Origin of the sequence: Paenibacillus sp. Marseille-P2973 (genome assembly GCF_018101095.1) — a bacterium.
Taxonomy (GTDB): domain Bacteria; phylum Bacillota; class Bacilli; order Paenibacillales; family Paenibacillaceae; genus Fontibacillus; species Fontibacillus vini.
Map to the genome: position 1 here is coordinate 114735 of NZ_JAGQEH010000010.1, position 57671 is coordinate 172405.

A 57671-nucleotide genomic window follows, 5' to 3' on the forward strand; every position below is an offset into this window, starting at 1 on the left:
CAGGCTCAAATTCACCCCAAAGGTACCACCGGCTTTGCCAACAAAAAGACCCACCCCGAATTCTACCGTTCGGAATGGGTCTCGCTTCGATATTCAATTTCAACTTACAGGACAGCAGACTCTCGCCGGATCCGTTCCAGCAGGGCCTTGCACCCCTTGCCGACCAGATCGTAAGTTTCTTCAAAATTGCCGGTGTAATAAGGATCGGGAACCTCCTTAAGGACGGAATCCGGAACCAGGTCCAGCAGCTTGATAATCTTCGCATCCGCTTGGCGCGCCAGCGTCTTCAAATCGCTCTCATTCTGATTATCCATCGCTATGATATAGTCGAACTGCGTAAAGTCCTCTACTGCCACCTGGCGCGCTTGCAGTCCTTCATAAGATATGCCGTATTGATCCAGAATCGTTCTTGTTCCGTGATGGGGCGGCTTACCAACATGCCAGTCTCCGGTCCCTGCGGAATCGATCAGAAAATGCTGCTCCAATCCCTCTTCGACCACCAAATGCCGAAACATCGCCTCCGCCATAGGGGAGCGGCAAATATTCCCCAGACAGACGAATAAAACGCCGACTTTGTTGTTATCGTTCATTTATTTTCACCTCGTGTTAGATACTACTAACAGATACTACTATAGGCCGCCGTTTTCAACAAGCACAAGCAACTGCCTTCCATGTATAACGTACCCACTCCCTTACTTCTTGTTCAAGTTTGATGTCTTCCGCTTAATCTATAACACAAAGGAACCGACCATCAGGCCGGTTCCTTTTATGTTTCTAAGTAACTATTCACCCTGTTATTGCTACACCGACGATTACTGAGCTTTCGACCGCTTGCGGCCGTACTGGAATAACCCAAGGAGGATTAACCCGATCCCCGCTCCATTCATTAAACCCATGAGGAAGTCGCTCACATGGACATCGCTGCGGCGCAGAAGAATTGTTGCCACAATTAGTATCATACCGGCCAGATTGATGAGATAACTTGAATTTTTGTACTTTGTCATTGAATATTCCTCCTTAAATTTTATAAGCACGCATTGCTTTGCGAAGCTCTTTAAGCGTTGGACGCTTCCCGTACAACAGGACTCCCGTGCGGTAAATTTTAGCGGACAGCCAGCCGAAGAGAAAAATGGCTACGATCAGGATCGCCATCGAAATCAAAATTTCCCAAACCGGAGTATCGCCCACACCGATCCGTACAATCATGGACACCGGTGAGAAGAACGGGATATAACTGCTTACCTTCAGCAGCGTGGAATTCGGTGCTGCCAGACTGAAAATACCGATATAAAAGGCAGCCAGCGACAGCATCGTGATCGGCATGATCGCCTGACCCAGCTCTTCAGTCCGGCTAACGAGCGAGCCGATAGCGGCAAACAGCGTCGCGTACAGGAAGTAACCGAGGATGTAGAAGATAAGACCAAACACCAGCACTTCAACATTGATTTGCGATAAATCCATATTAAAATCAGCAAGGACGGAACTATTATGAGGCAGCGAGACGTTAATCGCGATCACCACCGCAAAGATAGCGATTTGGAGCAATCCTATAAAGAACATGCCGATAATTTTGCCGAACATTTGAGCCAGCGGCGATACGCTCGTAATGAGGATTTCCATAATGCGCGAGCTCTTCTCCGCCGTTACTTCCGCAGCAATCATGTTCCCCGTCATCATAATAGTCATGAAGAACAGGATGACCAGCACGTAGACGATCACAAAGTTAATCGTTGCCGCTTTTTCATGCTTGGCTTCCCCGCTCGCAGCAGCACCTTCTCCTCCTGCCACCGCCTGCTTCATCGCCTCGATTTGAACGGGAGATGTCAGCGCGGCAATCTGTTCGTCATTGAGCGTTCCTTTGGTGATATACTCGGCCTTCACGCTTTGCAGGGCGGCTTGCAGCGAGGTTTGCAGTCCCTGCGGTATGCTGTCCTTCTTGGAAATATACGTGACGGTTGGGAACGCGCCTTCCGTGCCTTCGCCAAACTGCAGGTACCCGTCTATTTTTCCACTTTCAATATCTTTCTGAAGGACCTGTTCATCTGCCTGGTCGTATTCCACCAGTGTGAACCCGGTAGTCCCTTCCCCTTGTTTGTCTTGGTAAGCTTTCAGTGAACCGGCCAGTTCGGGTTGGTTGCTGTGAATGAGCCCGATGGCTGCCGGGCCGTCATCCCCGGTAAATTTATCGATGAAATACGGTACGTTCAGGCCGATCGTGACCAGCAACGCCAATATCAGGGTAGTAATTGTAAATGATTTCGCTTTGACTTTGTTTAAAAAGGTAAATCCGATCACTGTGCTCATTTTATTCATTCGATTCACCCACTTCTTTAATGAATATTTGATTCAAGGTCGGTTCTTTGATTTCGAAGTGTTCCACTTCGCTTTGTTCCATCGCCGTTCGTAAAATAGCCTTCGCCGCCGCCACATCGGAAATCTTGATCAGATATCCCCGTTCCTTGCGTTCTACGCCGCTGACTCCTGCAATTTGTTCCAATCCAACGACTTGCGTAGAGGTATTTAAGATGATTTCCTCCCGCGGGTACCGTTTCTTGATCTCCGTCAGATTGCCCTGGAGCACGGTCTTGGAACGGTCGAGGATAGTGATGTTACGGCACAGCTCCTCCACATGCTCCATGCGGTGAGTGGAGAATAAAATGCTCGTGCCCTCGTCGCGCAATTCCTTTACCGTCGCCTTCAACAGCTCTACGTTGACCGGATCGAGCCCGCTGAACGCTTCGTCCATGATAACGAGCTTCGGCTTATGGACAACGGCGGCGATAAAGCCCATCTTTTGCTGATTCCCTTTAGACAATTCTTCGATCTTCTTGTCGTAATACTCAGGCACTTCAAAACGATCAAGCCAATATTTCAGGTTCTTGTCGGCCTCGGACGCTGACATGCCGCGCAGCCGGGCTAAATAAATAATTTGGTCACTCACTTTTACCTTCGGATAAAGCCCGCGTTCCTCGGGTAAGTATCCCATTTGATGCTGAAGCTCGTTTCCATATGGCTTTCCGTTATATAGAATCCGGCCGCTGTCGGGATAAATCAGGCCGAGCACCATACGCATCGTCGTCGTTTTGCCTGCACCGTTGGCTCCGAGCAGCCCGTAAATTTCTCCCTGTTCCACCTGAAGCGAAATTTCGCTGACCGCGGTCTTTTCTCCGAATTGCTTAACTACCTGTTCCAAAACTAAAGGCTTTGTCATCGCTTACCCCTCATTTCTAATTTGATTGTCCAGGTTGATGTCCTTGAATCCAAAGCTGCAATATTTCCTCCAGCTCCAGGCTGCGGCTTTTAATGATATGGACGTTCGCCCGTTCGCGCTCGCACCATTCTTCAAACTCCAAGCTATCGCTTACTACAAGCTTCGTAATGGAAGGACCGTCCTCCCTGCAGGTCAAAACGCCGGGAATGCTCTTCAGTTCATCTGATTGCGCTCCGCGAATCCAGACCTCTTTCCAACTGCCAAAAAGAGCGTCCTTCTCAGCCATGCCTACAATCTGTCCGTGATGGACCAGTACGATATAATCGGCGAGTCGTTTGACTTCCTCCACGATATGGGTTGACAGAACGATCGTCACATCCTCCCCGTCCAAGCACGCCCGAAGCTCATCGATCATATCCTTCCAGGCGAACGGATCGAGTCCGGACGATGGTTCATCCAGCAGCAGCAGCTTCGGCTTGGCCGCGAGTACGGCAGCGATTTCGAACTTGCGCCGCTCCCCCTTCGACATCCGGTTCAGCCGTTCACCGCGCGGTACTTCAAACCGGGTCATCAGTGCTTCAAACCGCTCCCAATCCCAGGTCGGATACCAGTGGGCTCTGAATTTAGCCGCACTTTCAGCGGTCATAAAGTGCTCTTCCCGCGTCGGATTCTCGGGAACGTACCCGATTTGCTGTCTTATCGACAGGGACAGGGCTTCTTTAGCCTTTTCCCCAAACCAGGAAATCTCACCGGCATCCGGATGAATGGTTTGCAGCATTAGGTTCAGCATAGTGCTCTTGCCGGAACCGTTGGGGCCGACTAGAGCAACTACATAACCTTGTGGAATCTGCAGGTTAATCGGCCCGATCGGCTTTCTCTTTCCTTTTTTTAAGGCGCCGTTAAACTCGATGGCCATCTTCTGTTCCATTATTCCATTCATTGGGATGCCCCCTTTCCGTCAGTGCCCTTGTACTTTTTATTTAAAATTTGTAAAAACAACTGCTTCAGTTCTTCCTCTCCATACTGGACCGAAATCCCCGTATCCACGGCCACTTCCACCGCCTCTTGAACGACTGTCCGGCGATATTCATCGCGCTCCCCCGCTCCGACGCTCGCCACAAACGTCCCGGTCCCCTGCCGCGTCCGCAGCAATCCTTCATTCTCCAGATCTTGATACACCCTTCGGACCGTAATGACGCTGCAATTCAAGCTGCCGGCAAATTCACGAATGGAGGGAAGCAGGGTTCCTTCTTCGATCTGTCCGCTTACTATTAATGACCTGAGCTGTGTTTCGATTTGATGATACAATGGCTCAGCGCTGTTTTCATTGATTTGAATGGGAATCCACACCTTCCTAACTCACCTCCGCTTTTGGCGACACACCCACATTCTTCATCGTGCCAAATCCCGCTTATTCAGCGACCTCCGCGTTATCGAACAGAATATGCTCAAAATCACGGCTCCTACTACTAGAGTTCCCCACATGACCGGGGACAAAAGCGCATGCCGCTCGGAATAATCCAGCGTCCATTGCAGCAAATTGCCGTCAAACCAGCTGACCGCGAAGGCGCCTACAGCGATAACAACCAATTGGAGCACCATCATCCACAAGTATGTTCTGCCTTTTTTCATAAATTCAAAATAGATATAAAGACCGTTCATTGCCAGCACATAACCGATCCAAGTTAATACAAAGGCGAGGTACTGGGCCAAGCCCATCTTGATGCCCATCGCAACGAACATGAAGTAGACCGTCGTGAACAAGATCAGGCTGTTTAACGGAATTGCCGTGGCGAACTGGATCAAACGGCTCTTCATAATCGTTGTGTCCGGAATCGGCAGTGTTCTGTAATGGAGGAGCATTTTGGTGTACGAATCCTCTTTAATGTAGTTGAATGATCTTCTGGAAAAATAAAATCCGACCATCGGCACCAGTATCAGCAAGAGGAAATCCGCCATCGGATTCATCACCGCCCGGGCCTCTTCCCGGGAGTGGAACAGAGTGCTCATCATCACTCCCGTGTAAATCATAAAGACTAAGTTCCATACTAGATACATTCGATCTAGCCGCAAATCCTTTGCAAAAATTATCCAGGCGTCTTTCCATTCCTTCAAGTTCAATCACCCTTCTTCAGCTAAAAATGTAATCCGGCGACACTATGAATCGCGCCCGGCTTATAAGTGTTCCTTTAGTGTTCACTAGGTGTGCTTACTGTTTATATCTTTATACACAGTATATACTGTGCTTATTCCTCCGTCAACCCTATTTTTTCCACAAAATAAAATGGCAACTTCCACCCCACACGTCCTCTACCTACCTGCGGTTTGTTCTGGCCTCACGCATTTAACGAACTCAGCAAACCTTATTTGGTCATAATTCCGCTAATTGTGATTCTAAGGAACTCCAGTTACCTTATTCCGAGCAAAGGGCCACTTTTCACGCCTAAACCTGCTCAATAACGCCGCTTAAGTTCGTTAGATATGGTAATGGGCCATTTTTCTGCTAATAAGCTCACTACGGTTCGTTAGAGTGAGAGGCCGGTATAGGAGAGACAGTGCATGAAAGACGGTACATGAGCGACAGTGCATGAAAGACGCTACACAATAAAAGCAGCACAAAAAAACCGCCGGAGCAAAATCGCTCCAGCGGCTTCTTGGCTAAGTCCAGCTCTATAATCCAAAAATAACTTCCCATACCGGCTTCGTATGTCCGCCGGGATACAGCATGTACAGCAGCACGTATACCATCACACCGGTAATTGCGGTGAAAAACCAAATTACCGAAGTGGTTCTGCCCCATTTGCGGTGTTTCGCATACTTTGCCTTGAATCCGAGAACGAGGGTCGTAATCCCGAATACCGCAGCCACCGTGGCCAATATGATATGAAAAACGAGGAACACTTGATAATAGACCTTCAAATGTTCAGGTCCGCCCCAGGACGTATTGCCGATAAACACGGTCCGCGACATGTAGATGATAAAAAAGAGCAGCGCCGCAACGGCCGCGGCGATCATCGTTTTCTTGTGCGCCTCCCGTTTCCCCTTGATAATCAAGCCCCAACCAATCGCAACAAGCACGGCGCTGATTACGATAAACGAGGTGCTGATCGTCGGGAATAAGGTAAACAAATCCATTTGAATCCTCCTGTCCACAATGCTTCCATCAATATCAAATTTGATTCAGTTTTAAATCGTCGGGCAGCTGTTCGTCCTCTTCCTCCCGGTTCTCCTGCCTGTACCATTGGAAGAATACATAAGCCAGCATCGATGCAAAGATGATCTCCTGAATGAATTTCATCAGAATGCCCCCGACCTGCTGGTCGATCCGCGGCTCCAGATAGCCGAAGAACTCAGGTCCTCCAAAACGGTCAAGCAACATCGACGTATCTCCGGGAATGCAGTATCCCATAGCCTTGGACCAAATGACAGGGTCGCTGTAGGTAGCATACAAGGTTTCCGGCGCAAAAATAATCAGTCCGCACGCAGGCGTCAGCAAGACCATATTGAGGAAGATGAAGCCCATCTTCTTCAAACCCTGCGCATCACCGTGAGCCGGCAACGGTTTGACGAGCGTCCACCACATGAGCACCGCGGCTATGAACAGTACGATGTAATACAGGCGGTGAATCCCAAAATGAAGCATCACATAATCATGTACAACAGGCAGGTGATAAAAGGAAAACAGCCCGTTAAACACGACGGCGGCAACGACCGGGTGAGTCAAAAACTTCAAGCGGCGCAGCGGGCCCTTGCCAAGAAAGGACGAAACCCCGCGCCAGATCCACTCGGGAAGACCGAGCATCAGGAGCGGCGGGGCGACCAGATAAGACAGCGCCATGCTGATCATGTGGAAGCTGAACATCATATGCCCCAATAGTTCCACAGGCCCGCCCTGAGCCATATACAGCACGCCCATTCCCAGCACGAATAAAACCTTTTTACCGGCGGATACAGGCTTTCCTTGTCCGAATTTCTCGTTAAGCGGTCCCGTCAGCACCAAATAACCCGCCGTGATGAGCAGCATGACCGCCAGAAATACAGGGCTCCAAACATCCGCAAATTTAAAGTATTCTAACCCCAGCACACTTAACCCTCCCTCCGTCGCTTAGTTTTTCTGTCCAATTTGTGAACTGGCCCATAATAGGAAGAAAGAGGCGGCTTGATATCAAGCCCACCTCTTTGTATTTTACCACCACATCCAATATAGCGCGGCAATAATCGCAAGTCCTGCGACAAAAAATCCTCCGGCCATGAAGACGATTGGCATCATATGGCCTTTATCTTTCAAATGCATCCAGTACCCGAGCTGGACAAGTACCTGAAGTACTGCCATCACCAGCAGGAGCAGCACCGTAAACGCGATGTTGACGCCGCCGGCGGCCACTGTAGCGAAGGCGATCAAGGTCAGGATGATAGAGAAGACGAAAGCAATGATATGCTTTTGCGGTCCCTCATGACGATGGCGGTGCTTAACCGCGCTTCCGTCGTTCAAATCGTGGTTTGTCATCTTTTACCCTACCACCTTTCCGAGCAGGTAAACCACCGTGAAGATGAATACCCACACGACGTCGATAAAGTGCCAGTACATAGCGGATACGTATACTTTCGGTGCCGTAACCACGGTCAATCCTTTCTTGAACAACTGTCCGATCAAAATCGAAATCCAGAGAATCCCGAACAATACGTGCGCCCCGTGAAACCCGACGAGTGTATAGAACGCCGAGCTGAACGCACTCGTGGTCATTCCATAATCATCGTGAATTATATACTCCGCGAACTCGTATATTTCCAGAGCCAGGAACGCAAGACCTAGCAATACGGTAAGTCCGAGCCAACGAACCAACGATGTCCGGTTGCCCCGATGCATCGCCTGAATTGCAAAGACGCTCGTCAAGCTGCTGACTAGCAGGATGAACGTAGCGGCCGCGGTAATCGGCAGACTGAACAATTCGCTTGCGGAAGGCCCATCGGCCACTTGATTCCGAAGCGTCAGGAAGGTAGCGAACAGGGTTCCGAACAATACCGCCTCGCCCCCAAGAAAGAGCCAGAAGCCAAGCACTTTGTTGCGTCCTTCCAGCGTCGCTTTCTCCGGTTCATGGGGAAGCGCGCTGGAAGCCTGTTGTGCACGAGGTGTCGTCATGCTTTTACCCCCTTGTCGTTCAATTCTTCGGGTTCAACATGCCAGCCGTGATCGTCGAAGAGCGAGCGAAGCAGCATGGAACCGAAAGTAATTGCCAGGCCGATGCCTGTAATAATGTAGTTGCCGAACAGGAAGTTCAGCAAGCTGTTGCCAAAGTCGTCATTCGTGAACATGAAGCCGAGGCCGGCGATGAACAATCCAACCGACATGACGAACGGTAAAATCGTCGGGGACGGCATATGAATCGGACCGACCGGTTCAGCAGGCGTCATTTCTTTATTGCCGGCCATCTTTTCTTTCCAGAAAGCATCGATTCCGCGAACAAGCGGAGTCTGCTTGAAGTTATATTCAGGCGGAGGCGAAGGAATCGCCCACTCCAGCGTACGTCCGTCTTTCCACACGTCGCCGTCCACGCCTTTCGGTTGCTTGAACGAAATTGCAATATTGATCAGGAAGACAATAACGCCAACGCCCATCAGGAACGCCCCGATTGTACTGATCAAGTTCATCAGGTCAAAGCCCTGATTCGGCAAATACGTAAATACGCGGCGTTGCATCCCGATAAGACCAAGGAAATGCTGTATGAAGAACGTCAAATGGAAACCGATGATGAACGTCCAGAATTCCAATTTGCCGAGTCCTTCATTCAATACGCGCCCGAACATTTTCGGCCACCAATAATGCAACCCGGCGAACAAGCCGAGTACCAGACCACCAACGATAACATAGTGGAAATGCGCTACTACGAAATACGTATCATGGTATTGATAATCCGCCGGCGCCGAAGCGAGCATCACCCCGGTTACCCCGCCCATTACGAAAGTCGGGATAAATCCGGCAGCAAACAGATTAGCCGTATTGAAAGTAATTTGTCCGCCCCACATTGTAAACAGCCAGTTGAAGATCTTGATCCCTGTCGGAACCGCGATCAGCATCGTCGCGATGGAGAACAGGGCGTTCGCCACCGGTCCCATACCTGTCGTGAACATGTGATGCGCCCAAACCATGAAGCCCAGGAAAGCGATCAGGATCGTAGCGAATACCATCGAGCTGTATCCGAACAGGCGCTTGCGCGAGAAGGTACTGACTACCTCGGAGATAATCCCGAACGCTGGCAGAATCAGTATGTAAACCTCAGGGTGACCGAAAATCCAGAAAATATGCTGCCACAATACCGGGTTCCCGCCCTGGGCAACATCGAAGAAGTTTGCACCAAGGATCCGGTCGAAGGTCAGCAAGACGAGACCAACTGTGACTGCCGGGAATGCGAACAAAATCATGGCCGAAGTGACAAAAGCGGTCCATGTGAACATCGGCATACGCATAAAGGACATACCCGGTGCACGCATCGTAATAATCGTCGCCAGGAAGTTAATCCCCCCGATCAGCGTACCGAGACCGGCGATTTGCAGACCGATCGTGTAGAAGTCCACCCCGTGAGTCGTACTATACGTCGAGGATGACAGCGGCGTATAAGAAGTCCATCCGGCATCCGGAGCACCGCCCATAACCCAGCTAAGGTTAAGCAGCAGTCCGCCGAACAGAAATGTCCAGAACCCGAGAGAGTTCAAGAAAGGGAACGCTACGTCCCGCGCCCCGATTTGAAGCGGTACTACCGCGTTCATGAGGGCGAAGATAATAGGCATAACCCCTAGGAAAATCATGGTCGTTCCGTGCATCGTAATCAATTCGTTAAATTGCTGGGCTGTTACGAAATCATTCATAGGTTTGGCAAGCTGTACCCGGATCATCAGCGCCTCAATCCCGCCGATGCCGAAGAACAATCCGCCCGCTACCAAATACAGGATAGCGATTTTCTTGTGATCGACCGTTGTAAGCCAATCCATCAAACCCTTGTGCCGCTTGACACTGTGAGCGTGAGCCAAGGTTTGTACCCCCTTTAAGTTCCTATACCATCAATGCCGCCAGAGGCACCAAAGATTAATATGATAATTTGTAATCGGCCAGATATTGGGCAATGGCGTCGATTTCCTCATCCGTAAGACCAAGATCCTCTTTCGGCTGAGGCATTTTGTTGCCTGGCTTCACCTTTTGTGGATCGGTCAGCCATTCAACCATATTATCCTTCACCGGCTTGCCTCCGACCGGTTTCCCGGAACCTTCCTCGTTGAGCAAAATGCTGGCTACGGATTCCCTGCCGCCTATACCCGTAAGGTTTGGTCCGACAGGACCGCCTTGGTCACCTACAGCGTGGCAAGTCAAACATTGATTCTTGAACACTTCGGCAACGGCCGGATCTTCCGGCAGCACCGCAGGCGCCTTCATGGATTCCACCCAAGCTTTAAAGGAATCCTCACTGACCGCCTTCACTTTAAATTCCATGAATGCGTGCGAAGGGCCGCAAAGCTCCGCGCACTTCCCGAGATAGACGCCTTCATTTTTAGCTTCAAGCCAGGCGTTATTGATGGTTCCGTCCGTATTGGTATCGGTTTTACCCGCCAGAGACGGCACCCAGAACGAATGCAGCACGTCGGCTGTTTTCAGTTCAAGCGCGATTTTCTTACCAGTCGGAATAATCAAGTCCTGAGCGGTGGTCACGCCATATTCCGGATAGGAAAATTCCCACCAGAACAAATGGGAAGTAACCTTCACCTTGACCGCATTCTTGTCGTTAGAATAATTTTCTCCATACGCAAACACTTTTTGAACGGTTGCAACGGCCAAAATCAGTACCAGTACGAGCGGAATAGCCGTCCAGATGATTTCCAGCTTAAAATTGCCCTCCACTTGCTTTGGAACATCGGTTTGTCCCGGTTTCCGGCGGAATTTAATCCAAACATAAGCTGCAATCCCGAACACAATGATCATGACCGCCACCATGATCGTGATCGAAAGTTTAATCAAACCCAATTGTCCCTCAGCTACCGTACCCTGTGGTCTGAGCACCGACAAGTCCTCACGGCCGCATGCGGACAACAATAGCGCTAGCCCGACAAACAGAGGTACGAGCCGCTTTACAGCCTTCCACGGTTTCATCATTGATCTACCCCACTTTTCCGTTTTCTTCCGGTTATGTACAGGCATTTGGCATATCCAGTTAAATACTACCTGCCCTATCACGGAAACTGTATTCCTGTCAATTAAAACAATCACCTATTAAATATATGATTGAACCCCTCCTTTGTCAATGATTCAAGGGGAATTCACAAATTGTTCAAAAAGCCGGAGAGGCGCATCACAAAAGGGTTTGCGAACGTTTTCACCTATGGATTACCCGCCCGCTTGACTCCTGAACCGAATCTGCTCCTGCAGGATTTCAGCGAGATGTACTCTTCATTCATTTTTGACATTTCCTCAAACTTTATTAACAAATTCAAAAAAAAAGAGAGCATCGCTCTCTTTTCAGGACGTAAGGATCACTGGACCGTCTTCCAGAATTGCCAAAGTATGTTCATAATGCGCTCCCAAACTGCCGTCTGCCGAACGAATCGTCCAGCCGTCATTGTCCCAAAACACCGCTCCTGTTTCGCCAAGCGTAAAAATCGGCTCTATGGTAATGACCATCCCCGGCTGAAGCTTCGCTCCGGTATGCGGCCGCCCGAAGTTGGGCACATCCGGCGGCTCGTGCATCCGCTGACCGATTCCGTGTCCGATGAGCGGTTTAACAATGCCGATGCCCGCTTCCTGCGCAACTCGCTGGACCGCATATCCGATATCGCCGACGCGATTACCCGGCAGCGCCTGCCCGATTCCGGCAAAGAGCGCCTTCTCGGTCGTCTTTAGAAGGCGCTCTGCCTCGGGGCTAACCTCCCCAACCCGGTAAGACCATGCCGAATCGGCGAGCCATCCCTTCTTGTTGACGACCATATCGATCGTAACGATATCTCCCTTTTGCAACTTCTGGTCTCCGGGAAAACCATGACAAACGACTTCGTTAATTGAAGCGCAGGTGGCGTAAGGAAATCCCCGATATCCTTTCTGTTCGGGAGTCGCTCCTTTTCCGGCAAGAAAGGACTCGACAAAGGAATCGATTTCCGCCGTCGTGATGCCCGGAGCGATCAGCTTGGCAATCTCTCTGTGGCATTCGGCCAATATCGATCCCGCTTCGCGAATGCGCGCAATTTCTTCTTTGGACTTTAAATTGATTTTCAAATGCATAAACTCCCTTCGCGGCACTTAGCTGCAGACCTAGAAAAATAAATTCATAATACTCTAATATATGTAGAATTCGGAATCCAATGAAAAAACGCCCCGGCTTCAGCCGGGACGGTAGCTACCCCATTTGATTTCAATGTTTTCCACAATGTATCAAGAGACGGATGAGTCCAGCTTGCCCATCTCCATTTCCACCAGATGAGTCAATTCTTCCTCATAACCTCCGGTAATCCGGTATTTACGGACGTATTCCTTCACGAACTTTTTCGGGTCTTTCGGTTTGAATATCCGGGTCATCTCCCGCAAACTTTCCTTCACCTCATTGTGACCTTTCGTTGCCATACCAAATTCCCTCCCAGAACGATTCTAGTTCAATGCTCCGATCTCGAGAATGCGTAACAAGCAGTAATTCATGAAGTAGCTCGCGGTCGAACCTGTTTAGCTGGCGCATGACACTATACATACCCGAACGAATTGCCGATGAATCATGCACGTTAAGGACAGCGTCTTGCAAATTGTATTCCGGTCTTAACGAATACCATTTGTGGAAAAGACCTCTACCTCCCATATTGTAACATATTCAGCTTGTTGTTACAGCTTTCTTCCAAATACCTATTTCTTTAACGCTTAAAATTTTTGTTATTTGGATTTGTCCGGGCTGGTTAAGATAAGGTTAGATCGAAATAATTTTGCGCCCCCGTCCCACTTAATCCGGGGTTAATCTAACTGCTGTACACTCGATTGGAGGGCATGTGCCAATGAACTCCGCAATCGCAGATAACGCATTTTTGCCTGCCGATAAAGCCATTTGTAAAAGCTATCCCGGTATACGCAGCTTTCTCGTCGCGCAAGAAGGAACCTTAAGATTTGAAAACTACTACAATGGATATCATTCCTTGACGCTGCATGACCTCAGGTCCGCGACCAAGAGCGTGATATCCTTACTGCTCGGAATCGCCGAAGCGCAGGGTCGTTTGCCCGGTCTCGACCGTCCGGTCTGGGACAGTGTCAAGGAGCATGCGCCGCAGCGTCCAGATCCCAAATGGGCGGAACTGACGCTGCGGGAACTGCTGACGATGACAACGGGTCTATACTGGCAAACCGGCCCCCGGCTGGGAGAACGGTTTATCCGGCGCTTCCATCAGAGCCGCAGATGGGCCGACTTTATTTTGCGGCTTCCGGTAGTACCGGAGCAGCGCGGAACCTTTCAGTACTGCAGCGCCGGCTCCCATTTACTCTCGATACTGCTTACGAAATGGACAGGGTTTAGCGCGCTTGAATATGCGAGCCGGTACTTATTCCGCCCCCTGGAAATATCCCGTGTTGCCTGGGGCAGCAGTCCGGAGGGACATTCCAGCGGACACATCGGGCTTCACATGACGGCGCGCGATATGCTGAAAATCGGCCTTCTCTGCCTGGGAAAAGGAACATGGGAAGGCCGGAGCTTGCTGTCCGCTCATTGGCTGGATGAATCCATGGCACCCCACTGTACCCCATTTAACAATTATGGGCGATACGGGTTTCATTGGTGGAGCGCAGAAAGCGGCGGAACGCACTACAGTTACGCCCATGGTCATGGAGGTCAGCAAATTTATGTAATTCCCGAACTGGAAGCCGTCGTCGTGTTCACCTCGGAGAGCCGGGTCAACCGGTTTAAAAACCCGAAGGGCTTGCTGGAAAAATTCATTTTACCCGCGCTCCAAAAAACGTGAACAGGAGGAATCTCCATTGATCGATAAACCTCCCAAAATCATGATCCTGTACGCAAGCTACGGAGACGGGCATCTGCGCGCCTCCAAAGCGGTAGAGACATGCTTTCACAGCAAAGGGATCAAGGATGTCGTGCTGCTCGATTTGTTGGCAGAAGCGCATCCGATGCTGAACGAGCTGACGAAGTTCATCTATTTAAGCAGCTTCAAGGTACTACCGGCCGTCTACGGAGCCGCTTATGAAATAACGAAGGATCTGCCGCCCAGAGCTTCCTTTCTGCGGGCGCTGAACTTCTTTGGAACAGGAAAGTTGAAAGAGGCTCTGCATCTGCACGAACCGGACCTTGTTATCCATACCTTTCCTCAAATGACCTTGCCGGGCATGATCAAGAAAACGGGCAGGAGCCTGCCGCTCGTCAATATTATCACTGATTTCGATGTTCATGCCAGATGGCTTCATCCGGAGATAGACCGGTATTATGTAGCAACCGAGGATATGAAAAGAGAAATGATAAACCGCGGAATAACCGGGGATCGCGTCCTTGCCAGCGGCATCCCCCTGCGGCCCGATTTTTGCCATCTTCCCGAGGAGACGGCCGAATTCCGTACAAAGCTGAATCCAGACAAGAAAACTGTGCTGCTCATGGCCGGAGCCTACGGTGTCATGCAAGGAAACCGGGATATCTGCAGGACGCTTTTGGAAAAAGGCGATTATCAAATCTTGGCGGTCTGTGGACGAAACAGGGAATTGTACAAGGATCTGGAATCCCGGTTCGGCGAACATCCGGACTTTCACTTATTCGGATTTGTGCAAGAAGTTTCTCTCTTGATGCAGGCCAGCGACTGCATTATTACGAAGCCCGGGGGAATCACGCTGTCGGAAGCGCTGGCCTGCCGGCTGCCGATTTTCCTCTATCGGCCCGTTCCCGGCCAGGAGCTTAACAATGCCCGCTATCTGCACAATAAGGGCATCGCCTTCATTGCGGAGGACGCTCCGTCGCTTTGCCAGGGGATCGATGCTCTGCTCCTTGACGAAGACCGTCTATCCCTCGTCCGGGCAGAAATGGAAAACCTCCGCAGGCCGGAAGCCGCGGAGGTCATTGTAAACGATATTCTGGATAAATGGTTCAGGTCAGAGACCCGTAATGCGCCTGTCGAAATCGGTTCTGCCCGCCCTAGGCTCGTCATACATTGAGACTATGGAAGGTTATCCGTTATTGGAAAGCAGGTGTTTACCGTGTCCCATTTCAAGTCTTCGACAGGCCTGTCCGAGAATTTCGCCGGATTTCTATGTTATTTGTTTGCCTTCGTGGGCGGCATCGCCTTTCTGGCCATAGAACGCAGAAGCCGCTTCGTGCTCTTCCATGCCTTGCAGTCCGTCATTCTGTTTGCCGGATTGATGGTCTTCCATGCCTTGGCCGGCTTTTTGCCGATCATCGGCATCGTGGTAGGCCTGCTCCTTTCCCTGCTGGGTCTGGTGCTCTGGCTTATTCTTATGCTGGCTGCGCTGCAAGGAAAATGGTTGAAGCTCCCCTGGATCGGAGAATTGGCAGAAAAACAGTTAAACCGCATGTAATTCAGGCTTACCGCACGGCCTATCGATGTTAAGGGCGGCTATTCCTCCGTCACGGGAGCCGGTTTCCGTTGGCCGCCCTTCAATCCGTTAAACAGCAGGTTCATTACAATCGCGGTAAAGCTTCCCGCCACGATGCCGTTATCGACCAAAATGCGAAGCCAGGCCGGCAAAGCATCAAAAATTTGCGGCACGACCGTAACGCCGAGACCCATACCTACCGAGCAAGCAATGATAAGCAGATTCTCATGCCGGTTGAGATCCACTTGATCGCCAAGCATCCGGATTCCTGAGGACAGCACCAGACCGAACAACGCGATCATCGCTCCGCCAAGCACGGAAGTAGGGACGAGTTGGGTCAGGGCCGCAATTTTCGGGACAAAGCCGATCAGAACCAGCAAGCTGCCGGCAACGACGATAACATCCCGGGTTTTGACCTTGCTCATTTGGATGAGCCCAACATTTTGCGAATAAGTCGTATATGGAAATGAATTAAAAAGACCGCCGAGCATGATGGCAAGGCCTTCGGCGCGGTAACCGCGCGAAAGGTCTTTCGAGGTGATATCCTTATCCACGATTTTGCCAAGCGCCATAAATACCCCGGTGGACTCCGCCACGCTGACGATGGCGACAAGGATCATCGTTAAGATGGCAGAGGCGTGAAACGTCGGAACTCCAAAATAAAACGGCTGGACCATATGGAACCAACTCGCTTCCTTCAGTGGCGTCAGATTGACTTCGCCCATCAGAGCCGCTACCAGCGTCCCCGCTATCAATCCGATTAGAACTGAAATGGATTGCAGGAATCCCTTGGCGAACCGGTTCATCAATATAACGAAGATAAGTACCCCAAAGCCGAGCGCCAAATTGGTCGGACTGCCGAAATCCTTCTGGGTAACGTCGCCGCCGCCAAGGTCAGTCAGCGCCACAGGAATCAAGGTGACCCCGATAATCGTAACAACCGAACCGGTAACGACCGGCGGGAAGAAAGCAATCAGCTTGCCGAACAATCCGGAGAACAGGAAGACGAACAACCCGGAGGCGATGATCGCCCCGTAGATTGCCGTAACGCCCATCCCCTCTGCTCCTCCGATAGCAATCATCGGTGAGACGGCCTGGAACGCGCAGCCTAGCATAACCGGCAGCCCGATGCCGAAGAAACGGTTACCCCAAACCTGCAATAAGGTCGCTACCCCGCAGGCAAGCAGGTCAATCGAAATCAGGTAAGTCAGTTGCTGATGTGAAAATTCGAGTGCCCCGCCGACAATCAGCGGTACGATGACTGCTCCCGCATACATAGCCAATACATGCTGGATTCCCAGCGAAAACGTTTTGAACGGGTGCCGGTTTCTTTGAAAAATACGCTCGCGTTCCATCTGAATATGGCTCCTCCCCATGGTGACTCATGATATCTGTCTGTTTTTAGACTCCTATGTTATATAGCCTTGTTATCGTTATAAGCTTTCATGCACTTCGTCAACAAAAGTAATCGTTCCGTTCTCCAGGGAAGCGATACGAACCAGCGAATCGACGCGGTAGCCCGCTTCTCCCAACAATCGGGCGCCCGGCTGGAACGATTTTTCGATCACAATGCCGATGCCTGCCACGCTCGCCCCTACCTGCTCCGCGATCCGGGCCAAACCGAACGCCGCTTCCCCGTTAGCCAGGAAATCGTCGATGATCAGCACCCGGTCCCCAGGAAGCAAAAACTTCTTCGACACCGTAATTTCATTGGTCTCCCGTTTGGTAAACGAGTACACCTTTTCGACCAGAATATCGTCTTTCAAAGTAAGTGATTTATGCTTTCGGGCGAAGATCATCGGTACCCCAAGCTCCAAAGACGTCATGATTGCCGGGGCAATCCCCGACGATTCAATCGTCAACACTTTAGTTATGCCTTCTCCGGCAAATCTCCGGGCGAACTCACTCCCTACTTCCCTCATCAGTACCGGATCCATTTGATGATTCAGAAAAGAATCCACTTTGAGCACCTGATTCCCGAGCACGATGCCCTCCGTCATCACTTTGTCTCTCAACAATTTCATTTGGCGTTTCCTCCTCGTGTTATTGCTTGATGCTATTAAAAATAATTGGGTTTACAGCATGAAAAGCCCATTTCCCATACCGGAAAATGGACTGACAAAAGGCAAAAAACAGGCTGCGCCACGCTGTTCAACCCGAGCCGCCGAGACAAGCCCGTCGACCGGCAACCGCCACAACCATGAATTTTGCCCGTAGTCCGATCATTCCGGTGATCGGGTAGAGACATGCAGGCCTATTCCTGCACATATACGAGAAAATATATGAAAACAAATGTCGATTTTCATGCAATGTTAGAAGTATAACGCAAACCGGGCCGGGAAATAAAGAGGAAATTTTTTATTCCCGGACTCTTATAGTGCGAGTTCAAAAAGTAATTCAAGATTCGAACCTCTTATATCGGTCTGGACTCTCCTTGGAGGAAATTGCCTAGCAAAGAACGCAGTTCCGTATCCTCCTTGTAGCTCTTCACTCCCGTATCAAGACGCCGAATCCGTATTTTACTGTAATTCGCCCCGGCCTCTACCGGTTTGAACACCAGATTATCCCTGTCTTCCAGACGGAGCTTATAACCCATTTCCTCGAACATCGTCAGAAAGTCCCTTTCGGACGGCACCTGGCCTTCCTTTAAAAAGATCAAACCTCGCAATTCTTTGATTTCATTCGGATGATGTACCTCAAAGTGAACAATGCATTCCATGGTTCAAGCTCTCCCTTCATTCTGATTCTAAACTTAAGCGTTCCCCCGCCAGCGTTGCCTCATCCCGAAGACTGCGCAATAGAAGTTCGTGTTCAAAAAGTAATTCAAGACTCGACGTCGAGTCCGCATCCTGATCTACTTCGTCGTGGAAAGATGACCTTTTGAACAACCTCTAAACGGGTAAAACGCAAGCGGCACGGTGCAAGAGAATAATCTCTGCTCCCCGTGCCGGCAGAAAAACTGCGCCTAACTCCTACTACGGATCATACCGCAGATTGCATGGCGCCACTTATTACAACTTGGTGAATCTTTTGAATACGAAGCTTTAGATTTGCTCAGCGCCGCAATGCGGGCACCATTTCGTCCCCTTGACCAGGGCGGCGGAGCAGATTTGGCAATCTGCCGTCGGGATCCCGGTTTCCATCGAGGATGAAACTTGCTCACGCGGCTTTTCTACGTCCTCTTTCCAGGTACGGATACGACGGTCCAGTTCCTCCTGGCGCTCCCGTTCCCGTTCCAGTTCACGCAAACGCCGCTCTTCATGCTCCCGGTCCACAGGAGGCTGCTGCTCCTTAGGTTCTTTATAAATGAGGGTCTCATCCGTCACAGGCCCCTCGTACAAAGAAAGCGGATTGATAGGCGTCTTGGCTTCCTTGACCGGTTCCGGCTCTCTTGGATACTCCCTTGAATACTCTTCTGAAGGCTCTTTCGAAGGCTCACGTTCAGGCTCATTCACCCGACTCGCCGGCGCGGGCTTCGGTTTCTCCAGCTTATGGCCGCAGTATTGGCAGAACAGCGCATCCTCTGTAATCGCTTTGCCGCAAGCCCCGCACAAACGTTCATTTTTCAGTTCGGCGATTTTGGCCCGGATTTCATCCCGCTCCTCCGACAGCAGATCGCAGGTTTTGGCGAGCTCTACCATTTCCTTTTCCGCGTTGGACATATCCTTACGGGTATACCCTTCATAGAAAGCCTCGCCCATCCTTTGAAAATAAAGCCCCATCTCTCGTTCGATATTCGAAATTTGTGTGTTCAGACGCCCGATTTCCACGGCATTTTGCGCGCGGTCGGTCACTTTCCCAGCACCGTCTCTAATTCGCTGTAAAAAATTCATGACTGAAGTCCTCCCATTCATCTGCTTCCTCCTAAGTCATCCGCAAGGAAGCTATTTACCCTTTTCAATAGTTTAAACAGTTAGTATAAATATGAATTCTAGAAGTTATCATACCAGATTTACAGCTTCTGTGAAAATCAGTCCTTTGATTCACAAGAATAGGCTCCGTGTAAAAAAGAGTAGAATCGCATCCCATCCAAGAGAGGAGGAATCGGCAAGTGACCATCCCAAGAACCCCATACTATGTATCCGTTACGCACCGGCTCATTCAGGAAGTGCCGAACGATTCTACCGAGTTCGAAGTGCTTCTTGACGAAGAAGAGCTGACCTTGCTCCGGGATAAAATCGCCGGGCTGCATGACGAAGACGAATACACCTTAAAACGCGCACCAGTGCCGTTCAAATCCGCGGACCATGACGAGGCTCCGGAACAGTTCAACCGACAGCTGACCGAACTTTACGTACTCCTTTACCGGACCGGAAGCGAGCGGACCCGCAAGGCCATCATGGACATGGGCGTACTGAACAACCTGTCAAATACGGACTACAATCATCCCGGATACGGCGACGGCTCGCCCTTGAACAAATAACGTGCATTGCGGTTGGAGCGGTATCAAATCGGGAAAGCTGTCTTGGGGAGTTGGATAACTACCCCTAGGCGGCTTTTTTGCTGTGTTATGGTGCCGTTGCCGGAGGTTTCCCCTCTATTTCTCATCATAGATGAGATGGCGTTAAATTAGACCCAAAAAATCCCCCTAATTATATACACCCCCATTAAAGATTGAATCTTATTTTGAAATCTACAAGCCGATCACGTTACAATAAGAAATAGGTACGACAAAAGAAATGGGAGTAGATCAGACGAGTATGTCAAACGAAGATAACAAGGATGGCCTGCTGAACAAGTTGGATTTACGGGAACTGTACCGGTGGGAGATCGGCGATGACGAGCTGCGCAAGCTGGAAGAATGGAAGAAGCTTCCGATCCTGTATCAGCTTGCACTGGATGAATTAAAGAACAAAATCAAGCTGATTCAGAGCGAGTGGAAAATCCATAACGGGTACAGCCCGATAGAGCACATCAAAACCCGAATCAAGGAGCCAAGAAGCATCCTGGAGAAGTTGGAGCGCAAAGGCTTCGAGTTGAATGTCGACAGTATGGTGAATAAAATCCATGATATCGCGGGTATGCGGATCGTGTTCTCTTTTGCCCAGGATATTTACAGTTTACTGGAGCATCTCCGCCAGCGTGAAGATATCCGGATTCTTGAGATTAAAGATTACATCATGAATCCAAAACCTAACGGTTACCAAAGCCTGCATGTGATCGTCGCTGTTCCGCTTACATTATTCGAAGGGCAGCGCTGGATGAAGGTGGAGATCCAGATGCGTACGCTAGCTATGGATTTTTGGGCCAGCATGGAGCATATCTTATTTTATAAATATGAAAAGCAAGTGCCGCCCCATGTCATCCGGGAGCTCACTGAAGCCGCCAAAGCGGCGGACGCCCTGGACAAAAAAATGCACGGGCTCCGCAAGGAGATTATGGGAGCCGCCGGAGCGCCGCTCCCTCAATAGCAAGAGCCTGCGGCACGATTCTCCGCAGGCACAAGAAAGCCGCGCCATTTCAGCGCGGCTTGTTTTGCTGCGCAGCGGCGAGTTCCGCCGCGCGCTCCATGACCCGGCCGGCGACCAGGGGCAAACCCCTGGCCGCTCCGGAAACGCCGGGCAGCAGCGCTGCCCACGGGGCCGAATCGGGCCCCGGCTCGCGGCTGGCGCTGGCGGGTTCCACGGCGCGTGGGCGGCCAGCCTGCGGGACAGCCGGTTCCCCTGCCGCCGCAGGGGAACCAAGCTCCCGCAGGGCCGCCTTCACATCGTGGAACTGCGGCCCGGGCTGGTGCAACCGCCCCTGCCCCGCCATCTCCGCGAGCCATTCCGCGATGTTCGGCCCATCGCCCGCGCCCCCGCGCGATGCTGCCTCCGGCCCTCCCGCCGCCTGGCGGAGGGCCTCATCGGGATCGGGCAGCGGCTGAAGCGCTGCCCACCGGTCCAGGACGGCCGCCGCCAGCGTCTCCGGCGTCCAGCCGAGCAGCGCCAGCCGCAGGCCGGCGTCGGCCGCCCAGGCGGCGTCGCCATAGGTCATGGCGCGCTCGGCATGGCCGCAGCCGGGGGCGCCGCAGGTGCACGCCGCCGGGCCGGCAACAGCCGCCGCTTCCGAGCCGGGTCTCGCTTCTGGCGACCCGGCCTTGCCAACGCCAGGCTGCCGCCAAGGCGGCTGCACGGGCAGCAGGGCGTCCAGCACCCCCGCCCCTTCCTCGAGAAGCCCGGCCAGAACAAGCGGGCTGCTCTCCAACTGCCGCAGCAGCTCCCGGCTCTCCAAGCCGCCGGGCGAATATGCCGGAAGTACGACCGTGCAGACCGGCACCTCATCATTCCCTTGAGTAGCAGCGCCGCGCGCTCGTCGCGGACGCTTTCTGTCTTCCGTCATCTCAAGGGGAAGTACGATCTGCAATCCTCCCGGCACGGGCTCCATATGAACGTTCTTTGGAACAGCAAGTGTCCGGCTCATCTCACTTCCTCCTCAATGATGCTCCCCGATTGAAGCGCGATCAGATTACGGAGCTCGTCGTCGGACATTTCCGTCAGCCATTGTTCGCCTGAACCGACGACCTGTTCCGAAAGCGATCTTTTGCGCTCGATCAGCTCATCAATCCGCTCTTCTAACGTTCCCTGGCAGATAAGCTTGTGGACCTCCACATTTTTCTGCTGTCCGATCCGGAACACCCGATCCGTCGCCTGATTCTCGACCGCCGGATTCCACCACCGGTCATAGTGGATCACATGATTCGCGCGCGTCAGATTCAGCCCGACTCCGCCAGCCTTAAGCGAAAGCACGAAGATCGGGACTCCCGAGCCTTCCTGAAAAGATCTGACCATTTCGTCGCGCTCCTGCTTTACGACCCCGCCGTGCAGAAAAAACGGAGTTGTACCGTAACGCCGGGCCAACTCTTCCCGAAGCAGCTCGCCCATCTGCACATACTGCGTAAATATGAGCGCCGCTTCGCCATTATCCATAATGATATCCAGCAGCTCCGTCAACCGCTCCATTTTGCCCGACCGTTCCATCCCCGCGGCAGCACCCGATAAAGGTCTTCCGGCTGCCAACCGCGGGTGATTACAAATCTGCTTAAGCCGGGTCAGCGAGGACAATACAAGTCCCTTGCGGGCGATTCCCCCGCTTTCTCCGATTTTGGACATCAGCTCCGCCGTTACCGCCTCGTACATTCCGGCCTGCTGCGCAGTCAGGGAACAGTATGACTTAAGCTCGATTTTCTCCGGCAAATCCTTGCGGATATCCGGATCGCTCTTTAACCGCCGAAGCAGAAACGGAGCTACCAGCCTTCGTAGCCGGCCCAGCTCGGCTGGCTGTCCTTCTCCGGAGGATGTGTATTTGGCACGGAACGAGGCGCTCGTTCCCAGATAGCCGGGGTTCAAAAACTGAAAGATCGACCACAGCTCGCTCAAGCGGTTCTCTACCGGCGTACCCGTCATGGCGATCCGCTGCGGCGCGCTCAGCTTCATCACGCTCTGAGCCTGCTTCGTGCCATAATTTTTAATATACTGCGCCTCATCGAGGACGATGGTTTTCCATTCCAAATTGCGGAGCTCCATACCGTCCCGTCCGGCCAATTGGTAGGTTGTCAGAACCACATCGCTCTCATGGCATTCTCTCATTAGGGGTTCTCCATGCAGCCGATCGCTCCCGTGATGAACATACACCTTCATTTCCGGGGCAAATCGCTCCAGCTCCCGCTGCCAATTCCCAAGGAGCGAGGTGGGGCAAACAATCAAGCAGGTACCCGGTGAGGTTTCCATTCCGTCGAGCAGCTCCGTGATGACCTGGACCGTTTTACCGAGCCCCATATCATCCGCAAGCAGCGCACCAAAACCAAGCTGACGCATCGACGAGAGCCATTGGAAGCCTCTCTCCTGATAAGGGCGGAGCGTTCCGTTCAGCGCTTCGGGCACCTGGCGTGACGAAAATGACCGTACCGTTTCTCCGGACATCAAAACGGCCATCAGTCCTTCCGCTTCCACCGTCTCCACCTGCAAACCATCGAACCGGTTATCCTGATCGGCTCCGGAAGCCAGATACATTAACTCCCGAAACGTCATGGTCCCGCTCTCTTGACGTTTCATGAATTTCAGCACCTGGCGAATTTCCTTAACGTCAATCTCGATCCACTCTCCGCGGAAAAAGACGAGCGGGGATTTGGAGGCGGCCAGCTCCGCCAGTTCCTCCCGGCTCAGCTCCTCCCCATTCAGCACCGCTCCAGCTTCAAAAGCAACCAACTGTCCGATTCCAAGCCCCGTTGCCGGCTCTTTATCCCCCCGCTCCTTCTCCCAGCCTGACGCCTTGATTTTCACGCCGGCGCTGCGTCTGCCTTCCCGGGTCCACCGGGAAGGCATTTGCACGTTCACGCCATGCTTGCGAAGCAGGGCAACGGAGCGGCTCAGGAAGGAATACATCTCCTCGGGATACAGCTCCAACACTTCGGGCCGGGCCGTTTCCATCGCAGCGGCCAGCTCGTTTGACAAATCCGCCGCCTTTTTCAAACGAAGAAGAAAATTCTGGTGCACATTCCGATACTTCCGTCCGCGGATGTTCATATCCGGAGCCGGATAACTCCAGATTAAACCCGCAGGAAGCAGCACTGAGGGATCCTCTGTTCCTTCTCCCCATAACGACAGCTTCCAACGGAAATCCTGCTCCCGTTCAAATCCGCCGTTATCCAGAATCGGTTCGACTCTCAAGCATAATCTCAGCGAGCCGGCGTCTCCATCTTCCCCATCTTCATCTGCCGCGCTCGGCCGCGCTCCCCCGGCTTCCGCAATCTCCTCTGTCAGATGCTCAATTTCAGCCGTGTTTCCTTGAATATCCGGCTGAATTGCAGCACTGAGCAGTCCGTTCCACCACAGCTCGGTAAGCGGAGAATATCCCCTGCGATAATCGGCCCGCGCCGGATTCAGCTTCCGTCCCAGGTCCAAGACCGCTTTCCGGACCTCATAATCTATCATCGCTGTCAAAAAAGAATGCAGCAGCGCTAGCTGCCGATCACCGAGTAAGCCGTTTTCCAATAACGCAAGCGGCTGTACTGCGGCCAAAGCCACGGGGGGCATGGATGCCGCCAGCTGACGAAAAGTCACCTCGTCATCATCTATCAGGTACGGTCCCCAAACCGCGCTTATGGCGGCCTGCGTTCCCCGTCTGCGCCCCAGCACACCCGCTCCCGGCTTCGCCCCCGGAACGATTTTGCCCCGCAGCAGTAAATCCAGCGCAAACCGGGCCGCCACACTCCAGTACTCCAGTTCTGGACCCGGCTCTATTCCGTTAGCTGCAAAATAGCTCTCATCCCAGTTCAACAACAACTGCCAAGTTTCCTGAACCGGCAAAGCCAGCCCTTCCAGCGTTCTGCCAATCAACCCTTTGCGGTCGCCGGTTGCCGTCATTCTGCGCCCCGAGGAGACCGGGTACCGAATTTCCGCAAGTCTTAGCGCGGCATGCTGAAACGGGCGTACTCCGGTTGTCGGCTCCAGCGGTCTGACCGCCGCCGTCCACGCATCGACTTTGGTTTCTGATATTTCACCGGAGAAACAAAACAATACATCTCCGAGCCAAATTCCATAAAGGCGTTGATTCATGATGATCTCCCGTCATTTCCTGATTCGTGTCCAATGGACTAAAAAACGCACTAGTTCTATCTTATACGAAACCGTGTCTATATAAAACCGCAGCCGAATCCCTGTTTTCTTTTTCAGCGATCCGGAAATCATTTCCTGCGTTTTGGGTATATTCATATAGTAAACGGGAACAACCCTCTTATAACTGCCCGAAGGAGGTTTCTATAATATGTTCAAAACAAAGACCCTTCTGTGGTGGAACTGCCTGTTCTTTCTGGCCGTCATCGCCATGAATATTCTCGCGGAAGCCATCCCGCTGGGCGGGGCTGGTACCGGTGAGCTGTCAAAACGTTATTTCACCCTGCTGACACCTGCCGGTTATGCCTTTATGATCTGGAGCCTCATCTATGTGCTGGTCGGCTGCTCCCTAGTGTATCTCTTTCGCCGTAAAGGCTCCCGGGATCCCTGGATTACTTCCTACTCGTTATGGTTTATTCCGTCCTGTCTGTTAAATATGGGATGGCTTCTGCTCTGGCATTATGAATACCTTGTTCTTTCCTTTATCGCCATGGTGCTGCTGCTCATTTCGCTTGCGGGGTTATACCGGCTCACGCGGACAATCGAACGCCCTACCTTAGGGGAAACCTGGTTCCTAAGGCTCCCGTTCAGCCTATATACGGGCTGGATCGTAACAGCCACTTTGGTCAACCTGCAGGTCATCATTCAACACGCCGGGCTGTTTCCCGGTCTTGCTCCTTCCACATCAGCGATCGCCTTGCTTATCATCGGGGCCATCGCCATTATTCTCATCGGCAGCATGACAAGGGACGGTGTTCTCCCTCTTCCCGTCGCCTGGGGATTTGCGGCTATAGCCGCTAAACACTATGAAGAACGCATCCTATTTTTCACCGCCGGCTTGGCGGCCGCCATCCTCTTGGCGTTTGCCATAGGCCTGCTTTTCATCCGGGCCAGGGATCGTGACTGAAGCTTCTTTGGTTTCATCAGATCAAACAGAGGATCTGATTTACAATTCTACGAAGATAAAGGGGTACAAACCATTACAGGTCTGTACCCCTCTTGTTATTGGGGCTATAGCCCCAGTCTATCTTATTTAGAAGCGATCACTTCGATCTCCACCAACCCGTCTTTAGGCAAGCGTGCTACTTGGATCGCACTGCGGGCAGGGAAGGGCTCGGAAAAAAAGCTTCCGTAAATTTCATTCACTTTGGCAAAGTCATTCATATCTTGCAAGAATACCGTGGTTTTAACGACCTTATCCAATCCGGATCCCGCCGCTTCCAATATAGCACCTACATTGCGCAGCGCCTGAAGCGTCTGTCCTTCAATGCCTTCGGCAAGTTCGCCGGTCTCGGGAATCAAGCCCAGTTGCCCCGATGTAAACACAAAATCGCCGATTTGAACAGCCTGTGAATAGGGTCCGATCGCTCCTGGTGCTGATGTTGTTGAAATGACTTGCTTATTCATTTGCTATCCCTCTTTTGCTAGAATTTCTTATTATTGTAGCTAGGAATGGCTGCCTAAAGCAACCGTATCCGTTTTTATCGGATCGATCTCCCTTGTTCCTTGCTCCTTCATTTCCGAAGTCAGAGGTAAATAAAGGGAAAACGTACTACCTAAGCCAACCTTGCTCTGCAAACGGATGAACCCTCCGAGCAATCGGGCCAAGTCTCTGCTGATCGGCAATCCGAGACCCGTTCCCCCGTATTTGCGGCTGATGGAACCATCCGCTTGACGGAAAGCTTCAAAAATGGTCGTATGCTTATCTTCGGGTATCCCGATCCCGGTGTCGGTTACGGCAAAGACAATCCACTCTCCCTGCATCATGTCGCTTGCACCCGTCTTGCGGATTTCCAGTTTGACTTGTCCCTTCTCGGTGAATTTAAAAGCATTGGACAGCAAATTACGCAAAATTTGCCCGATCCGCTGAGCATCCGAAAGAATGGTGCAGGGGAGGCCTTCCTCAATGCGGATTTCAAACGCCACGTTCTTCCGATCCGCCGCATGTTCGAAGTGCATGTCCAGCATCTGCGCCATCTCAGCGATGACGACATCCTCCTGCACAACCTCCAGCCGGCCCGCTTCTACCTTGGACAGATCCAAAATATCATTGATCAGCTTAAGCAGATCTTGTCCCGACTTATAAATGATCGTCCCGTAATTAGGCGTGTCATCTCCATTCGCAGCCTCGTCCCCGCCTTCGCTTTCGGAGATAATCTGGGCCAGATTGATGATTCCATTCAATGGCGTTCTCAGTTCGTGGGACATGTTGGCCAAAAACTCCGACTTATACTGCGAAGCCAGCGCAAGCTGATTCGCCCGTTCTTCCAGTACGATTTTCGCCGTGCGTAGTTCTTCCGTCTGCTTACGCAGTAATTCATTGGCGTACTTGAGTTCCAGCGTTTGCCTCCGTTCAATCTGGAAGTCCCAGAGAATCAGCGCAAATACCACGCTAAGCACCAACGTCAACGGAAAGGTAACCGGCACGATCTCCAGCATGTACTTTTTCATCGGTAGAACGCCGAATACGGCTATGTTAATCGTGTTAAGAATATTAACGATCCCTATCGTAATAGCTCCCTTTACTATAAGCCGATAGTTGCTTCGTCTAATCCAAATACTTAGACCGGCACAAACAACCCCTAGTATCGAAAGGTTGATAAGGCCCGCAATAGCGGCATCATTCACGCCGAAGGTCAATCTTGCCAGCCCGATCCCTACACCGATAACCATAAGCGCCAGCGGTTGCATATAGACGCCAGATGCAATAATCAAAGGTACGACGCGTAGGTCAAAAATTACATCTTTGTTTAATTGAAAACCGAATTTCATGCAAACCCAGCCTGCGAAAATGAATAAAGCCAACGATAAAAAATAATTGATTTTAAAAGAAATTTTGGTGAAAGCATATTTGTATATTACATTTACCAGATAAGCAACCGTGATCAGCAGCCCCAAATTAAGCAGAAACATCTTGCCAAAGCCCATATGCTCACTCCCGTAGGTCATGTAGTTCTTCGCAGCCTATTTCCATATTAACACATGCAGAAAAAAGCAAAATGAGTCAATTGGCATTTTTTCGGAAAATAGTTGATTTTTGCACAAAAAAAACGCAAATCAGATGCGATTCGCGTCTTTTTTCCAAAATAACGGCCAGGGAAGAAATGCGGTCCCTGCGCCCTCTCGTGCCCAGCGTCGAAATCGGCTTCGGAGTCCGCCGGGTTCGGGACAGAGCTCGGGACTTGCCTCGAACTCAGGCTCAACTTCGACATCCCTGAGCGTATAATAGCGGAGATTGTAGGTGTTGACCGTGTCTCCCTGAACCGTCACCACACTGTCTCCCCGCATCTCGATAATTCTTCCGGTAACTACGCGGGAAATATACATCCGTTTTCGCCTCCATTATAGAGGTAATTCAAGAAGTCGTCTTTTGATAGCCGACTTCTTGAACCTGTACTTTATAGGCCAGACAAGATGCGAAGGCTACTCGCGGTTGCGGGCCCAGTCATTGTATTCACGCTCAGCGGCATCCTTCGTGTGCCCGTAACGTTCCTGGAGCTTACCCACCAATTTATCCTTTTCACCGTCAATGACATCCAGATCGTCATCCGTCAACTTGCCCCACTGCTGCTTTGCTTCCCCTTTTATCTGATTCCATTTACCTTTAAATACGTTGTGATCCATCTCGCATCAACTCCTAATCCGTTATAGTCAAGGCTGATTGAGTATCGGAAACATTCCCGTTTCCGTGTATTTGTAAATACCCTTCCCCGCTTCATTTGAACCGGAGACGGGCTTTCTACACTATTCCAAAATTATCCTCATTACGTAAAAAGACCCCGCGGGCATCACGGGGCCTTTTTTGATTCTTTATTTTTCCGGTAGGCTTCCACAAACAGCTTTGCAAAATGCGGATCCCATTGAGTTCCGCCGCCTTTCTCCAAAATCGCAATCGCCTGCTGCTCATCCAGCCCTTTCCGGTAAGGCCGGTTGGAAGTCATGGCGTCAAAAGCGTCAGCCACCGCAATGATCCGGCCAAACAAAGGGATGTCCTCTCCCTTTAATCCGTCCGGGTATCCGCCTCCGTCATAACGTTCATGGTGCGATCTTACACCAGGCAAGAACGGAGCCATGGCATCCGCCGGCTCGATCTGCTTCAAAATGGCCTCTCCAAGCGCGGGGTGCTGTTTGATCTGCTCCCACTCCTCGTCGGTCAAGCGGCCCTCTTTTAACAGAACCGCATCACGCATTCCAATTTTGCCGATATCGTGCAGCAGCGCTGATTTCCTCAAGTCATGAATTTCCTCTTCCGGAAGCTTGGCAAGCAGGCCAATGCCGACCGCATATTCCGCAACCCTCAACGAATGTCCCGCCGTATAAGGGTCGCGAGCGTCAAGGGCTGCCGCCAAGGTTGCGAAGTAGCTCTCCAGCAGCTGATTGTTGCGCTCGGCCTGTATTTTTATGCCGCGCAGCATATGGTTAAACCCGGAAATGAGCCGTGAGAATTCATCCGAGAATAAATCGTTGGCCCCGCTCCGCAAATGACCGATCTTCACTTCGGCCATCTTTTCGTACAGATGCTGGATCGGCAGCACGATCTCCCGGGTGAGCAGCCTCGAGCCGACAAAGGCAAAACCGAGACCGACAAACAGGATATAAACGGCCCACTGCCAATACGAAGTGTCGCCTAGATTCCAGGCTCCTATCCGGAACTGAACCGCCAGGCTGTAAAGCAAGAGCGGAAAGGCTCCGATGAGAAAAAAGCTCCATCTCAGCTTGCGCTTAATCGAGATCAGCACTCTTCCTCCAAGCGTTAATTCTTTGCCAAACAGCCGCAGCGACCATGCTCCCAGTTCGAGAAGAACAGGTCGTATGACATACGAAGTTAAATAAAACTCGATCAATGCATGCATTCCGGCGATAAGCACCACACTCATTGAGGCAAGCAGGACATAAAAATACGGAATGGCTAATTTTCCGGTATAGATGAGCCATGTCGTCATAACCGCCGCCGGCAGCATCAATCCAAATAAATGCGGGCCTAGGATCCGCTTAACGGCCAAGGCGGGTAATCTATGCGTTCTTATGTATACGTTTTGCAGGGTGGAAAAACTGTCGACCTCAGCTGTAAAGCAATTCCGGATCGGACGGACCTGCAAAGAAAAAACAACCCACTCCAGCATAATCATGATAGAGAGCGATATGACGAGCACGCCGGCCAACAAAAAATATTGTTCCCTGGGTATATTCAGCGGAGTGAAGAGCATCAGGCTTCCGACCGCGATCAACGCTAGCAGCGTGCCCGCTGCATAATTCAGCTTCAAGCGTGAAATAAATGTCTTGTACACCGTCAAGGGAATAGTCCTTCCTTCCGTTAAACCGCTTCTTACATCATTATCGGCAGGATAGGTGAAAGTTTACAGTGATCAATTTGTAGGCAAACCGTATAAATTTGTCTAAATATTTAATAAAAACACAATTTTGTGATGACCCTAAATTTAAAAGGAGGAAGCTATGGACTTAACCGATTATACCGACTCCATCGTCATTCTGCTGGCCGGCTTACTCCTGATCGGCGTATTCGCCACCAAATTTTCCAGCCGCTTTGGTCTGCCCTCCCTTGTATTTTTTATAGCGGCAGGAATGGTTCTGAGCCGATTCATATACTTTGACAATGCCTTTATCGCCCAATTGGTCGGTACTTTCGCCCTGATCGTCATTCTCTTTGAGGGCGGCATGCAGACCAAATACATCACAATCAAGCCGATTATCCCGAGCGCCTTGTCACTGTCAACCATCGGGGTCATTCTTACGACCTTGATCATCGGTATAAGCGCCTACTATATATTGAACGTTCCGTTCGAGGAAGGCCTGCTGTTCGGCGCCATTGTCGGCTCTACCGACGCCGCGGCTGTTTTCTCCGTCCTCGGCGGAAAAAATATCAAAGAGCGGCTTACATCCACGCTGGAAGCCGAGTCGGGCAGCAATGACCCGATGGCGGTGTTTCTGACTGTATCCTTGATCGAATGGATTCAGCATCCCAATCATGATCTGCTACCGCTGATTTTTTCCTTTTTCATGGAAATGGGTCTCGGGCTGCTGCTCGGGCTTGGCTTCGGATGGGTCGCCGTCAAAGTCATCAACAGCATCGATTTCGATTCCTCCGGACTTTATCCGGTCATAGCCGTCGGTTTTGCCATTCTGACATACGGCATTACGGCAGTCGTTCACGGCAGCGGGCTGTTGGCGGTTTATGTCATGGCTCTGGTTCTCGGCAATTCCGACCTGACTTACAAGCAGTCGATTCTTCAATTTAATAAAGGGTTTGGCTGGATCATGCAGATCACCATGTTTACGCTGCTCGGACTGCTGGTGTTCCCTGCCGAATTGCCGGGAATCATGCTCCCCGGTCTCGCCTTATCCATGGTCTTGATGCTCGTGGCCCGCCCAATCGGCGTCTACGTAAGTTTGTTATTCGCTAAATATTCATTAAAAGAGAAAGCTTTGATTTCCTGGGCGGGGCTTCGCGGCGCCGTGCCGATCGTGCTGGCGACCTATCCCTTGATGAGCGGGCTTCCTAACGGGCCCTTGTTCTTTAACGTCGTTTTCTTCGTCATTTTAACTTCGGCTATCATTCAGGGAAGCACCATCTCCCCTTTTGCCGGCAAGCTGGGATTGGCCGGAGAGAGCGATTCACAGCCCCATTCACTTCTTGAACTGGTAGCGCTCGGCAAGACCAAATCGGAAATCAATCATCTTCATATCCATGCCGGAATGAAGATTATAGGTAAGGAATTGCAGGAGCTGGACCTTCCTGAAGAGGTTCTGGTCACCGCGGTCATCCGGGGCGAACAAATCGTCACGCCTCGCGGCAACACGATTATTGAAGAGGGAGATACGTTATACATCCTCGGGCCTAAAACGCAACGGGACAAGATCAAAAAAATATTCAGTTATCGCGGCTCCCCTTATGCTCCGGTAGTGCCCGAAGTCGAATTAATTCCGGGGCCGGAAGACCCGGAAAAGCGTCTTTGAAAAAAAATTAAAATTTTTAAAAATTTAATTTAGAGTTAAGCAACCGCTTACAACCCTGAAAGCTCATGCAGTGCCTTGCCTGCCGGGTTTTTCAGGGTTATTTTATATCACATACCACGTGATATTTTTCACATTAACCCATATGTATATATGCTAAAATTCCATCGAGCAAAGGTTTTCGGACTCCTTTCAGGCCTTGAAAATCCTGTAACGGCGCCGTCTCCCCCGCTTCGCAAGTTATTAAAATGTCTTCACATTTTAATATATATATTTTATAACTGGAGGTCATTTATTATGAAAAAAGCATCCATTCTACTGTGCAGTGCCTTACTGCTTGGTCTGCTTGCAGGCTGCGGTTCCGACAAAGACGGAAATAATGCAGCACCTGCCAACAACACCCCTGTTGAGAACAGCGCCGCAGGCAACGCAAACAGCACGGATACAACGGCAGAACAAGGCAAGTATCAAGACGGCGTTTATTTTGCACAAGGCGAAGCTGACGCAAAAACCGGCTGGCAATATTACGTTACCCTGACAGTATCCGGAGGCAAAATCACGGAAGCTAAATGGAATGGAATCAATGCTAACGTAGGCGTAGACAAAGTGACTTATTCCAAAGAAGGCAAATACGGCATGAAAGCCGGCGGTGCTTCTTCCGAATGGCATGAGCAAGCCGAAAAAACGGAGCAATACCTGATCGAGAAACAAGATCCTAAAGCCATTACGCTGAATGAAGAAGGCAAAACCGATGCAATCAGCGGCGTATCTGTACATGTAAATGAATTCTTCGACTTGGCTGACAAAGCCCTGACCGCCGGTCCGGTTGAAGCCGGAACTTACAAAGACGGCACCTACCATGCTGAAGGCGACAAATTCGACGAGCATTCCGGCTGGAAAGAAACAGCTGACGTAGTCATCGCTGCAGGCAAAATCGTTAAAGTCAACTTCAGCGGCGTGAACGAAGCCGGCGAAGACAAGAAACAAAACTCGGTTGACGGCAAATACGGCATGAAGGCTAATGGCGGAGCGCAAGCCGAATGGCATGAAGAAGCAGCCAAAGCTGAAGCTTATCTGGTTGAGCAACAAGATCCAGCTTCCCTTACATTCAATGAAGAAGGCAAAACCGACGCCATTTCCGGCGTATCGATCAGCTTGAAATCCTACTTCGATCTGGTGACAAAAGCGCTGGAACAAGCGAAATAAATAACGCCTGAACTACATGTTTTCCACCATATAACGAGAAGGTGAACCTCTTGAAAAAAATAGTCGTTCTCGGCGGCGGTTATGGCGGTGTCGTTACATCCAAGCACCTGGCCAAACTGTTCAAAAAAGATAAAGACGTAGAAATTACGCTGATTGACCGCAATCCCTACCACACTCTTTTGACAGAACTGCATGAAGTCGCAGCCAACCGGGCACCGGAAGATTCAGTCAAGATCGAGTTGAAGAAGATTTTCGCGGGTCAAAAGGTAGACGTTGTATTGGACTCCATCGATCATATCGATTTTGCTTCCAAACAACTCCGTTCCGAGAAAAACACTTACAAGTACGATTACCTGGTCATCGGTACCGGTTGTAAGCCAACTTTCTTTGGCATACCGGGTGCCGAGGAGCATTCCCTGACCCTTTGGTCTTATGAAGACGCCGTCCGCTTGAAAGAACAGATCCGCAACAAGTTCGGTCTGGCAGCGAAAGAGACCAACCCGGCCAAACGCCGGAAAATGTTGTCCTTCGTCGTCGTTGGCGCCGGCTTTACCGGTGTCGAGCTGGTCGGCGAAATGGCGGAGTTCCGCGATGAGCTCTGCAAGGAATTCTACATTGATCCTAGTGAGGTTCGTCTTGTTGTAGCGGATATGGCACCGAAAATTTTGCCGATCCTGCCTGACAAGCTGATTGAAAAGGCTACAAAACGCCTTAACAAAATGAATGTCGAAATCATCACCAGCGCCAAAATTACCGGCGTAACTCCTACCGGCGTCGTACTCGGAGACAAAGAACTCGAAGCGGATACCGTAGTATGGACCGCAGGCGTCGAAGGCTCCGAACTGGTAGGCAAGCTGGATGTGAAACAAGAAGGCCGTAAACGGATCGTTACGAACGACAAGCTGCAAAGCGTCGATCACGAAAATGTTTACATCGTCGGCGACAACATTTTCTTCATTCCGGAAGGCGAAACCCGCCCTGTACCGCAAATGGTAGAAAACGCCGAGCAAGCCGGACCGTTGATCGCCCATAACATCCATGCCGATGTTCATAACAAACCTAAGAAATCCTATAAACCGGGCTTCCACGGTACGATGGTATGTATCGGCAGCCGCTACGGCGTCGCCAACGTGGGTCTACCGAACAAAATGTTCATGCTCACCGGTTTCATGGCGATGTTCTCCAAGCACTTAATTAATATGTATTATCTGTTTACAGTAGCCGGCTTCGCCAAAGTTTGGACTTACATGATGCATGAATTCTTCCATGTAAACAACCGCAGAAGCTTCGTCGGCGGACATTTCGCAAAACGTTCTCCAAACTTCTGGCTCCTCCCGCTCCGCGTCTTCGTCGGATACAAGTGGTTGGAAGAAGGTCTGGATAAACTGCCGAAGATTTTCAAAGATCCGTCGAACATCTTCCTGATTCCTGCTAACCCGAATGCGGGTGACGCGGTCTCCGCAGCCAGTGAAGCCGCTTCGAACGTTACGCAAACCGTAGATGCCCAAACCGCGGCTTCGGCTGTCGAAAGTGCTTCTACAGCGGTTACCGCACTGCCGGTACCAGGATTCGTTAAGAGCATCGTAAGCTGGTTCATGGATGTCTTCTTCTATTCCTCGGACGGCGGATTTACCGCTTTGGCCACGGTGTTCCAGTTCTTCATGGTATTCATGGAAATCGCCCTCGGCGTCATGATTATTGTTGGACTGTTCACAGCCGTAGCTTCCGCAGCAACTGTGGCTCTCGGCGTCATGATCTGGTCGTCCAGCATGGCTTCGTCTGAAATGCTCTGGTACATGACCGCAGGCGTCGCATTGATCGGCGGCTCGGGCAGCACATTCGGCCTTGACTACTACGTTCTGCCTTGGCTCAAGAAACAATGGAAGAGAATTCCACTCGTTCGAAGATGGTACTTATATACGGAATAGCCTTTCGACTATAGAAATCCGACTTTCGAACTTGCACTTTTAAGTATTTTAACTGATCTCAAAAAGAGTAATGTGCGTCGTCGCACATTACTCTAATTTTTACACTATTACCTAAGATTTTAACTATCGCGGCATTTCAGCCCGAGGAGTGTGCCCTTATGACCCATGAGCTCATCCAAGACGCATGTCATTTGTTACAGGGCGAAATTTCGCCCGATACCGGGATTCAATTGAATATTTCTAATGAAGACGTACTGCCGTTTGCAAAATTATTGGAAAAGTACGAGATGGCTGCGGTACGCCGCCAGCGTCTCTTGTCCATTTACATCGCAATCAAGCTCGCCCTCTCTCGCCATAGTGCCTGTGACGCTACCTCCAACGGAGAAGCTCTGACACGCTTGGTGCTGGACGGCGACTACTTATACAGCTTTTATGTCCAACTCTGCCTGGGGTGGCAGGAGATCGACCTTCTGGTCCATCTGGCTCCCGTCATCAAGCAGATTCAAATCAAGCGGCCTGGCGGCAGATTTGAAGACGAACGTTTATTTAAAGGGATGGAATTATATTTGCGGTTGGAGAGCAACCGAGCCCGACAAAGCCAGGCAATATAGAATATTCCGCGTTTATCCGTCAACATGAAGAAGGAGGGTTCAGCATGAAGCTTAAACTGGATGAAGCGCTAGACATTCCGCTCCGGTCGGTCGACAGGGAAATTGAAAATATAGTCAAGCATGACAAGGATGTCCCCCGTTCCTCCACGCTTGCCAAGAGTATTATCGATCTGGTCCGTTCCGGGGGCAAGAGAGTCCGCCCGCTCATGGTCATTGTCGGCAGCCGCTTCGGCCCTTCTCCTGATGAACGCAAAATATGGAGACTCGCGGCGGCCGCCGAATTCATCCATGCGGCTTCTCTGATTCATGATGATATTATCGATGACTCTCCGGTTCGCCGAGGACAAAAAGCCCTGCATGTTAAGCTCGGCATTAACGAAGCCCTGCATGTCGGCAATTATATGTCCGCCCGAGTCATCGAGCTCATCTCGGTCTACTCGGCGGATCGGGAGCGGTACGTTTACGACCTCTCCTCCCTGGCTACTACACAGCTCTGTCTGGGAGAATACCAACAGTTGGCCCATCTATACGATTACAACGTAACCGTAGAAGAATATCTGGAGAAGTCGAGAAATAAAACCGCCCAGCTCATGGCTACTTGCTTGCGGATCGGTGCCCAAGCCGCCGGAGCTAATGAGGAAACGGCCGACCTGCTCTACAGCTTTGGTGAAAAGCTCGGCATGGCCTTCCAGATCCGCGACGACATCCTGGACTTCACGCAGTCCGCGGAGAAACTCGGGAAGCCCGCCGGCAGCGATCTGCGTAAAGGCCAGGTCACCCTTCCCGTTCTCTATGCACTGCAGGACGAGGAACTGGCTCCATCCATCCGCGCCATCTCTGCGGATACACCTGCGGAGGTCACCGACCTCGTCATCACTGCGATCCAGCACTCCGACGCGCTTCAGAAGAGCGAATGCCTGAGCGCTCAGTACCTGGACGAAGCCCGTGACATCATCAACCGTCTCAGCCATTACCCCGCCCACCGCGATTTGCTGGTGCTGCTCCAATACTTCGGGGGCCGCGAAAGCTAGGGAGGCTTCATCAGGATAGAACAACAACGATGATAAACGCCCTGCCCCGTCTGCCGACGTGGTCAGGGCGTTTTGTATGCCTTGGGGCGGGTTGCTAGGCTTGGATCGTGTTGCTGCGCCATGGAGGTGTGTTGCTGCGCTTGGGAGCATTTGCTGCGCTTGGGAGCATTTGCTGCGCCTTGGGGGTGTGTTGCTGCGCTTGGAGCATTTGCTGCGCCTGAGAACACCTTGCTCGGCTCGGGTGTACCGCTCGTTTTAGGGCGTATTGCTGCTGTCTTAGAGCAACTTGCTCGTCCTGCGAGCATATTGCTGTTTATGGGGCATCATACTCCTACCTTCGAGCACATTACTGTTCATTGGAGCACCCTACTTTGCCTACGAGCACATTACTATTCATAGAGCACCATACTCCTCTTTCGAGCACATTACTGTTCATTGAGCATCATACTCCTTCTTCAGGCAGATTACTGTTCATTGGAGCATCGTACTCCGCCTTCGAGCACATTGCTATTTATAGAGTGCCTTGCCCCGCCTTCGAGCACAATATCATTCATTGGAGCATCATACTCCGCATTCGAGCACATTACTGTTCATTGGAGCATCATACTCCGCTTTCGGGCACATTACTATTCATTGGAGCGTCATACTCCGCTTTCGAGCACATTACTGTTCATTGGAGCGTCATACTCCGCCTTCGAGCACATTACTGTTCATAGAGCGCCTTGCCTCGCCTTTGAGCAAATTACTGTTCATTGAGCACCATACTTCGCTTTCGAGCACATTACAGTTCATTGGAGCACCATACTCCACTTTCGAGCACATTACTGTTCATTGGAGCATTATACTCCGCTTTCGAGCACATTACTGTTCATTGGAGCATCATACTCCGCATTCGAGCACATTACTGTTCATTGGAGCATCATACTCCGCTTTCGAGCACATTACTATTCATTGGAGCGTCATACTCCGCTTTCGAGCACATTACTGTTCATTGGAGCGTCATACTCCGCCTTCGAGCATTTTTCTGCGTATTGGATCGCTTGTAGCATTATCCCTCCCTGCACGTGCTCCCTTTTGCAATTCTAACGGACACCAAAGACGCTATTTGGGCTAAAACCGAGGTTTTGAAATTCTAACGGACATAGCGGACCTTATCGACCTGATTTGAGAGCAAATTTGCTCCCTTTCGCATATTTAAGGTCCCTGGTGACCGTTAGATTTCGAAAAGCGGGAAATTGGCGGAGATAAAGGCTCTCATGTCCGTTAGAAATCCGAAATTCGAGATTCGAGGTTCGAAGCCCGAGATCGTAGATCCGAGTTCCGAGATTCGTGATCAGAGATTCGAGGCCCTAAGCGGAGACCTGAAGAACAAAAAAACACGGCAGTTCCCCAGGGAGCAACTACTCCCGTCGGACTGCCGTGTTTTTTTAAAATGATCTAGCTTAAATCAGAAAATAGTCGCAAAGGGTAAACAACAGGATCACCATGCTGATCACCTGATTTAAGTTGTAGGAAGCTACGTGCATCACTTTGCGATTCGAAGGCTTGATGATTTTGTGCTCGGTCATCAACAGAAAGATAGCGATGGCGATTCCCGCGATGTACAGCCAGCCCAGATGTCGGATCGGGATTAACGCGATCAGCAGCATAACCATGATTAAGTGCAGACCTGCGGCGATACGAAGGCCGTTTTTTAAGCCAAAAATGCTCGGTATGGACCAAAGCCCATGATTCCGGTCGAATTCAATATCCTGGGAGCCGTAAATGATATCGAAGCCGGCAATCCACAGCATCACGACGGTGCCGAGAATGAACGGAGTAAAAGCAAACTGGCCGGTCACGGCAAACCAGGCGCCGATCGGAGCCGATGCGATAGTAAAGCCTAAATACAGGTGGCTCAGGTACGTGAATCGCTTCGTATAAGAGTAAGAAGATATCAGGAAAATGGCAACCGGCGACAAAATAAAGCACAACGTATTCAGCATGGCCGCCGCAAAAATAAAGATGGCGTAGTTGACGACCACAAACAGCAAGACTTCCTTTTCGCCTAGCAGCATGCGCGGCAGGTGGCGATGTGCCGTGCGCGGATTCTGCGCGTCAAAGGTACGGTCCACGATACGATTAAACGCATTGGCTCCATTGCGGGCCCCGATAAGGGCAATCAGCCCCCACAGCATGACGCGCCAGGTCGGGAAGCCTTCCGCAGCCCAGATCATCGAGATGATTGCAAAAGGCAGAGAAAACAATGTATGCGAGAACATGACCAGCTCGCTGTACAGTTTGATTTTGGATCCGACCTTACGGGCGTACTCCATTATCTTTCCCTCCTCTTGCCTCATGCACCGCATCCAAGGAGCGCTCAAGTGCACCCAGCATTTCGGCAATATCATCCTCCGTAATGACCAACGGAGGCTGGAAAGCCAACACATTGCGGCCTACGCCGTTCTTGCCGATGATGAACCCGCGGTCCTTCATCTCCTCCAGCACATCGTCGGCCATCAGAGCGCCGTGCTCGGCGTCATCGGCGCAAAGCTCAGCGCCGATCATCAGGCCGGCGCCGCGCACCTCGGAGACGACGTGCGGATAGCGGGCGGCGACATCCTTCAGACCGGCGAGCAGCAGGCCGCCCAGGCGTTCGGCGCGTTCAGGCAGGTGGTGCGCTTCGATGTAATCGAGCACCGCCAGCGCGGTGACGGACGAGACCGGATTGCCGCCGAACGTGGAGGCCGAAGGCCGCGTAAAGCTGGCGGCAATGATGTCCGTCGAAGCGAACGCGGCCACGGGGACGCCGCTCCCGAGCGCCTTCGCCATGGTCACGATGTCGGGCGTGACGCCCCAGCGATCCATGGCGAACATGCGGCCTGTGCGGCCGAAGCCGGTCTGAATCTCATCGGCGATGAGCAGTACGCCGTACTGCTCCAGCAACGCCTTCACTTCAGGGAAATACCAGTCCGGCGGCACGATGATGCCTCCATTGCCCTGGATCGGCTCCACGATCATGGCGGCGATATCGCCGCCTTTCTCCGCGAGCACCGCCTTCAGGGCATCGATGGAGCGGCGTGCCGCTTCATCGGCGTTTATCCCGCGTTCGTACGGCCGCGGGATGAACGTCACGTCCGCATCCGCGCCAAGCTCCGCGAGCTGCGGGTCGGAGCGCCACATCCGGAGGCCTGTGACGCTCATCGTCAAATACGTCCGGCCGTGCAGGCCCTGCTCCAGCGCAAGAAAGCCCTTCCGCCCGGTATGCAGCCGGGCGAGCAGCAGCGCGCCTTCATTGGCCTCCGAGCCGCTGTTTACAAAGAACGTCCGGCTCAACTCGCCGGGCAGTACCCCCGCCAGCCGTTCCGCCAGTTCGACGTTCGGCTGGGTCAGATAGATCGTGCAGGTATGCTGCAGCGTTCCAAGCTGCTCTGCAGTCCGTTTCACGATCTCTGGATTACAATGCCCGCCGGCCACCACGGAAACGCCGGCAAAAAAGTCAGTATAACACGTACCGTCATGACCGTATAAGTACTGCATTTCTCCCTTGACCAGCTGTGGCGGATTCCGGTAGAAATGACTGGTACATGGGTAAAAGTACTGTTTCCGTTTAGCCAATACACCCTCAGGCCCCAAATAATTTTGCATGTTCACCGCTCCCTTCGCAACTTTCCCATCTCTGTCTTCTCTTCTCAAAAAATAACTGGATAGAATACATCTATTTTTCGGTTTTTCAGCCTAATTAAAAATATAGATGGAAAACCTACAGCTATTTATCCATTTCAGGACCATTAAGGGGTAGAATCCCGAAATTAGATGTAGGTTTTCCAGTTAAATTGGTGCAGGGACTGTTTTCTCGTAAATTAACTGTAGATTTTCCAGTTAATTCACCTTCAATCGAGCCCCAGGTTTTACTTCACACCAGCCCGCTTGTTACGAGTCCAGCCGCTGCCTCAGTATCGACCTTATCAGCTCCAGCTCCGGCCCCAACTCCGGCCACGCCTCCTGCCGGTCCGCCGTCAAATTGCAGTGCGCCCAGCGTGTAGCCGGCGTATACCGGCTTTAATGCCGCGAACAGCTCGACGGCTGTTTCCGGCTCCGCCAAAGCGGCCTTATACGTGGCGACGATTGTCCCCAATTGCTCCGGCCGGTAGGTCGCTCCTTCGATCCGGAAGACGGATAATCCGGCTTCCTTCAATTCCTTCACCAGCGGAAGAAGGCAGAGCTCCTTCGCTAAGGTCAGATGGTTGCGGCCATAGGCGTCGCGGTAAACGGGGTTTTCACCTTTATCCGTCATCAGCACAAGTACGCTGTTGTCCACGAATTGGTTGTCTTCCTCGCCGATCGGCTGGAATACATCGGCATTCTCGTACAGGTCATGCTCCATGTACATCAGAGCAGGAGAGCCGTGGACTATAGCTTCTAGCGGTACAGGGGAATTTGCGAGCAGCGCTGTGAAATCCAGCAGCGGCAGTTCCATCGATGCCGTTAATCGCTCTACACCCAGCTCGCTATAGAATCCGGCAGACAGCCGGTTATAAACATTCAAGTTGAAATCGCCCACAAGAGGATATCCTTTGGAGGCAAATTTGCGAACCGCTCCCAGGTTGGTTACCATGACCCCGTCAATCGGGAGGCGTTCCCCAGACAGCAGCGCATCGTAAATATCAAAATGCAGCTCCGTCATCATCCGCGGCAGACACACATACAACTTTGCCTGCCCCTTAACTGCTGCCAATTCCATAATCTCCGCCTTAGTAAACGGACGATCCGGTTCAAAAACATCGCCCGACAAATAAATGTGGTCGGCCCCGGCTTCCAATGCTGCTTTGGCCTGCGTTACATTATTTACATGCACCGATACTTCGGCAAGGGACTGCTTCTCAGTTCGCCCCGAAGCCGTAAGTAACGTTGCACTCAACTTGTCGCTATGCCGTCCACCTTCATCCATACTTCCGCCGCTCCATTTGTCACGGATTTCATCGAGCCGTTTCACGCCCAACTCCCGTTCCTCCGTCGGCGTACTGAATACTTTTCCCGTACTGTAGAACTTACCGGTCCCCTCATACCGTTTATTGATATTGGACAGCCCTGGGCGCCCAAAGGCATAGGCCGTGGAGAAATCGCGTTTGCGATTCTGATATAGCAGCTCCGTATCCTTACTCCGCTCGAACCCGGCCGGATCGTTGATATAGCGATCTATCGCATCTCCGTAGGCATTCACCAGCATGATGACGAATTCTTTGTCCCGCATGCGTCCCTCGATTTTAAACGAAGTGATACCGCCGTGAATGAGTTCCGGAATATGCTCGTACATGAACATGTCTTTTACGGCAAGCGGGTATTCGGAAGGATAGACGTTACCGTCTTTTTTGATGCGGTAATCCCAGCGGCACGGCTTGAGGCATTTGCCCCGATTGCTGCTCATTCCGAATACCAGGGAACTGAAATAGCAATTAGCCCCATGGACAGAGCACATATCGCCGTGGATAAAATATTCCAGCTCCATACCGGTGACGGCCTGTAAATAGCGTGTCGTATGCAAATCCATTTCACGGGACGTGACGACCCGAGTGACGCCCATCTCTTGAAGCGCTCTAACCATTTCCACGTTATGTACATTCATCATGACCGAGGAATGCACCGGGATCGACAGGTTCAACTGCTTGATCAAAGCAAGTACGGCAAAATCCTGGACGATAATCGCGTCCGGAGCCGCCTGCTCAAGAAACCGCAAATAGTCTTTCGCCTCTTCGATTTCGCCTTCATTTAACAGATTATTTACGGTCACGTAAGCTTTTTTGCCCAAGCTATGAGCGATCTTGACCGCTTCCGTAATTTCCTCCAGCGTAAAATTGTATCCCTTGCGCATCATACGCATATTCAGGCTGGGTCCGCCGAAATAAACGGCATCGCAATTCGCCTTGATAACCTCATTGAATATCTCGAATGTTCCGACCGGTGCAAGCAGTTCGACTTCTCTACCGTTAAAATAACGCGCCACGGTGTTCTCCTCCTCCGTTTTCCCGCTGTAGTAGCAGGTCTATATCCATCTAATTGACAGCACAGCCGCAACAAGCGCCACGTAAGACACCACAAACAAGGTGTCCCGCAAACGCCAGCTCAGCAAATGGTATTCCGATCGGGGCGCCCCGATCACGTACCCCCGGGACTCCATCGACAACACGAGCTCTTCAGCCCTGCGAAAAGCGCTGACCGTGACCGGAACCAGCAACGAGACCAGCATCTTCCCTTTTTCCTTCCAGGGCATCTCTTTCAGATCCGCGCCGCGTGCAGCTTGAGCCTTCAAAATTTTGTGCGTTTCATCCAAAATCGTCGGAATGAACCGCAGTGCAATGCTCATCATAAGCGTCAACCGTTGGGCCGAGATCCCGATAACTCTAAGCGGAGTAAGCACGCCCGCCAGTCCCTGGTTCAGCAAGCCCGGCGTTGTCGTAAACGTAAGGATCGCCGTAAAGGAAACCAGCAGCGCCATCCGCGAGGCGGCGATCAGCCCGCTGCTTAAGCCCCCCGTATACAAAGCCCACGAGCCCAGGCGAAACAGCTCATCCCCCTGTTTCACCGTCAGGCATTGGACCGCAAAAATAAAAACCATCAGTACCCATAAAGGCTTGGCGGCTTTGGCGTAATATTTCAGGGGAATCCGGGTTGAGATCATATACGCCAGCGAGAAAGCCGCTGCGATACCGAGCGCCGGCCAGGAGCCGACGATGACGATGGCGGCCAGATAAAGTATCATTCCAGTCAACTTCGCCCGTGGGTCTACGCCATGGACCCATGATCCGGTATCGATGCTTCGCCCGAACAGTAATTTGTTGCGCATTACTAACCGCCCCCTTCCCTCATGATGCTTTGCCCAGGCCCCTCCAGCAGCCGGGCGACACGCCAAGCCAGCTTCTCCGAGGTCAGGCACGGCTCTTCATCCTCCAGCCCGAAGCGCGCTGCAATCCTGTTCCATGTCGTAATGCAGGCGGGAACCGCCAGCCCGCATTCCTTTTCCAACCAGCCCGATTCGCGGACCATCTCGGCCGGAGAACCCTGGAACACCTTGGCTCCGCCCTTCATCACGATCCATGTATCTACGTAAGGTAGCATCTCTTCCATCCGGTGGGTAACGACGATCACCGTCTTGCCTTGCTCCCGCTGGAGCCGGGACAGCAGCTCGGCCAGTTCGGCCCGGCTCTGCGGATCCAGCGTTGCGGTCGGCTCATCCAGCGCAATAACATCCGGGTCCATCGCCAATACGGAGGCAATGGCCACTTTGCGCATTTGCCCGCCGCTTAGATGAAACGGGTTGCGGGGAAGAAACGAATCGTCAAGACCGACCAAGGCGAGCGCCTTGCTGGCCCGGTCCCTTGCTTCCTCCGCCCCCATCCCGAAGTTCAGCGGTCCGAAACAGAGGTCCTTCTCCACTGTATCTTCAAACAATTGCTGTTCCGGAAATTGGAACACCAGTCCTACGCGCCGCCGCAATTCGCGCAGCGGAGGCTGCTTTTCCCCGGCCTGCAAGGTGAAATCCAGCACCCGGACTTTACCCCCGGTCGGTTTCAATATGCCGTTAAAATGCTGCAGCAGGGTCGATTTGCCGGAGCCGGTTGAGCCGGCAACGGCGGCAAACACGCCTGTTCCCAGTTCCAGGCTAACCTCTTCAAGCGCGCTGTGGCGCCAAAGGCTGCGTTCATCATAGGCGAAGCTTACTTGTTCGAATACAATTGCCATAGCGCTTCCGCCACCTCCTCGCCGCAGTATCCGGCCGGCAAGCGGATACCTTGCCGGCCGAGTTCCCGGACCAGCCGGACTTCGTAAGGAGCGATTAACCGACAGGAATCCAGCAGCTCTTCATCGCCGAACAAATCCCTTGGCTTAAGGTCGGCCGCGATCCCTCCATCCCGCAGCACAATCGCACGGTCCGAAGCCATGATTTCCTCCGAGTCATGGGTAATGGAAATCATCGTGTATTTTCCGCTTTGCTTCATTTCACGCAATATGTTCAACAGTTCTCCCCGTGCCTTCTCATCCAGCATGGAGGACGCTTCATCAAAAATAACGATCCCTGGCTCCATTGCCAAAATAGCCGCCAAAGCAACCCGCTGCTTCTGTCCCCCCGACAATTCGGCGGGGTGTTTGGCCAGCAGGTGGCCGATCTCCAGCTTATCCGCATAACGCTTCACCCGCTCTACCATTTCCGCCCTTGGCAAACAGCGGCCCTCCAAGCCGAATGCAATGTCCTCCTCTACGGTAGCTCCGATAAATTGGTTGTCGGGATTCTGGAATACCATGCCGATCCGGGGGCGAATTTGCTGGACGGTTTCCCTCAACAGAGGAGTTCCTTCTACTATAATGCTGCCGCTGTTCACGGCCAGAAGACCGCCAAGCAGCTTGGCGAGCGTCGATTTCCCGCAACCGTTAGGCCCTACCAGCGACACCCAACTTCCTTGAGGAATGTCGAGAGTTACATCACCGAGAACCGGTTGCTCCGGCCCATATGCAAAAGATACCTGCTGCAATTCGAAAGCAAGCCCGGTCCCTTCCATCGTCTTTTCCCCTTTCCGACATCCATTCTGCAATTAAGCCGCTTCCGTCAGAAATCCGTCGAACAGCGAAAGCTTGGATAACGAAGGAATCAAATACCGTACCGCAATGCCTACGGCAATCCCGGTGAGTACTCCCATAATGAGCAGCATCGGCAGATAGTAGAATATTTTTGTAGTGTTAAAATACAGGGATGCGGCCGTAAGCTGGCCGATATTGTGGGCGATCCCGCCGACAATACTGATCCCGATGGCGCTAAGCCGCTTCCGGCCGACCAACAGCAGAAACCACATGGCCGCAAAGCTGAACAGAGCCCCCATGATGCTGAACAAAAAGCTCGAAAATGTACCGAATATAAATGCCGTAAGCAGCGTCTTGAGCAAGACCATCATTAATGCATCCCTGGCCCTTAGAAAATAAAGGCAAGTTAGCACCATGATGTTGGCCAGACCCAGTTTGGCGCCGGGTACGCTCATATTGATCGGTATAAGTGATTCCACCAAACTAAGCACCACCGCAACCGCGGCGAAAATAGCAACGATCACCGTTCTTTTTAATGCCAGATTCGATTGTTCATTTAACGATGACATCGACATCATCTCCTTCACCGGACGAACCGCTAATTTCCACAATCAACTTATGCGGCAAACACACGATCGTCCCTCCGTTTCGCTCCACGAACCCAAACGTAAGGCAAACTTTGTCCGGACAATCGGCATCGATCATTTCTATTCCATAATCATGGACTTTTAACAGGTTGTATCCGAACTCGGTTTTGATTTCCACGGTTTGCTCTTCCCCGGTCAACTCCACCGTACGGAACAACTTTCCGTCAACCGTAATTTTTGCTACGCGTTTTTCATTGTGATCTTTTTCACTTGAGTCCCCACCGAGCCACCTCGGGACCAAAAACGCTGCGGCAATGACAACAATTAAGCCGATAAGTAGGATATCTCCGCGTTTCATGGCAAACTCCCTTATTTTTTAATTATATAAATCTTAGATGAACCCATTATACCTGTAACATTCCTCACGGCCGTGTGATATTTGTCGCTTTCCAAGAAGCTTTTCACAAAATCCTCACTTAAGAAGGAATTTTATAGGATAATTATTACTTTGTGAATAAAAGTACTTTTAGCACCGATTACTTTCTGCTAAAATCAAGGGCGAAATGACAGGAGAAAAGAGGCTACGAATATGAAAAAAAACAAATCGGCAATCCTGTTGGTGGCTTTATCCATGGTCGCGGCATTGCTGGGCGGATGTTCCGGAAACGGTACTTCGTCAGAGACCGGAACCGCTGTCGGCTCGAAAGCATCGAAAAACCAGACTGTTGAACCGTTGGGCCAAACCTTTTTTATTTTTGATACCGTGGTAAACGTCAAAATATATGACAACCGGGCTACTTCGAAAAATTTCGAGGAGCTCGACGCCTTGATGCAAGAAATAGATGGCAGAATCAGCCGCACGGCGGAGGGAAGCGAGATTTACCAGGTCAACGCCAATTCCGGTGTGGCACCAGTAAAAGTGTCCGAGGAGACCTACGATCTTGTCTCCACGGCGCTGGACTACGCCAAACGGACGGACGGACGATTCGATCCGGCGATCGGGAACCTGGTGACTTTGTGGAATATCGGTCATGAAGGCGCCCATGTTCCAGCAGTTGAAGATATTGCCATTGCCCAGGCGCTTTGTGATTACACTAAAATCGATATGAACGCCGACAAGCATGAAATCTTTTTGCAGGAAAAAGGAATGGCGATCGATTTAGGCTCTATAGGCAAAGGCTACGCCGCAGACCGGATTTACGATTATCTGGCAGAACAAGGCTTTAACAGCGCCATTATCGATTTGGGCGGGAATGTTTACGCTATGGGGAAAAAGCCGAACGGGAACCTTTGGACTATTGGAATTCAGGATCCCGACCAGGAACGGGGCAACCCGATCGGTAACATTAAAGTCGAAGACAAAACCGTGGTCACCTCGGGGATCTACGAGCGTTTCTTTATCGAGGACGGCAAGTTGTACCAGCATATCATCAATCCGAAAACGGGTTACCCCGTGGATAATGGCATCAGCAGCGTAACGATCGTAACCAACCGGTCCACGGACGCCGATGCGCTCTCCACGACACTGTTTGTCCTTGGCATAGAGGAAGGTCTCGCCTTCATCGAGAATACTCCCGATACCGAAGCTTTATTTATTTCGAAAGACAAGAAATTATACGCCACTTCGGGCTTCAAAGAGCTTCTGACCAAAACGAACGACGACTATGTATTTGCGAATTAATTTTGCCGGCTCGCCTTATTCATCATCCCCTCTCCGCTTCTTTGAAGCGGAGTTTTCTTATGCTGCTTTGAAAATCACCGTTGACTTTTCATGAAATTTGCAGTAATATGAATAATTAGATTGTTAAACCCCATATAGCAGTTCCTCAAAAGATTATAACTCTCCTAATACCAGATCGGTATAAAATTCCTTATTTGATTGACCCAAAGAGTAAGAATTTTCGTGTATTTCTAATTCACGCTGGCGCGGTCATCGGAGCCGCAAGGACAAATGAGAGGTAGGGCTTTTGTTGTTTTGGAAACCGTTAAACAGTTGCGGTTGTAGTCTAGGCAGGAACCATAACGTTGCACCTTCAACGTGTACATGAAGGCGCGGGTTGCAATATAAATCCCATGGGAATATACAAAGAAACCAAAAGCAAGCGTCACGCGGATGTGTCTCATCCGTATGACGCTTGCGTCCATGTTGTGGCCTTTTTTCACTCCACGCTCAGGTTATCCCAGTTCATCTGAAATTGCTCCAGCATTTCCTGCTTATCGATTTTTCCGCCGATATAAGCCTGAATGCTGCTGGCGATTTCAGGCGCCATCCCGTTCGGGAACCGGAACCAGTTCCAGGTCAGCGCTTTGTCGGCGTCCGTATAGTTCAGCACTTCCATCCCCAGCACTCCCAGATCTTCCTCATTTCCTTGAATGCTGTCGAACGCCGGAATGAATTTGAATTCCTTGGTGATGTATCTTTTGCCCGTCTCGGAAGTCACCAGCCAATTAAGGAATTCCTTAGCCTCTTCTTTGACCGGGGAATCCTTATAAATGACCCAGTTGTTCGGCACGCCTACAAACAGCTTGTCGTTGTCTTCCGCCGAATCATCGACCGGCATCGGCAGAATACCCATGTTCAGGTCCGGGTTGATCCCGTCGAGCTGCACCTGGGTCCAGTTCCCTTGCTGCAGCATGGCCGTTTTTCCTTCCGCAAACATCGTTACCTGCGTATTGTAATCCGTGGTCAGCGGATTCGGGTTGCCGTATTCCAGCGTCAAATCGAGCAGCTCGGTCCACTGCTTGAAAACCGGATCATCCGCAAACTTATACTTGCCGTCCGTTAATCCCTGAATGAACTCCGCCGGATCCTTTTGATTGGCGAATGCCGCATTGACGTTATGGTTTCCGAGCACGAACCACTCCTGGTATCCGTTGGAGAACGGTATGATTCCCGCCGCCTTCAGCTTCTCGGCCGCTTCCCGCAGTTCGCTGAGTGTCACAGGCTTCTCCTTGATTCCTGCTTTTTCAAACAAGTCCTTATTATATATAAAGCCGTAACCTTCCAGGTTCACCGGCTGTCCGTAAAGCTTGCCGTCCTTTGTCATCGGCTCCTTGGCAATTTCCTTGGCGTCCTTCACCCAAGGCTCGTCCGACAAATCTTCCAGGTATTCCTGCCACATTTCCATCTCCGTAAATCCGCCGATATTAAAAATATCCGGTTCTTCGCCCGAAGCGAATTTGGACCGCAAGGATGCTCCGTAATCGCTCCCGCCGCCGACGGTCTGGATATCCAGCTTGATGTCCGGATGTTCTTTTTCATATTCCGCCTTCAGGCGTTCCATGGCTTCCGCAATTTCCACCTTAAACTGAAAAATATGCAGTACTTTACGCTTCCCGTCCATCTCCGGCCCGCTTTTGCCGCATCCGGCAACCAGCAGCGCCATGACGAGCAGGAGCAAGAGTTGTCTGCCCAGTTTCATTTCGGTTCACCCTCCTTTGCCCTTCTTTGCCCTTTTGCTTTATCTATCAAGCATAATGCGCACTAAGATGCGATAACGTTATCCTTTTACCGAGCCTTGGGCGATGCCCTCGATAATATATTTTTGCATGGCCAGGAAAAAGATAACTACCGGCGTAATGCCCAGAACTAAAGCCGGAAGCGCTAAATTCCACTGCTTGGTATACTGCCCGAAGAAAGCGAACGTCTCGATCGGGATTGTAAACAACTCCGGTTTCTGCAAAATCAGGGACGGCATCAGATAATCATTCCAAATCCATAAGGTGTTCAAAATGATGACCGTTACCGCAATCGGCTGCATGAGCGGCAAAATAATGCGGAAGAATGTACCGTAAGCGGTGCATCCGTCAACCCGGCCGGCTTCTTCAATATCCAGCGGAACCGATTTGACGAACCCATGGAGCATGAACACCGTAAGCGGTGCGCCAAAGCCCAGATAGCAGATCACCAGTCCCCAAATCGAGTTCATAATGCCTAGCAGGCTGGACACTTTGACCAGCGGGATCATGATCGCCTGAAACGGGATGACCATCGCCGCGACAAACGCAGCATATAAGAACCGGTTATACCGGGTCGGCTTGCGGGCCATCCGGTAAGCAGCCATCGAGCACATCAAAACGAGCAGCAAGTTACTCGCCACCGTGACGAGCAGCGAATTGCCGAAGGCTTTGGGAAACGAGGTCTTTTTCCATGCTTCCGCATAGTTCCCCCACTGAAAAACATTCGGCCATCCGGCCGAATCGGTCAGAATTTCGCCAAAGCTTTTCAATGAATTCACGATCAGAAAATAAAAAGGCACCAGAAATACCAGTCCGCCGAGAATGAGCAGCGCTTCGATCAAAATCATTCCGCCGCGATAGCGTTTGGCTGTATCCATTACATTTCAACCTCCCTGCTCTTGGTCGCCCGGACCTGAAGAATCGAAATTAGCGCGACTATAACGAAGAAGATGATCGCCTTTGCCGAGCCCATGCCGAATCGGCTGATATTGAAGGCTTCGTTGTAAATGTTCAGGGCTACCGATTCCGTCGATTTAAACGGGCCGCCTTTGGTCAGAGAGAGGTTCAGATCAAACAGCTTGAACGACCATGAGAGTGCCAGGAACAGGCACACCGTGACCGCAGGCATAACGAGCGGAATGATGACACTTCTCAGCACCTGTCCGCGCCCGGCCCCGTCAACCTTGGCTGCTTCGATCAGGCTCTTCGGTACATTGTTGATGGCGGAAATATATATAACCATGAGATAACCCGCGTTCTGCCAGACGAACACAATGACGATCGCCCAGAAGGAAGTCGCTTCCGTCCCGAGCCACGGGAGATTAAAAAAGGACCAGCCGGTAGCCCCGCCGATCGACGCAAAGCCCCGTACGAAAATAAACTGCCAGATAAAGCCGAGCAGCAATCCTCCGATTACATGGGGCATGAAAAAGACCGTCCTCATCACGTTACGCGTATATAGACGCTTTGTTAAGAAATAGGCGAGCAAGAAGCCCACTACATTCGTGAGCAACACGCCCAACACCGTAAATTTCGCCGTGAACCAGAACGAATTCAGAAAGGCGGGATCCTTGGTAAAAATATGGGCAAAGTTCCGCAGCCCGACCCCATCCACTTGTCTGGAAATCCCGTTCCAGTCGGTAAACGCATAATATAAGCCCAGAAAAAACGGGACCGCTACGATCAATACAAAAAATATCGTCGAAGGCCCCACAAACACCAACTGCTGTATCTGCTGGGACGTCTTTCTCCGTGTCATCCAGGTCTCACCCCTTAGCTAACTGTTTTGACCTCTTTTTACCCTTGGGGGCAAAGGATTGAATCTTCACTCTCTCTTGTCGATGAATAATTCAGGCGCTCCTATCCCAGAATAAAGTTGTCTTTCCAATCCAGTCCAAAGGGGTGTTTTGCATGCGTGAAGGCTTGATTCCTACTGTTCTTGGAGCTGTAGTATCCGCTTCTGCCGCATCACTGCTTGGAAGCAAGTACAAACTTGCTGCAACCGGAGCTCTCGGTTTCGGCCTGGCCCATATCGTGCTCGGCGCCATCGATCTAATCGAGCACCGCTAGCCTTGACAGAAAGACAAAAAGAGAGGGACTACCCCGCATGCAGCTCGTTCTGCTGAAGGATAGTCCCTTTTTTAACTTAATAGGTTTCGGTAACCGCCCCTAGGGCAGCCGCTCTTACGTAACTCTGTCCACGAAGGGCTTGCAGTTCCTCTGCCGTTCCGGTCACGACGACACCAAGAAGGCGCACGTCACTTTCATCCGGTTGCTGTTTGTCTTTTTTGAGATAGTTATTGATGCGTTCATATTCCTTGGTGTAACGGCCCTTTTGCTTCAATCCAAATTGCAGATCCTGCAAAAAATCTTTGACCTCAACCTGCTCCCAATCCGGCCGTACGCCAAATCCATAGACGCCAAAAGTCTTAGTCATCGGAGTAGGGTAGCTGGTCTCGCCCCGTTCATCTTTATACGGCTTGAAATTGAAGGTTTCCCGATTATCGAAAGTGTCGACCCAATACCAGACCGGCGTTACTTCTCCCGGGAGCATGGCCCGAACCTCATCAAGTGAGTAGTCCTTATCAAACGAAATCGCCATCTCTGCCGCCTTGTTCGCACCCATTTTCCCCACCAAGTCGAGGTCATTGACTATTTTCCCGTTATAATCCACGCCCGGCACATAAAACATCAATTCCCGTTGTCCATTGGAGGCATTGTAAGGTCGATAGTACATATAATTTTTCGCTTTCATATCGGGGTCTACTACGGTCACGTTCCCAATGTTTCCGCTTAATCCCGTGAATTTCAGGAATCCGGGTACTTTGTATTCCGCCATTCGGCTTCCCCAGGGAACCGGCACGCCCTCGACGATTTTATAGCTTGAAAATTCAAGCGTGCCTGATAAAAATCCCGTTTGATTCTTATATCCCGATTCGTATTCGTTCGGACTCGTCATCGTCATATGCAGCCATTCTTCATTCAGCGCTTTGTCGCCTGCCCGATAAGTCAGCTGAAGCGCGCCGAATTGCACAAGAGTTATGGCAACGATACTCGCAACGAGCGAGATGAGGATGTTGCGAATCCAGGTCTTCCTCTTGGCTCTTTTAATGACTTTGCCGAATTGTTTGTCATCTTCTTCCCAAGGTTTCGTCATATTTATTTCTCGCCTCCGTATTTATTCTTGAATTGCTGCCGGGCGCGAAACAGCGTGGCCTTTACGGCTTCCGTCGTCATTCCCAGCAGCTCCGCAATTTCTTGATACGATAACTCCATCTCGTATTTCAGCAAAATCAGCTGCTTGTGCAGCGGCTTTAACTGCGCCAGCGTCTGTTCAATTTCCTCGCGCCGTTCACGCTGAAGCAATCGTTCCTCCGGCTCTTCCTTTTCCGGCGCCTGAACGTCGGGAATTTCGGCCTGATAGGCGTAACGCTTTTCCCGTCGGCATAAATCGAAGTACCGGTTGATCGCCACCTTATACATCCAGGCACTGAATTTGTTTTCTTCAATAGCCTCAATATAGAGAAACGCTTTATATAACGTTTCCTGTACAACATCTTCCGCGTCGGCTGCAGAGGCACCCAAACGAATTAAATACCTGCGGATTTCTCCGCATTTAAGTTGAAGCGCTTGTTGAAGCTGCCCGGGCCCCATTCTGCACCTCCTTTCGGTTGTATAACGGCCGAAGCCGGGAAATGTTATTTTCTTGACTGCTCAATTTACGGATAATGGATATATAATCTGCTAAATTCCACTATGATTTGTTATCATTTGGAAGGATAAACTTACATATAGGTCGAAAGTTATACAAACTAGATTTTCACAGCAAATACTCCAACCGATGGGGACATTTCAGGAGATATTTGAAGTGGAATTTGCAGATCAAATTCGTGCCTTGGCGAAGAGGGTACAAAAACTAAAGGATAGCATTTTGACAGAAGAAGCGACGAAAACATCAGTAATTATGCCGTTCTTTCAAACCCTAAATTATGATGTGTTTAATCCGGAAGAATTCCTTCCGGAATTTGTAGCAGATGTCGGTATAAAAAAAGGCGAAAAAGTAGACTATGCTATAATGCAAAACAAAAAGCCTATCATCTTAATTGAGGCAAAATGCATTCAAGAACAACTTACTAAACACGATTCGCAACTTTTCAGATACTTTGGCACAACTGAAGCAAAGTTTGCGATTCTCACGAATGGGGTAGTCTATAAATTTTACACTGATTTGGAAGAACAAAATAAAATGGACGCCACTCCCTTTTTTGAATTAAATTTATTTGATCTTCGAGATCATCAGATTGCGGAACTCAACAAATTTAAGAAAGATTTATTTGATGTTGATAGTATCAACACCACAGCTGCCGAGTTAAAATACACAAATGAAATTAAACGATTTCTAAAAGAACAATGGGATAACCCCACTGATGACTTTGTGTCGGTCATTCTCTCGGATGTATATCTCGGAAAGAAAACCAGACAAGTTATTGAGAAATTTAATGGGATCGTTAAACGGTCATTAAAAGAATTTGTAAACGATATCCTGAATGACAAATTACAATCGGCTCTCGCAAATACAAACTCGGAACAAATTTTAAATAGGGAAGTGGCCCCAACAAGTGAGGTCCTCTCCAACGAGGGGCCTGAAGTCGTCACAACTCAAGAGGAAATAGAAGGGTATATTACTATCCGAATTTTATTGAAGGATATATTAGCCCCAGAACGCATTAATTATCGTGACAACCTAAGTTACTTTAATATTCTACTGGATAATAATATTAGAAAGTGGATTTGCCGCATCTATTTAAATAGTTCCAATAAGGCTATCCAATTTAACGATGAAGATAAAACAATGATCTCAATAAATGATATCTCCGATTTAATATTTCATAAGGAAAAAATCATCCAGACGGCTCAAAAATTCATTTAATAACTCAAACCACATAAAAAAGCGGGTCCCAAATTCGGAATCCGCTTTTTTGTGTAAGAAGCTGACTTAGATTCAAGTTTTAGGAACATCGCACCCTTCTGCCCGATCGTTTGCTGTATTGCATACTCCCACCATCGTTCCCCCTCTTGCTTCAACTTCTCATAAAATGGGGCAAGACTTTTTTCCTGTAGTTCTTTGGGATTATTGCCCAACTTTAGGTTGACTAATTAAAATTTGCAGTATAACATACGCATTAACCAACCTACATAAGCCTCTCTAAAACCGATCCAACATGATGCTTCGCTTTCTCTTTTGCGCAAACGTTTGCCCAATAGTTTGGACTGCAATTATGAATCGCTACGGTTATTGGCTGCCCTCCAACTACGGATCCCTTTTACATTAGCCCATAATCGCTCCAATATTCTGCAAAGCAGTCACACCTTGGCGAGAGCAATGATCTTCCCCGGCAGAACCACTCCATCAGAAAGGAGGACAGGGATTTATACGAATCTATTATTGAAAGCGCATTATATGTCATTAACCCCAATAAAAGGAGTGATAACACGTAATGGATTTGAGAAAAGCATGGTTTGGAATATTCATGGCATTCATTCTAGTTTTATCAACCTTCACCCCTTCTTTTGCTGATCCGGCCAGTCCCTCGGCTACCGCGTTGGATAATGCTGCTGCGGCTTCGCCTAGCTTAAAGATTCACTTCAAAAAACCGGGAAACTGGGGAACTCCCCAACTTTATTACTACCAGACCAGTCCGAGCGTTACCGAACCCGCCTGGCAATCATCCCCGACCATGAACGCGGAACAAGGCGACTGGTATGTTTACACTATTGAAGGGGTCTCCAGTGCAAGAGTGATTTTCAAAGACAGCAACGGCAACCAGATGCCGGCGGCTAACCAGTCCGGTATGTTCAGGGATAAAGAAGGATGGTATAGCGGGACCAATTGGAGCGATAGCAACCCTAATCCTGTAGATACGGTTCCCCCGGATGTACCATCCGGCTTGACGAGCACGGCCAAAACGGACACCACCGTGACGCTATCCTGGGCCCCTGCTTCGGATAATGCCGGCGGAAGCGGATTGTCCGGGTATCTGGTCTACCGGAACGGGGCGCAAGTCGGCTCGGAAACGACCGCTACCACCTTTACGGATACCGCGCTCCTCCCCGAGACGGAATACGTCTACATGGTCAAGGCAAAAGACAAAGCAGGAAACGTATCATCCGCCAGCAACACTCTATCGGTGACTACCAACCCTGCGGGGAGCACAAACAAAGTAACCATTTACTACAAAATGGGTTATGCAGCACCTTACATCCATTACCGGCCTGCAGGCGGCAATTGGACGGCAGTACCGGGCATCAAAATGGAGAATGCCGAAATGCCGGGATATGCCAAATCGACTATCGATATTGGAGCCGCGGCCCGGCTTGAAGCTTGTTTTAACAACGGAAGCGGGCAATGGGACAGCAACAACGGCAACAATTACTTTTTTAATCCAGGAACCTGGACTTACTCCGCTGGAGTAATCACCCCGGGCGCTCCTTCCGGTGGTTCAACGGACACCACGCCACCTGCCGTGCCGGCCAATTTGGCTGTGACGGGCAAGACTTCCACGACAGTGACCATATCGTGGTCCCAAAGCTTGGATAATGAAGGCGGAAGCGGCCTACAAGGGTACGAAGTTTACCGGGACGGTAGCTTGGTTGACGCCAATGTAACGGCGACATCCTATACGTTTAACGGCCTGACGGCATCTACCGCTTATTCGTTTACGGTACTGGCCAAGGACAAAGCGGGGAATAAATCCTCCCAGTCCGCCCCTCTTCCCGTGACGACTTCAGAAGCGGGCGCAGGGAACCAGGCTATCGTCTACTATTACACCAAGACGCGGGCCTGGTCTCAGGTCAACATTCACTACTCCCCAGCCGGAGCCGCATGGACAACTCCTCCGGGAGTGAAAATGGCGGAGGAAGCCTGCGGTGATTGGACCAAAATCACGATCAATCTCGGGGAAGCGACCAGCATGAAAGCCACGTTTAACAACGGCTCGGTATGGGACAATAACAACGGCCAAAATTATGTGATCGGCACGGGAATCACAACCGTTAAGGACGGCGTGGTCACTGCCAATGCAATGAGCCCTTGCGCTCCTTTACCTGAAGATAATCTCCCCCCTTCGGTACCGGGAAATGTGACAGCGGTTGCAAAAGACCTCAGCATTACCTTGACCTGGAGCGCTTCGATCGACAATGAGAACGGAAGAGGCGTAGCGGGGTATGAAATCACGCGTACAGGCGGAAGCGACGGTCAAAAGGTATATACGACTACCAGAACCGATTTTACGGAAACAAAACTTGAAGCGCAAACGACATACACTTATACGGTAAAAGCTTTTGACAAGGCTGTTCCATCCAACAAGTCGGCGGCCAGCCAGCCGGTCTCCGCCAAAACAGGCGATGCTCCGCTTCCTCCAGTCGGCGGGACGCCGCTTGGCGGCGATGCCCGCGAAGATTCCATTTACTTTGTCATGACCGCCCGCTTTTATGATGGGGACTCCTCGAATAACCGCGGCGGGCAGTACAATGTATCTTCGGGAAATGCGGCCAACAATGACCCGATGTTCCGGGGCGATTTTAAGGGACTGATGGAAAAGTTGGATTATATCAAAGCCCTCGGTTTCTCGGCGATCTGGATTACTCCGGTCGTGCTGAACCGCTCCGATTATGATTTCCATGGTTATCACGGTTACGATTTCTACCGGGTAGATCCTCGCCTGGAGTCGAGCGGGGCAAGCTACCAGGATCTGATCAACGAAGCCCATAACAAAGGAATCAAAATTATTCAGGACGTTGTATACAACCACTCCAGCCGGTGGGGAGCGAAAGATTTGTTTACGCCAACCGTATTCGGGGTTCGCGATTCGCAGTGGAGTTGGTATTATGACGAAAAAATTCCGGGGCTGGAATATGACGGCCTTTATCCGAATGATGTCTCCGCCAAGGCTTATAACGGC

The 57671-nt window shown here is 51.0% G+C and carries 56 protein-coding genes and 1 riboswitch (1 of these 57 only partly in view); of the genes, 17 read left to right on the top strand and 39 right to left on the bottom strand.

Going from position 1 to position 57671, the window contains the following annotated elements:
* Positions 1–104: 104 nt before the first annotated feature.
* The 15 genes from KB559_RS18595 to KB559_RS18665 form a co-directional block, all read right to left on the bottom strand.
* Positions 105–590: a low molecular weight protein-tyrosine-phosphatase gene (locus KB559_RS18595; protein ID WP_211023781.1), complete on the bottom strand. Its 486-nt coding sequence runs from the start codon at positions 588–590 to the stop codon at positions 105–107.
* 222 nt (positions 591–812) lie between these two features.
* Complete coding sequence (locus KB559_RS18600; RefSeq protein ID WP_211023783.1) at positions 813–1004, bottom strand: hypothetical protein; 192 nt, start codon at positions 1002–1004, stop codon at positions 813–815.
* A gap of 13 nt (positions 1005–1017) precedes the next feature.
* The gene (locus KB559_RS18605; protein ID WP_211023785.1) at positions 1018–2313 is read right to left on the bottom strand and encodes an ABC transporter permease; all 1296 of its coding nucleotides are present in this window, start codon (positions 2311–2313) and stop codon (positions 1018–1020) included.
* A complete protein-coding gene (locus KB559_RS18610; protein WP_211023787.1) occupies positions 2306–3211 on the bottom strand; it encodes an ABC transporter ATP-binding protein in 906 nt (301 codons plus the stop codon). The genes KB559_RS18605 and KB559_RS18610 overlap by 8 nt, the downstream gene beginning before the upstream one ends.
* Positions 3212–3227: 16 nt before the next feature.
* Positions 3228–4151, bottom strand: a complete 924-nt coding sequence (locus tag KB559_RS18615) for an ATP-binding cassette domain-containing protein (protein WP_348772936.1) — start codon at positions 4149–4151, stop codon at positions 3228–3230.
* Positions 4148–4561 (bottom strand): GntR family transcriptional regulator, encoded by a 414-nt coding sequence (locus KB559_RS18620; RefSeq protein ID WP_211023789.1) that lies wholly within the window; start codon positions 4559–4561, stop codon positions 4148–4150. Before KB559_RS18620 ends, KB559_RS18615 begins: the two co-directional genes overlap by 4 nt.
* A gap of 42 nt (positions 4562–4603) precedes the next feature.
* Positions 4604–5326, bottom strand: coding sequence for a hypothetical protein (locus KB559_RS18625; RefSeq protein WP_211023790.1), 723 nt, complete (start codon positions 5324–5326; stop codon positions 4604–4606).
* A gap of 555 nt (positions 5327–5881) precedes the next feature.
* A complete protein-coding gene (locus tag KB559_RS18630) occupies positions 5882–6346 on the bottom strand; it encodes a DUF420 domain-containing protein (protein ID WP_211023792.1) in 465 nt (154 codons plus the stop codon).
* Between the two features lie 34 nt (positions 6347–6380).
* The gene (gene ctaG / locus KB559_RS18635) at positions 6381–7295 is read right to left on the bottom strand and encodes a cytochrome c oxidase assembly factor CtaG (protein WP_211023794.1); all 915 of its coding nucleotides are present in this window, start codon (positions 7293–7295) and stop codon (positions 6381–6383) included.
* A 102-nt stretch (positions 7296–7397) separates the two neighbouring features.
* Complete coding sequence (locus KB559_RS18640; RefSeq protein WP_211023796.1) at positions 7398–7718, bottom strand: cytochrome C oxidase subunit IV family protein; 321 nt, start codon at positions 7716–7718, stop codon at positions 7398–7400.
* A 3-nt stretch (positions 7719–7721) separates the two neighbouring features.
* Positions 7722–8351, bottom strand: a complete 630-nt coding sequence (locus KB559_RS18645) for a cytochrome (ubi)quinol oxidase subunit III (protein WP_211023799.1) — start codon at positions 8349–8351, stop codon at positions 7722–7724.
* A complete protein-coding gene (gene ctaD, locus KB559_RS18650; protein ID WP_211023926.1) occupies positions 8348–10198 on the bottom strand; it encodes a cytochrome c oxidase subunit I in 1851 nt (616 codons plus the stop codon). Before ctaD ends, KB559_RS18645 begins: the two co-directional genes overlap by 4 nt.
* A 94-nt stretch (positions 10199–10292) precedes the next feature.
* The gene (coxB, locus tag KB559_RS18655) at positions 10293–11351 is read right to left on the bottom strand and encodes a cytochrome c oxidase subunit II (RefSeq protein WP_211023801.1); all 1059 of its coding nucleotides are present in this window, start codon (positions 11349–11351) and stop codon (positions 10293–10295) included.
* A 363-nt stretch (positions 11352–11714) separates the two neighbouring features.
* Positions 11715–12470 carry a type I methionyl aminopeptidase gene (map, locus tag KB559_RS18660; protein WP_481856471.1) on the bottom strand — a complete coding sequence of 252 codons (756 nt, stop codon included), beginning with the start codon at positions 12468–12470 and terminating at the stop codon, positions 11715–11717.
* Positions 12471–12620: 150 nt separating this feature from the next.
* Positions 12621–12809, bottom strand: a complete 189-nt coding sequence (locus tag KB559_RS18665; protein WP_114498473.1) for a hypothetical protein — start codon at positions 12807–12809, stop codon at positions 12621–12623.
* Between the two features lie 416 nt (positions 12810–13225).
* Between KB559_RS18665 and KB559_RS18670 the strand changes: the two genes are divergently transcribed.
* From KB559_RS18670 to KB559_RS18680, 3 genes are read left to right on the top strand one after another with little or no spacing between them, the layout of a single operon-like run.
* Positions 13226–14179, top strand: a complete 954-nt coding sequence (locus tag KB559_RS18670; protein WP_211023806.1) for a serine hydrolase domain-containing protein — start codon at positions 13226–13228, stop codon at positions 14177–14179.
* 16 nt (positions 14180–14195) lie between these two features.
* Positions 14196–15371 (top strand): MGDG synthase family glycosyltransferase, encoded by a 1176-nt coding sequence (locus KB559_RS18675; RefSeq protein WP_247681943.1) that lies wholly within the window; start codon positions 14196–14198, stop codon positions 15369–15371.
* 42 nt (positions 15372–15413) lie between these two features.
* Complete coding sequence (locus KB559_RS18680; RefSeq protein WP_211023808.1) at positions 15414–15752, top strand: DUF4870 domain-containing protein; 339 nt, start codon at positions 15414–15416, stop codon at positions 15750–15752.
* A gap of 38 nt (positions 15753–15790) precedes the next feature.
* Here the strand turns inward: KB559_RS18680 and KB559_RS18685 are convergent, their stop codons facing one another.
* The 4 genes from KB559_RS18685 to KB559_RS18700 all read right to left on the bottom strand — a co-directional run bounded on the left by KB559_RS18685 (position 15791) and on the right by KB559_RS18700 (position 19603).
* Entirely contained in the window at positions 15791–17125 is a 1335-nt protein-coding gene (locus KB559_RS18685; protein ID WP_211023810.1) for a nucleobase:cation symporter-2 family protein, read from the bottom strand.
* Positions 17126–17203: 78 nt separating this feature from the next.
* Positions 17204–17794, bottom strand: a complete 591-nt coding sequence (locus KB559_RS18690) for a xanthine phosphoribosyltransferase (protein WP_211023812.1) — start codon at positions 17792–17794, stop codon at positions 17204–17206.
* 170 nt (positions 17795–17964) lie between these two features.
* Positions 17965–18064, bottom strand: a riboswitch (purine riboswitch).
* Positions 18065–18183: 119 nt separating this feature from the next.
* A complete protein-coding gene (locus KB559_RS18695) occupies positions 18184–18489 on the bottom strand; it encodes a hypothetical protein (protein WP_211023814.1) in 306 nt (101 codons plus the stop codon).
* 325 nt (positions 18490–18814) lie between these two features.
* Complete coding sequence (locus KB559_RS18700) at positions 18815–19603, bottom strand: zinc-ribbon domain-containing protein (protein WP_211023816.1); 789 nt, start codon at positions 19601–19603, stop codon at positions 18815–18817.
* Between the two features lie 218 nt (positions 19604–19821).
* Between KB559_RS18700 and KB559_RS18705 the strand changes: the two genes are divergently transcribed.
* Entirely contained in the window at positions 19822–20193 is a 372-nt protein-coding gene (locus KB559_RS18705; RefSeq protein ID WP_211023818.1) for a hypothetical protein, read from the top strand.
* A gap of 277 nt (positions 20194–20470) precedes the next feature.
* Entirely contained in the window at positions 20471–21181 is a 711-nt protein-coding gene (locus KB559_RS18710; protein WP_244861591.1) for a GTP pyrophosphokinase, read from the top strand.
* A gap of 49 nt (positions 21182–21230) precedes the next feature.
* Here KB559_RS18710 and KB559_RS18715 read toward each other — a convergent pair whose 3' ends face one another.
* The gene (locus tag KB559_RS18715) at positions 21231–21746 is read right to left on the bottom strand and encodes a hypothetical protein (protein ID WP_211023820.1); all 516 of its coding nucleotides are present in this window, start codon (positions 21744–21746) and stop codon (positions 21231–21233) included.
* A 37-nt stretch (positions 21747–21783) separates the two neighbouring features.
* Between KB559_RS18715 and KB559_RS18720 the strand changes: the two genes are divergently transcribed.
* Complete coding sequence (locus KB559_RS18720) at positions 21784–22044, top strand: hypothetical protein (protein WP_211023823.1); 261 nt, start codon at positions 21784–21786, stop codon at positions 22042–22044.
* A 124-nt stretch (positions 22045–22168) separates the two neighbouring features.
* On the opposite strand, the gene KB559_RS18725 is transcribed toward KB559_RS18720, so the two are convergent.
* Positions 22169–25306 (bottom strand): DEAD/DEAH box helicase, encoded by a 3138-nt coding sequence (locus KB559_RS18725; protein ID WP_211023825.1) that lies wholly within the window; start codon positions 25304–25306, stop codon positions 22169–22171.
* Positions 25307–25514: 208 nt separating this feature from the next.
* Between KB559_RS18725 and KB559_RS18730 the strand changes: the two genes are divergently transcribed.
* Complete coding sequence (locus tag KB559_RS18730; protein ID WP_211023827.1) at positions 25515–26270, top strand: TspO/MBR family protein; 756 nt, start codon at positions 25515–25517, stop codon at positions 26268–26270.
* 122 nt (positions 26271–26392) lie between these two features.
* Here the strand turns inward: KB559_RS18730 and KB559_RS18735 are convergent, their stop codons facing one another.
* The 5 genes from KB559_RS18735 to KB559_RS18755 all read right to left on the bottom strand — a co-directional run bounded on the left by KB559_RS18735 (position 26393) and on the right by KB559_RS18755 (position 30651).
* Positions 26393–26770 carry a RidA family protein gene (locus KB559_RS18735; protein WP_211023829.1) on the bottom strand — a complete coding sequence of 126 codons (378 nt, stop codon included), beginning with the start codon at positions 26768–26770 and terminating at the stop codon, positions 26393–26395.
* Positions 26771–26809: 39 nt separating this feature from the next.
* Positions 26810–28291, bottom strand: coding sequence for an ATP-binding protein (locus KB559_RS18740; RefSeq protein WP_211023932.1), 1482 nt, complete (start codon positions 28289–28291; stop codon positions 26810–26812).
* Positions 28292–28420: 129 nt separating this feature from the next.
* Positions 28421–28690 carry a hypothetical protein gene (locus KB559_RS18745; RefSeq protein ID WP_211023831.1) on the bottom strand — a complete coding sequence of 90 codons (270 nt, stop codon included), beginning with the start codon at positions 28688–28690 and terminating at the stop codon, positions 28421–28423.
* A 96-nt stretch (positions 28691–28786) separates the two neighbouring features.
* The gene (locus KB559_RS18750; protein ID WP_211023833.1) at positions 28787–28987 is read right to left on the bottom strand and encodes a CsbD family protein; all 201 of its coding nucleotides are present in this window, start codon (positions 28985–28987) and stop codon (positions 28787–28789) included.
* 164 nt (positions 28988–29151) lie between these two features.
* On the bottom strand, positions 29152–30651 hold the full coding sequence (locus tag KB559_RS18755) for an HD-GYP domain-containing protein (RefSeq protein ID WP_348772937.1): 1500 nt from the start codon (positions 30649–30651) through the stop codon (positions 29152–29154).
* 166 nt (positions 30652–30817) lie between these two features.
* Here KB559_RS18755 and KB559_RS18760 point away from each other — a divergent pair, with 166 nt between their 5' ends.
* From KB559_RS18760 to KB559_RS18785, 6 genes are all read left to right on the top strand, one after another.
* On the top strand, positions 30818–32338 hold the full coding sequence (locus tag KB559_RS18760) for a potassium/proton antiporter (protein WP_211023837.1): 1521 nt from the start codon (positions 30818–30820) through the stop codon (positions 32336–32338).
* Between the two features lie 294 nt (positions 32339–32632).
* On the top strand, positions 32633–33541 hold the full coding sequence (locus KB559_RS18765) for an FMN-binding protein (protein ID WP_211023839.1): 909 nt from the start codon (positions 32633–32635) through the stop codon (positions 33539–33541).
* 50 nt (positions 33542–33591) lie between these two features.
* The gene (locus KB559_RS18770; RefSeq protein ID WP_211023841.1) at positions 33592–35469 is read left to right on the top strand and encodes an NAD(P)/FAD-dependent oxidoreductase; all 1878 of its coding nucleotides are present in this window, start codon (positions 33592–33594) and stop codon (positions 35467–35469) included.
* Between the two features lie 158 nt (positions 35470–35627).
* The gene (locus tag KB559_RS18775; RefSeq protein ID WP_211023843.1) at positions 35628–36080 is read left to right on the top strand and encodes a hypothetical protein; all 453 of its coding nucleotides are present in this window, start codon (positions 35628–35630) and stop codon (positions 36078–36080) included.
* Between the two features lie 44 nt (positions 36081–36124).
* A complete protein-coding gene (locus KB559_RS18780; protein WP_211023845.1) occupies positions 36125–37111 on the top strand; it encodes a polyprenyl synthetase family protein in 987 nt (328 codons plus the stop codon).
* 58 nt (positions 37112–37169) lie between these two features.
* Entirely contained in the window at positions 37170–37370 is a 201-nt protein-coding gene (locus KB559_RS18785) for a hypothetical protein (protein ID WP_211023847.1), read from the top strand.
* 1183 nt (positions 37371–38553) lie between these two features.
* Here the strand turns inward: KB559_RS18785 and KB559_RS18790 are convergent.
* The 8 genes from KB559_RS18790 to KB559_RS18825 all read right to left on the bottom strand — a co-directional run bounded on the left by KB559_RS18790 (position 38554) and on the right by KB559_RS18825 (position 46609).
* Positions 38554–39426: a UbiA-like polyprenyltransferase gene (locus KB559_RS18790; protein WP_211023849.1), complete on the bottom strand. Its 873-nt coding sequence runs from the start codon at positions 39424–39426 to the stop codon at positions 38554–38556.
* Entirely contained in the window at positions 39410–40738 is a 1329-nt protein-coding gene (locus tag KB559_RS18795; protein WP_211023851.1) for an aspartate aminotransferase family protein, read from the bottom strand. The genes KB559_RS18790 and KB559_RS18795 overlap by 17 nt, the downstream gene beginning before the upstream one ends.
* Before the next feature lie 268 nt (positions 40739–41006).
* Entirely contained in the window at positions 41007–43094 is a 2088-nt protein-coding gene (locus tag KB559_RS18800; RefSeq protein ID WP_211023853.1) for a peptidase U32 family protein, read from the bottom strand.
* A 39-nt stretch (positions 43095–43133) separates the two neighbouring features.
* Positions 43134–43934 (bottom strand): energy-coupling factor transporter transmembrane component T family protein, encoded by an 801-nt coding sequence (locus tag KB559_RS18805; RefSeq protein ID WP_211023855.1) that lies wholly within the window; start codon positions 43932–43934, stop codon positions 43134–43136.
* 2 nt (positions 43935–43936) lie between these two features.
* The gene (locus tag KB559_RS18810) at positions 43937–44830 is read right to left on the bottom strand and encodes an energy-coupling factor transporter ATPase (protein ID WP_211023858.1); all 894 of its coding nucleotides are present in this window, start codon (positions 44828–44830) and stop codon (positions 43937–43939) included.
* On the bottom strand, positions 44806–45645 hold the full coding sequence (locus tag KB559_RS18815; protein WP_211023860.1) for an ATP-binding cassette domain-containing protein: 840 nt from the start codon (positions 45643–45645) through the stop codon (positions 44806–44808). The genes KB559_RS18810 and KB559_RS18815 overlap by 25 nt, the downstream gene beginning before the upstream one ends.
* A 33-nt stretch (positions 45646–45678) precedes the next feature.
* Positions 45679–46233 carry a Gx transporter family protein gene (locus KB559_RS18820; protein WP_211023862.1) on the bottom strand — a complete coding sequence of 185 codons (555 nt, stop codon included), beginning with the start codon at positions 46231–46233 and terminating at the stop codon, positions 45679–45681.
* The gene (locus tag KB559_RS18825; RefSeq protein WP_211023864.1) at positions 46217–46609 is read right to left on the bottom strand and encodes a NusG domain II-containing protein; all 393 of its coding nucleotides are present in this window, start codon (positions 46607–46609) and stop codon (positions 46217–46219) included. The genes KB559_RS18820 and KB559_RS18825 overlap by 17 nt, the downstream gene beginning before the upstream one ends.
* A gap of 231 nt (positions 46610–46840) precedes the next feature.
* On the opposite strand from KB559_RS18825, the gene KB559_RS18830 reads away from it, so the two are divergent.
* A complete protein-coding gene (locus tag KB559_RS18830) occupies positions 46841–47932 on the top strand; it encodes an FAD:protein FMN transferase (RefSeq protein ID WP_211023866.1) in 1092 nt (363 codons plus the stop codon).
* 478 nt (positions 47933–48410) lie between these two features.
* On the opposite strand, the gene KB559_RS18835 is transcribed toward KB559_RS18830, so the two are convergent.
* The 3 genes from KB559_RS18835 to KB559_RS18845 all read right to left on the bottom strand — a co-directional run bounded on the left by KB559_RS18835 (position 48411) and on the right by KB559_RS18845 (position 51469).
* Positions 48411–49673, bottom strand: coding sequence for an ABC transporter substrate-binding protein (locus tag KB559_RS18835; protein WP_211023868.1), 1263 nt, complete (start codon positions 49671–49673; stop codon positions 48411–48413).
* 78 nt (positions 49674–49751) lie between these two features.
* On the bottom strand, positions 49752–50588 hold the full coding sequence (locus tag KB559_RS18840) for a carbohydrate ABC transporter permease (protein ID WP_211023870.1): 837 nt from the start codon (positions 50586–50588) through the stop codon (positions 49752–49754).
* On the bottom strand, positions 50588–51469 hold the full coding sequence (locus KB559_RS18845) for a carbohydrate ABC transporter permease (protein ID WP_211023872.1): 882 nt from the start codon (positions 51467–51469) through the stop codon (positions 50588–50590). Before KB559_RS18845 ends, KB559_RS18840 begins: the two co-directional genes overlap by 1 nt.
* 152 nt (positions 51470–51621) lie before the next feature.
* Here KB559_RS18845 and KB559_RS18850 point away from each other — a divergent pair, with 152 nt between their 5' ends.
* Positions 51622–51780 carry an asparagine synthase gene (locus KB559_RS18850; protein ID WP_114499079.1) on the top strand — a complete coding sequence of 53 codons (159 nt, stop codon included), beginning with the start codon at positions 51622–51624 and terminating at the stop codon, positions 51778–51780.
* Between the two features lie 76 nt (positions 51781–51856).
* Here the strand turns inward: KB559_RS18850 and KB559_RS18855 are convergent, their stop codons facing one another.
* Positions 51857–52867 carry an anti-sigma factor gene (locus tag KB559_RS18855; RefSeq protein WP_211023875.1) on the bottom strand — a complete coding sequence of 337 codons (1011 nt, stop codon included), beginning with the start codon at positions 52865–52867 and terminating at the stop codon, positions 51857–51859.
* Positions 52868–52869: 2 nt separating this feature from the next.
* Positions 52870–53364: an RNA polymerase sigma factor gene (locus KB559_RS18860; RefSeq protein ID WP_211023877.1), complete on the bottom strand. Its 495-nt coding sequence runs from the start codon at positions 53362–53364 to the stop codon at positions 52870–52872.
* Between the two features lie 187 nt (positions 53365–53551).
* Here KB559_RS18860 and KB559_RS18865 point away from each other — a divergent pair, with 187 nt between their 5' ends.
* Positions 53552–54640 carry a type I restriction endonuclease gene (locus KB559_RS18865; RefSeq protein ID WP_211023879.1) on the top strand — a complete coding sequence of 363 codons (1089 nt, stop codon included), beginning with the start codon at positions 53552–53554 and terminating at the stop codon, positions 54638–54640.
* 601 nt (positions 54641–55241) lie between these two features.
* Positions 55242–57671, top strand: the 5' portion of a protein-coding gene (locus KB559_RS18870; RefSeq protein WP_211023881.1) for a carbohydrate binding domain-containing protein. It continues 1407 nt past the right edge of the window; only the first 2430 of its 3837 coding nucleotides appear in the window; the start codon lies at positions 55242–55244; its stop codon lies off the right edge, out of view.

Bases quoted from the DNA above. Each gene is read 5' to 3' on its own strand.
- KB559_RS18815 (WP_211023860.1), bottom strand. From the start codon at position 45,645: ATGGAAGGGACCGGGCTTGCTTTCGAATTGCAGCAGGTATCTTTTGCA.
- KB559_RS18765 (WP_211023839.1), top strand. From the start codon at position 32,633: ATGAAAAAAGCATCCATTCTACTGTGCAGTGCCTTACTGCTTGGTCTG.
- KB559_RS18820 (WP_211023862.1), bottom strand. From the start codon at position 46,233: ATGTCATCGTTAAATGAACAATCGAATCTGGCATTAAAAAGAACGGTG.
- KB559_RS18700 (WP_211023816.1), bottom strand. From the start codon at position 19,603: ATGAATTTTTTACAGCGAATTAGAGACGGTGCTGGGAAAGTGACCGAC.
- KB559_RS18790 (WP_211023849.1), bottom strand. From the start codon at position 39,426: ATGGAGTACGCCCGTAAGGTCGGATCCAAAATCAAACTGTACAGCGAG.
- KB559_RS18830 (WP_211023866.1), top strand. From the start codon at position 46,841: ATGAAAAAAAACAAATCGGCAATCCTGTTGGTGGCTTTATCCATGGTC.
- KB559_RS18750 (WP_211023833.1), bottom strand. From the start codon at position 28,987: ATGGATCACAACGTATTTAAAGGTAAATGGAATCAGATAAAAGGGGAA.
- KB559_RS18760 (WP_211023837.1), top strand. From the start codon at position 30,818: ATGGACTTAACCGATTATACCGACTCCATCGTCATTCTGCTGGCCGGC.
- KB559_RS18775 (WP_211023843.1), top strand. From the start codon at position 35,628: ATGACCCATGAGCTCATCCAAGACGCATGTCATTTGTTACAGGGCGAA.
- KB559_RS18865 (WP_211023879.1), top strand. From the start codon at position 53,552: ATGGGGACATTTCAGGAGATATTTGAAGTGGAATTTGCAGATCAAATT.
- ctaD (WP_211023926.1), bottom strand. From the start codon at position 10,198: ATGGATTGGCTTACAACGGTCGATCACAAGAAAATCGCTATCCTGTAT.
- KB559_RS18605 (WP_211023785.1), bottom strand. From the start codon at position 2,313: ATGAATAAAATGAGCACAGTGATCGGATTTACCTTTTTAAACAAAGTC.
- KB559_RS18850 (WP_114499079.1), top strand. From the start codon at position 51,622: ATGCGTGAAGGCTTGATTCCTACTGTTCTTGGAGCTGTAGTATCCGCT.
- KB559_RS18810 (WP_211023858.1), bottom strand. From the start codon at position 44,830: ATGGCAATTGTATTCGAACAAGTAAGCTTCGCCTATGATGAACGCAGC.
- KB559_RS18710 (WP_244861591.1), top strand. From the start codon at position 20,471: ATGTCAAACGAAGATAACAAGGATGGCCTGCTGAACAAGTTGGATTTA.
- KB559_RS18640 (WP_211023796.1), bottom strand. From the start codon at position 7,718: ATGACAAACCACGATTTGAACGACGGAAGCGCGGTTAAGCACCGCCAT.
- KB559_RS18735 (WP_211023829.1), bottom strand. From the start codon at position 26,770: ATGAATAAGCAAGTCATTTCAACAACATCAGCACCAGGAGCGATCGGA.
- KB559_RS18730 (WP_211023827.1), top strand. From the start codon at position 25,515: ATGTTCAAAACAAAGACCCTTCTGTGGTGGAACTGCCTGTTCTTTCTG.
- KB559_RS18595 (WP_211023781.1), bottom strand. From the start codon at position 590: ATGAACGATAACAACAAAGTCGGCGTTTTATTCGTCTGTCTGGGGAAT.
- KB559_RS18600 (WP_211023783.1), bottom strand. From the start codon at position 1,004: ATGACAAAGTACAAAAATTCAAGTTATCTCATCAATCTGGCCGGTATG.
- KB559_RS18695 (WP_211023814.1), bottom strand. From the start codon at position 18,489: ATGGAATGCATTGTTCACTTTGAGGTACATCATCCGAATGAAATCAAA.
- map (WP_481856471.1), bottom strand. From the start codon at position 12,470: ATGCATTTGAAAATCAATTTAAAGTCCAAAGAAGAAATTGCGCGCATT.
- KB559_RS18860 (WP_211023877.1), bottom strand. From the start codon at position 53,364: ATGGGGCCCGGGCAGCTTCAACAAGCGCTTCAACTTAAATGCGGAGAA.
- KB559_RS18665 (WP_114498473.1), bottom strand. From the start codon at position 12,809: ATGGCAACGAAAGGTCACAATGAGGTGAAGGAAAGTTTGCGGGAGATG.
- KB559_RS18670 (WP_211023806.1), top strand. From the start codon at position 13,226: ATGAACTCCGCAATCGCAGATAACGCATTTTTGCCTGCCGATAAAGCC.
- coxB (WP_211023801.1), bottom strand. From the start codon at position 11,351: ATGATGAAACCGTGGAAGGCTGTAAAGCGGCTCGTACCTCTGTTTGTC.
- KB559_RS18690 (WP_211023812.1), bottom strand. From the start codon at position 17,794: ATGAAATTGTTGAGAGACAAAGTGATGACGGAGGGCATCGTGCTCGGG.
- KB559_RS18780 (WP_211023845.1), top strand. From the start codon at position 36,125: ATGAAGCTTAAACTGGATGAAGCGCTAGACATTCCGCTCCGGTCGGTC.
- KB559_RS18630 (WP_211023792.1), bottom strand. From the start codon at position 6,346: ATGGATTTGTTTACCTTATTCCCGACGATCAGCACCTCGTTTATCGTA.
- KB559_RS18615 (WP_348772936.1), bottom strand. From the start codon at position 4,151: ATGAATGGAATAATGGAACAGAAGATGGCCATCGAGTTTAACGGCGCC.
- KB559_RS18740 (WP_211023932.1), bottom strand. From the start codon at position 28,291: ATGGGCTTTGGCAAGATGTTTCTGCTTAATTTGGGGCTGCTGATCACG.
- KB559_RS18610 (WP_211023787.1), bottom strand. From the start codon at position 3,211: ATGACAAAGCCTTTAGTTTTGGAACAGGTAGTTAAGCAATTCGGAGAA.
- KB559_RS18715 (WP_211023820.1), bottom strand. From the start codon at position 21,746: ATGACCTATGGCGACGCCGCCTGGGCGGCCGACGCCGGCCTGCGGCTG.
- KB559_RS18805 (WP_211023855.1), bottom strand. From the start codon at position 43,934: ATGCGCAACAAATTACTGTTCGGGCGAAGCATCGATACCGGATCATGG.
- KB559_RS18840 (WP_211023870.1), bottom strand. From the start codon at position 50,588: ATGGATACAGCCAAACGCTATCGCGGCGGAATGATTTTGATCGAAGCG.
- KB559_RS18745 (WP_211023831.1), bottom strand. From the start codon at position 28,690: ATGTATATTTCCCGCGTAGTTACCGGAAGAATTATCGAGATGCGGGGA.
- KB559_RS18685 (WP_211023810.1), bottom strand. From the start codon at position 17,125: ATGGAACGCGAGCGTATTTTTCAAAGAAACCGGCACCCGTTCAAAACG.
- KB559_RS18645 (WP_211023799.1), bottom strand. From the start codon at position 8,351: ATGACGACACCTCGTGCACAACAGGCTTCCAGCGCGCTTCCCCATGAA.
- KB559_RS18835 (WP_211023868.1), bottom strand. From the start codon at position 49,673: ATGAAACTGGGCAGACAACTCTTGCTCCTGCTCGTCATGGCGCTGCTG.
- KB559_RS18845 (WP_211023872.1), bottom strand. From the start codon at position 51,469: ATGACACGGAGAAAGACGTCCCAGCAGATACAGCAGTTGGTGTTTGTG.
- KB559_RS18725 (WP_211023825.1), bottom strand. From the start codon at position 25,306: ATGAATCAACGCCTTTATGGAATTTGGCTCGGAGATGTATTGTTTTGT.
- KB559_RS18795 (WP_211023851.1), bottom strand. From the start codon at position 40,738: ATGCAAAATTATTTGGGGCCTGAGGGTGTATTGGCTAAACGGAAACAG.
- KB559_RS18855 (WP_211023875.1), bottom strand. From the start codon at position 52,867: ATGACGAAACCTTGGGAAGAAGATGACAAACAATTCGGCAAAGTCATT.
- KB559_RS18825 (WP_211023864.1), bottom strand. From the start codon at position 46,609: ATGAAACGCGGAGATATCCTACTTATCGGCTTAATTGTTGTCATTGCC.